Here is a 45,571-nt window from a genome sequence, read left to right on the forward strand (position 1 = left end):
CAGTTCACGGTTCTCCCGCTCCAACGCCGCGATGCGGTCAGCGTCCTCACTCGTGGTGCCCGGGCGGACCCCGCCGTCGATCTCGGCCTGACGAACCCAATTGCGCAACGCCTCGGGATGGACTCCGAGCTGATCGGCGATCCGCTTGATCGCACCTCTCGACGAATCGGGATCTCGTCGCGCTTCACATGCCATCCGGGTGGCCCGGTCCTTGAGTTCCTCACTGTACTTGCGTGGTGCTGCCATGCTCTCCATCCTTCACAGGTTCGAGAGCCTCCGACAGACCCGGGGCGGTTCATGGTGTCGGGTGTGGGGGAGGTGCCGGGTGGTGCGGGTGTGTACACGTTGTTCACGTCGGGGTCGACGGGGCGGCCGAAGGGTGTGACGGTGTCGCAGGCTGCGGTGGTGAATCGGTTGGGGTGGATGCAGTCGTTGTTCGGGTTGGAGCAGCGGGATGTGGTGTTGTGGAAGACGCCGGTGTCGTTTGATGTGTCGGTGTGGGAGTTGTTTTGGCCGTTGATGGTTGGTGCTTCGGTGGTGGTGGCGGAGCCGGGTGGTCATCGGGATCCGTGGTATGTGGCGTCGGTGGTGGAGCGGTTCGGGGTGTCGGTGTGTCATTTTGTGCCGTCGATGTTGTCGGTGTTTGTGGATGCGTTGGCGGAGACGGTGCAGCAGCGGGGTTCGGTGGGGTTGGGGTCGTTGCGTGAGGTGTTTTGTTCGGGTGAGGCGTTGGGTGTGGGTGCGGTGGAGGGGTTGCGGGGGTTGGTGCCGTCGGTGCGGGTGGTGAATTTGTATGGGCCGACTGAGGCTGCGGTGGATGTGACGTCGTATGTGGTGGTTGGTGGTGAGGTGGTGGTGCCGATTGGTCGGGCGGTGCCGAATGTGTCGGTGTGGGTGTTGGATTCGCGGTTGCGTCCGGTGCCGGTGGGTGTGGTGGGTGAGTTGTATTTGGGTGGCGTGCAGGTGGCGCGGGGGTATGCGTCGCGGGCGGGGTTGACTGCGGAGCGGTTTGTGGCGGATCCGTTTGGTGGGGTGGGTGTGCGGTTGTATCGGACGGGTGATCGGGTGCGGTGGAGTGGTGTGGGTGAGTTGGAGTATGTGGGTCGTGTTGATTTTCAGGTGAAGTTGCGGGGACAGCGGGTTGAGTTGGGGGAGATCGAAACCGTCCTCGCCACCACCCCGGGTGTGGCCCAGGCAGTCGTCTCGGTCATGGAACTCCCTGCGGGACAGCAACTCGTCGCTCACGTCACCGGAACGGACGTCGAGGTCGAGGCGCTGCGCGCGACGGCTGAGCAACTACCTGCCTACATGCGCCCCACGTCGTGGGTCGTGCTGGATGCGTTGCCGCTGAACACGGCGGGCAAGGTCGACCGTAAGGCGCTGCCCGCACCGGACTTCGTCTCCGCTGCACGGGTGGAACCCGACACCGACACCGAGGTCGCCATTGCCGGTGTCTTCGCCGACGTACTCGGATTGCCGGCCCCGGACTCGGTGTCGGTGACCGACACCTTCTTCGACCTCGGTGGCAACTCGCTGGCCGCCACCCGGCTCGCGGCACGAGTGTCCCGGATGCTCGGCGTGATGGTGCGGGTCCGGGACGTCTTCGACGCCCCGACGGTCCGCGACCTCGCGCGCCTCGTCGACGCTTCCCTCACCGACGCCGTCACACCGGCGCTCGGCCGTCCTGCGGTGGTTCCCCGCCCTTCCGTTCTGCCCCGCCCTTCCGTTTTGTCACTGTCCAGTGCGCAGCAGCGCATGTGGTTCATCAACCAGTACGAGCCGGACGTCGCGTCGTACATCATCCCGTTCGCCTTTCGCATTCGCGGCGAGGTCGACGTCGAGCACCTGCGCCGCGCGATCGCCGACGTGGTCGCCCGCCACGAGATCCTGCGGACCACCTACCCGATCGGTCGCGACGGGCGCCCCGAACAGCTGATCCGCGACGCCGACCCGAGAGATTCCGGCGTCGACGGTTCCGCCTTCGCCTGGTCGACCGTGGATTCCGATTCCGAAGCGCTGGCCGTGACCACGGAACCCTACGACCTGACCCGCGACCTGCCGGTCCGCGCCCGTGCCCATGTCGAACCCGGCGCAGGTGCGCTGGTGGTGATCAGCATCCACCACATCGCCGCCGACGGTGAGTCGGGTCGAGCGTTGTCGCGCGACCTGCTGAGGGCTTACGCGGCGCGAAGCGACGGTCGGAGTCCGGATTGGATGCCGCTCCCGATCCAGTACGCGGACCACGTGGTGCGGACGGCCGAGCGCGCGGGCGAGCAGGATGAGCACCGCCGGTGGTGGGTTCGGCAACTCGCCGGCGCGCCGGTTCTCCTCGATCTGCCGACTGTTCATCCTCGTCCGGCCACCCCGACCATGCGCGGCGCGACAGTCGGATTCGTCATCCCGGGGCGGGTCGCGCAGGCGGTGGACGCCGTCGCGCGGAACGGCGACGCCACCCCGTTCATGGTGTTGCACGCGGCGCTGGCCGCCGTACTGGGCCGGTTGTCGGGTACGCGGGACGTCGTCATCGGCACCGCGGTGGCGGGCCGGGACGGTGAGACCGACGACCTGATCGGCATGTTCGTCAACACCGTGGCGCTGCGGACTCCGATCCTTCCCGGGCAGCCGTTCGCCGACCTCCTGCGGGTTGTGCGCGAGGTGGACCTCGATGCGCTCGACCATGCCGACGTGCCGTTCGACGACGTGGTCGACGAACTCGGGGTGGCCCGCGCCGCATCTCACGCACCTCTGGTCCAGGTGCTGCTGACCACCTCAGAAGTCGCCGATCCCGTCGCAACCGACGCCGGCGCCGTCGGGATCGACATCGAACCCGTTGCCGTCGAGGACAACTCGGCGAAACTGGATCTCACCCTGGGTGTGCTCACCGACCCGGCGCCGGGGGCGCCGTGGCGCGGTTCCCTCACCTTCGCGACGGACCTCTACGACGAGCCCGCCGCCCGCCGGCTCACCGAGCGATTCGTCGGCGTGCTGGCCGCCGCGGTCGAGGACTGCACGCGCCCGATCGGTGACCTCGGGTTGCTGACCGGCGACGAGGAGATGGTGCCGCTCGTATCGGGCGATCCTGATCCGGTTCCGACGCTCCTGCCGGACCTGCTCGTCGGGGCGGCGCGGATGCGGCCGGGCCACCCGGCCGTCGTCGAGCCGGCCGCCCCTACCGACCATACCTGGACCTACGCCGAACTCGACTCGGCGAGTTCGCATCTCGCGGCCGATCTGATCGAGCGCGGCATCGGCGCGGAGGACGTGGTCGTGTGCGCCTTCCCGAGGTCGGCTACTGCGCAACTGGCGTTGTGGGCGGTGGCCAAGACCGGTGCCGTGTACTGCCCGGTCGATCCGCGGTACCCGGCCGAACGCATCGCCCGTGTCCTCGCGGCCGCCGACACCGCACTGATCCTCACCGATGGGGATGTCGAGGGGCTGGGCGCGGGCCCGGCCGCGTCGGCGACGCGACTGCTGCTCGACCCGGCGCTCGTCAGCGACCTGCGGACGCGTCCGGCGACTGCCCCGCCTCGTCGGCGTCGACCGGTGACGCCCGATTCCGGTGCCTACATGATCTTCACCTCCGGCTCGACCGGAACTCCGAAGGGAGTGCTGGTGACGCACCGCGGGCTGGCGGGCGTCACCGCGGTCCTGCGCGACCGGCACCGTTCCGGGCCGGAGTCGCGGTGGCTGGGGATCAGCTCGCCGGCCTTCGACGCCGCCATGCTCGAGGTGCTCGGTGCGCATGGCAGCGCCGCGACCCTCGTCGTCGCCCCTGCCGACGTCTACGGCGGTCGCGAGCTCGCCGACTTCATCGCGACGAACAGGACCACGCACGCCTTTCTGGTGTCCTCGGTCGCCGCGTCGCTGCCGGACCCCGGGCTGCTGCCGATGACCGACGTACTCGTCGGCGGTGAGGCCGTCCCCGACACCGAGAAGAACCGGTGGGCCCCGCATGTGCGATTCCAGAACGGCTACGGGCCGACCGAGACCACCATCATCAGCGTCACCTCGGCCCCGATCGTCGCCGATGAGCCGGTCCACCTCGGCAGCCCGGTCCCCGGTGCGAGCGCCGTCGTCCTGGACGAGCGGCTGCATCCGGTACCGCCGGGTGTCATCGGGGAGCTGTACCTCGCCGGACCCGAGCTCGCGCGCGGGTATCACGGACGGTCGGCCCTGACCGCCGAGCGCTTCGTCGCCGCGCCGGCCGGTGAACCGGGGACACGGATGTACCGGACCGGTGACCTCGTACGGCGATCCCGCAGCGGCGAGCTGACCTACGTGGGCCGGTCCGACTTCCAGGTCAAGCTGCGTGGCCAGCGCCTCGAACTCGGTGAGATCGAGGCCGTCCTGAACGCACACCCCGAGGTGCGGACGACCGCGGTCATCGGTGTCGGGAACCCGGTGACCTCTCTGGCCGGATATGTCGAACCCGTGACTCCCGGGGGCGGGCCGGACCACGAGCGGCAGTTGCTATCGGCTCTGCGGGAGCATCTCGCCACGCACCTCCCACCGCACATGGTCCCCGGCGCCCTCGCCGTCCTGGAGGCCATGCCCCGCAGCCCGATCGGCAAGATCGACCGCACTCGCCTCCCCGCTGTCGAATCGTCGGCCACCGATGCCGAGCGGGTGCCACCGTCGACCCACACCGAGCGGGTACTCGCCACGGTCGTCGGCGACGTCCTCGGTCTCGACGAGATCTCGGTGACCGCCGACTTCTTCGCGATCGGCGGGAACTCGTTGTCGGCCACCCGCGTCAGTGCCCGGGCGGGGGACGCATTCGGGGTGCACGTGGGTGTCCGAGACGTCTTCGAGGCGCCCACGGTGCGCCGGCTGGCGCGTCGCATCGATGCCGCCTACGACGACGCGTCGTCACCGCCGCCGTTGCGTCGTGCCGATCCACGCCCGGCGCACATCCCGTTGTCGTATGCGCAGCAACGCATCTGGTTCCTCAACCGGCTCGATCCGGAGTCGGGTGCCTACACCATCCCGGTGGCCGTCCGCTTGCGCGGCCGCTTGGATCGACGTGCCCTGCGCGACGCCGTCGTCGACGTGCTCGCGCGCCACGAGGTCCTGCGGACCGTCTTCCCCGCTCAGGGCGGTGAACCCCGTCAGCACATCCTGCCGATCGACGAGGCACGGACCCGCCTGCGCTGGGAGACGGTCGCGGCGCCACCGGGGCACATCGATCCGGCCGGCCTCGTGGGCGATGCCACCTTCGATGTCACCACCGAACTCCCGCTGCGGATCCGGCTCATCGCGGTCGGCGACGATGCGATGCCACCCGACGAGCACGTCCTGGTCGTCGTCCTGCATCACATCGCGGCCGACGGCGAGTCGATGCGACCCCTCGTCGCCGACCTGTGGAGTGCGTATCTGGCACGTGCCGAGGGGCGTTCGCCGGCCGCCGGCGCCGGGAGCGGAGCGAGCGGGCTTGATGTCGCCGGCGCAGCGAGCGGGCCGAGTGTTGCGGCGCCGCTCATCCAGTTCGCCGATCACGCTCTGTGGCAACGGGAGGCGCTCGGGGACATCGATTCGGCGGACTCCGTTCTGGGTCGCCAGGTCGGTTACTGGACGAATCGGCTTTCGGGGATCCCCGACCTGCTCCCGTTGCCGACTTACCGTCCGCGGCCGGCGGTGGCCTCGCAGCGCGGTGGTCGGGTGACGGCGGATCTCCCGGCCGATCTCACGGCGCGGATCGCGGCGACGGCACGCGCGCACGGCGCCACCGAGTTCATGGTCGTCCACGCGGCTCTGTCGATCATGTTGGCGCGACTGTCGGCGACCCGCGACATCGTGATCACGACACCGGTCGCCGGGCGCGGTCACGCACACCTCGACGACCTCGTCGGCATGTTCGTCAACACCGTGGTCCTGCGCACCGACGTGGATCCGCGGACGCCGGTCGGCGAGTTCCTCGACCGGGTGCGCGTCGACGACGTCAACGCTCTCGCGCGTGCCGACGTGCCCTTCGAGTATCTGGTGGATCGCCTGTCCCCGGTCCGGTCGGAGGCGTTCGCCCCGGTCAGCCAGGTGATGCTGTCGGTGCTGCACGACCGCGACGGCGCCGACGCGGTCGGGTCGGTCGCATCGGGATCGCGGGCGCTGACCCTCGAACCGGTCGAGGTGTCCACCGGCACCACCCAGCTCGACCTGACTGTCGCGGTGACGATCCGGCCCGGCCGTCCGTGGGCCGTCGAGATCGTCTATGCCACCGACCTGTTCGACGAGCAGACCGCGCGAACGGCGATCGTCCGGTTGACCCGGGTTCTCGAGGCGGTCGTCGCCGCTGACGACCGGGCCGTCGGTGCCATCGATCTGACCGATGAGGCCGAGCGCGCGCGGATCGCCGCACTGGTGTCCGGACCGCACCTGCCGGTGCCGTGGTCGACGGTCACCGACGCGATCGTGGCCGCCGCGCGCCGTTCACCGGAGTCGACCGCCCTTGTGGCAGGCGAGCGGACGGTGACCTATCGCGAGTTCCTCGACCGGACCACCCGGCTCGCGGAGACCCTGACCGCACACGGCGTGGGGCCGGATGTCGCAGTGGGCGTCTGCCTTCCGCGCTCGATCGAACTCGTACTCGCGATCCATGCCGTCGTCATGGCCGGCGGCAGTTATGTCAGCATCGATCCGGCCACACCGACCGAGCGGGTCGCGGCCATGGTCGACTCGGCGTCGATCGCGGTGGTGCTGACCGTGGACGTCCGCCCGCCGGCGCTGTCCGGTCTGTCCACGCCGGCATTGGTCGTCGACGGACGCGCGCCGCTGGAGACGATCTCCCGTCCAGGTCCGGAACTGCGCCGTCCGTGCCCGGGCAACGCCCTCTATACCCTGTTCACGTCCGGATCGACGGGAACACCCAAGGGCGTCACCGTCAGTCACGGTGCGGTTCTCAACCGACTGGCGTGGATGTCGGTCCGTTCGCCGCTGCGTCCTGACGACGCGGTCATGCTCAAGACGCCGGTCACCTTCGACGTGTCCGTCCCCGAACTGTTCGAACCGCTGATGGCCGGGGCCCGCCTGGTCATCGTCGACGACGGTCGGCACGTCGACCCGGCCCACGTCCTGGCCGAGATCGAGCGGCATCGGGTCACCTCCGTTCACTTCGTGCCGTCGATGATGGCGGCGTTCGTCGAGTACATCGGTGACCGACCGCAGCGGCGGGCGGCGCTGTCGTCGCTGCGGCGGATCAACGCCTCGGGCGAGGCCCTACCGGCGGCCACCGCCGAGGCGATGGCGGCGCTGGCCCCGCAGGCCGACATCGACAACCTCTACGGTCCGACCGAGGCGGCCGTCGAGGTGACGGCGTATCGCTTCGCTCCCGGTGATGTGAGCGTGCCGATCGGCCGGCCCAATGCGAACACCACGACGTGGGTGCTCGACGACAGGCTCCGCCCGGCGCCGGCCGGGGTGGTCGGCGAGTTGTACGTCGGCGGGGATCAGCTGGCGCGCGGGTATGCCGGCCGGCCCGATCTCACCGCCGAACGCTTCGTGGCCGATCCCACCGGGCCGACGGGCGGCCGGCTCTACCGGACCGGCGACCTCGTGCGCTGGGATGCCCGCGGCGCTCTCGAGTATCTCGGCCGGGCCGACTTCCAGGTCAAGCTGCGCGGGCAGCGCATCGAGCTCGGGGAGATCGAGACCGCACTGGCCCGCGTCGACGGCGTCACGCATGCCGCCGTCACCGTCCGGAGCAGTCCCGCGGGCGATGCACTGGTCGGGTACGTCGCCGGCGACGTCGATCTCGACGCGATCCGTGAGCACCTCCGACAGTCGTTGCCGCAGTACATGTGTCCCACTCGATGGGTGATTCTCGAGTCGGTCCCGGTCACGGCGACCGGCAAGCTGGACCGCCGGGCCCTACCCGCGCCGAGCGACGACGTGACCGAGATGGTGCCGCCGGCCGACGCCGCCGAACGCGCGGTCGCCGAGGTCTTCGTCGAGGTACTGGGAGTCGACGAGGTCTCGGCGACGGCACCGTTCTTCGATCTCGGTGGCAACTCGCTGGCCGCGATGCGCGTCGTGGCCCGGATCGGCGAGCAACTCGGCATCGACCTCGACGTGCGGGACCTCTTCCGCGCCCCGACGGTCCGCGAGCTCGCGCGGACCCTGGCACGACGCCGGATCGCCGAGCATCCCCTCGTCGCGCGTTCCCGGCCCGCCCGTATCCCGCTGTCGTATGCGCAGCAACGCCTCTGGTTCATCAACCAGTTCGACGTGACCTCCCCGATGTACAACATGCCCGTCGCGTTCGACATCCACGGGTTCCTCGATGTCGCCGCGCTGCGGGCCGCGGTCGTCGCTGTGATGACGCGTCATGAGCCCCTGCGAACCGTCTACCCGCTCGGCGAGGACGGTGTGCCCGCGCAGCGCATCCTCGATCCGGCGACGGCGGCAGACGAACTGCGCTGGGAGTCGGTCGGCACGCGTGAGGGCGCGATGGCGTTGTGCACGGAGGGATTCGACGTGTCGACGCAGCTGCCGCTGCGTGTGGCGATCTCCGCGGGAGCCGCGGAGGGTGCGAGGCCACCGGTGCATCGGGTCGTGCTGGTCCTGCACCACATCGCCGGTGATGCGGCGTCCCTGGCGATCCTGGCCGCCGAGGTCCTCGGCCGATACCGCAGCGGTGGACGCCCCGCGGACGAGTCCATCGACGTCCCGGAGATCGCGTACGCCGACCACGCGCTCTGGCAGCGCGACGTGCTCGGGGAGATCGACGACCCGACGTCGCCGATGGCCGCGCAGTACTCGTTCTGGGCCGAGACGCTGGCCGGTGTGCCCGCCGCGCTGGAGCTACCCGGTGACCGTCCGCGCCCACCGGTCGCCGACCCGACCGGCGGCCGCATGGTCCTCGAACTCGGCGAGCAACGCAGCGCGGCGGTCGTGGCGACCGCTCGCGCACACGGGATGACCCCGTTCATGGTCTGTCACGCGGCGTTCGTCGCCGCCCTCGCGCGGGTGGCCGACGTGGACGACGTCAGCATCGGCGCCGCCGTGTCGGGACGCGGTCACGCGGCCACGACGGGGCTGATCGGCATGTTCGTGAACACCCTGGTGCTCCGGACCCGGCTGCGGGCCGAGGACACGGTCGGGGACCTGCTCCGCCGGGTCCGCGACACCGATCTCGCGGCGTTCGCGCACGCCGACATCCCGTTCGAGACGCTCGTCGAGCACCTGACGCCGGTCCGTTCCACCGCCCACGCTCCGCTCGTCCAGGTCATGATCAACTACCTCGCCGAGTCCGCGGGCGAGACTTCGCTCCCGGGGCCCGGTTCCGGCCCGGAGGCCGGTGCGTTCACCGTGGACGGTCTCGAGGTGGTGCCCGTCGAACCGGGGCCGCCGCCCGCGAAGGTCGATCTGACACTCGGTCTCGCGGAACGGACGGTCGGCACCCGCGTCGAGTTGGTCGGCGAGATAGATTACGCCGCAGCGTTGTTCGACATCGACACGGTGTCGGCGATCCGCGACGTGTTCCTGCGCATGCTCGACGCCGTCACCGGTGACCTCGATGCCGTCGTGGACCGGGTCCCGGTGGTCGCAGTCGAGGTGGCCGCTGCCGGTGACGGAGCGTCGGTGATCCTGGACAGCGCGGCCCGGGCGGTGCCACCGCGGGTGCCGGGCGAGCTCTTCGAGCGCGGCGACGACGGTGCACTGGCGCCGACGGGCGTCCGGGCACGGTGGGTCGACGCTTCCGTGACACGGCTGGAGATCCTCGGGCCGGTCGCGCGTCATCCTCGGATCGACGGCCGGCGAGTGGACCTCGATGCGGTGGAGAAAGCGGTGGCTTCGGTGCCAGGCGTTACTGCGGCGGCCGTCGTGGGGGTGCCGTCCGGCAGTGTCCCGGGCAGTGTCAAGACAGACGACGGCCTCCAGGTGGGGGCCTGGGTCGTTCTCGACCGCGACGACCTGGGCGTCCCCGAGCTCCGCCGTCAGCTGTCGCAGGTGCTGGCCGCGCATTGGGTCCCGACGGTGTTCAGCGTCGTCGACGCCATCCCGGTCGGGGCGGACGGACGGCCGGGGCGCCGCGAGATCGCAGCGCTCATGACCGCGGGCGGAGCCGGTCACGACGACTCCGCGCCAGTGGCGCCGACGGGCCGCTGGGAGATGGCGGTCGCCGAGGCGATGGCCGAGATCACCGGGCATGGGATGGTGAGCGCGGACCAGGGGTTCTTCGATCTGGGCGGAACGTCACTGTCCGTCGTGCGACTGGTGTCGCTGCTGCGCAGGCGAACCGGTGTGCCCGTCGAGGTCGCATGGGTCTTCGCCGGGCCGACGCCGCGCGATCTCGGCGCCCGGCTCGCCGCGCACGAGGACCCGGCCGCCGGGGCCGCCCCGCGCGGCGACGTGGTCGTGTCGCTGCGAGCAGAGGGCAGCCGCGCCCCGGTCTTCTGTGTCCACCCGGCCGATGGGTTGACGTGGCTGTTCGCCGGTCTCACCCCGTATCTCGACGACCGACCGGTCTTCGGTCTGCAGGATCCCTTCGTCGTCGCCGGTGACACGGCCGCCGCCTCGATCCGTGACCTCGCCGCCCGGTACGTGACCGAGATCCGCACGCGAGTTCCGCAGGGGCCCTACCATCTCGTCGGCTGGTCCATCGGTGGGTTGATCGCGCAGGAGATGGCCGTCGAACTCCGTGCGCAGGGTGCGGAAGTCGGTTTCCTCGGTCTCCTCGACAGCTATCCCGCCGTCGGTGATGAACTCGAGACCGACGGAACGGCATCGGGTTCCGCGGATTCGCCGGACGATACGCGCTCGACGGTCGCGGACCTGCTCGGCGGGTGGCAGGCCGTCATCGACGTCGACACGGTCGTCGGGTCGGACGATCCGGCTGCGGTGGCCGCCGCGATCCGCGAGAAGGTCACCGGACTCGGCCTGCTCGACGGCGATGCGTTCGACCGGATGCTGCGGCGGATGGCGACGTCGGCCCGTCGCACCGTCGACCACCGCCCCCGGCGCTACGACGGTGACGCGATGCTCATCGTCGCCGCTGCCGGAGAAGCGGACCCGGACACGACGGCCGAGCGCTGGACACCGTTCCTCGAGGGGCCGGTCACCCGCGTCGACGTCGACGCCGATCATCTCGGGATCGTCGGCAGTGACGCACTGGTCGAGATCGGACCGCGGATCGACGCGGCGATCACCGCGGCCGAGGGTCGCAGCAACGACGCCTGAGATGCGGGGAGCGCCCTCCGCTCGAGGTGCGGGCGGCGGACGTCGCCCCCTCTGCTCCCCAATCCGAAAGAACCGCATGACCTCTGGTCCCTGAGGTGTGAGGAGCGCAGGCGGCGTCCCCTTTCGTTCCCTGAGGTGTGAGGAGCGCAGGCGGCGTCCCCTTCGTTCCCTGAGGTGCGAGGAGCGCAGGCGGCGTCCCCCTTCGCTCCCTGAGGTGCGAGGAGCGCAGGCGGCGTCCCCCTTCGCTCCCTGAGGTGCGAGGAGCGCAAGCGACGAGCCTCGAAGGGTCTCGCAACTCGTCTCGCCAAGACCCTTCGTGACGCAGCCTCCGCAAGCTCCGGCCGCTCCTCAGGGAGCGGGGGGTCGCTTGCATCCGGGGGGRCTCGCTTTGCATCCCAGGGGGCGGACGGCCCCTCGCTTGCATCCCAGGGGGCGGGCGGCCGCTCCTCAGGGAGCGGGGTGGGCGTTGCTCGCCCCAGGGACCAGGTCCTCAGCCGACCGGCAGATCCGCGAGGGCGTCGGGCAGATCGTCGCGATGGACCACGACGAGTCGCTGTGTCGCCCGGGTGAGGGCGACGTACAGGTCGCTGAGTCCGCGTGGTGACTGATCGATGACGGCGGCGGGTTCGACGACGATCGTGGTGTCGAACTCCAGGCCCTTACAGCTCCGCACGGTGTAGACGCGGGGAGGCTCGCGGTCCTCCACGGTGAACCGGTCCGGAGACAGTGCCGCATCGACGAGTTCGCGCAGGTGATCGGGCACCACGACGGCGGTGAGTCCGTCGGGTTCGGCGAGCTGGACGGCCCGGCGGACTGCGTCGACGATGTCCGCCGGCGCGTCACCGCCCGCGCGAATGGCTACCGGCTCGATCCCGTTGCTGCGCAACGAGGTCGGTGCCTTCTCGCCGTTGCCGATCTCAGCCAGGACGCGGGCGGCGTACTCCATGATCTCGCTGGGGGTCCGATAGTTGACCGAGAGTTCCTTGAACTGCCAGCGCTTGGCGACGTAGGGCTCCAGAACCTCTCCCCAGGAGCGTGTGCCCGCCTCGTCGGATGTCTGGGCGGTGTCGCCGATGATGGTCATCCACCGATTCGGTATGCGTCGCATCACCATTCGCCAGGCCATCACCGAGAGTTCCTGGGCCTCGTCGACGATGACGTGGCCGAAGGTCCAGGTGCGGTCGCCATAGGCACGCTCGGCTGTCGTCGCGCGCCGGGTCTCGGTCTGGCGGGAGGCGAGTTGTTCGGCGTCGATCAGGTCGTAGGCCATCAGGATCTCCGGGTCGAGTTCGTCCTCGAGGTCCTGTGGTGCCGAACCGGTCAGGATGTCCAGAGCGTCCTGGGCGTCGGCGAGCTGGCGCCGCCAGCGTGCGCGCTCGGCCCGCTCGGCGTCCTCGGTGCCGTAACCGATCAGCTCGGCCAACTCGTCTAGCAGTGGCACGTCCGCCGCGGAGAAGTCCTCACCCGACGTCGTCGCCGGCCGCGACGGCCGGTGCAGCGCCGCGCGATCGGCCTCCGACCAGCCCGGGGTGGCCTTGCGGATCGCGCGCTCGTCGCCGAGGAGGTCGCGCAACAGGGCCTGCGGGGTGAGGGTCGGCCAGTAACGCAGCAGCGCGGCACGGATGTCGGGATCGCGACTCATGTCGTCGCGGATGTCGGCGATGTCCGCGGGACTGAGCAACTGCGAACCGTCGAGCAGGCTCGATCCGATCGCCGCCGCATGCCGCGCGGCGAGTTCGGCGAGTCCGGCTTTGAGGAAGGCGTTCTGCGAGAGGTTGTGGGCGCGACGCGTCGCGCGGGCCCTGGCGCGCGCGGCCTTGACCAGCGCCGAGTCGATCTCGACCCGATAGCTGTCGAAATCCACCGCTTCCGGCCGGGACGGCAGCGACTGCTGGGCGCGCACCGCTCGCTTGAGGACATCGACCATCCGTAGCCCGCCCTTGACCGCTGCAGTCGGCCGCGGATCGTCGGTGCCCGCCCGCACGCCGGGGAACAGGTCGCCGATGGTCGAGAGGAGCACGCCGGACTCGCCCAGCGAGGGGAGTACCTGGCCGATGTAGTTCAGGAAGTCGTCGTTGGGTCCGATGATGAGAATGCCGCTGCGCGAGAGGTTCTCACGATGGGTGTAGAGCAGGTAGGCCGCGCGGTGCAATGCGACGGCGGTCTTGCCGGTACCGGGTCCGCCCTGGATGACGGTGACCCCGCGATGCGTCGAGCGGATGATCAGGTCCTGCTCGCGCTGAATCGTCTCGACGATGTCGGTCATCTCACCGGTACGCGCCGCATTGAGGGCTGCGACCAAGGCCGACTCGTTGACGACGTCGCCGTGTCCGAAGTCGTCGAGCAGGGCGTCACCGGCGGTCAGGGACTCGTCGCTGACACCGCGGACCTTCCGGCTGCGGGTGCGGATGTGGCGCCGGCGTGCGACGTCCTCGGGGGCCGCCGGCGTCGCGAGATAGAACGGACGGGCCAGGGGAGCGCGCCAGTCGAGCAGGAGGGTGGCGTCGGTGGCGGTGGCGTCGAGCTCGCCGTCGTCGGCGAAACCGTCGTCGAGGACACCGATGCGCCCGATGCGACGGATCTCGCCGTCGTCGAGATCGAGCCGGCCGAAGTACAGGTTGTGTTCGGCGGCATCGAATTTGGCGAGGTCTTCGTTGTACATCCGCTCGTACGACTCGCGTTCGGACAGCGCCTGCGGCGTGCCGCCGCGTTCGGAGAGCGTCGACGACAACCGTCGCTGTGTGGTCCGCCGCATGCGGTCGAGGCGGCCGTACACGCGATCGAGGTGTCGCTGTTCCTCATCGACTCGGGGATCGGCGTCGGGTGAGAGGGCGGTCATCGGTCGTGCCCGATCGACGGCGTTGCGCGGAAGTCACCGGGCCGGGACACGCCGGCGCCCCGCATCCGGGCGGTCACCGCCTCGGGATCGGCTGCCAGCCGGGAACACACGTCCGACACCGGACCGGCGAACGTCGGATCGTCGAGCCGGCGGGACAACCACGCCAACACGTGGGCCTGGGAGCCGAAGGGGACCGGGTCGCCGGTGACCGGGTCGGCGAGGACGCCATGGCGGGACACGTAGAGGTCGAACTCCGAGGTCAGGGGCGGCCGATCCGCAGGGAGAGAGGGGGTGGGCCGGTCATGGATCAGGGGATGGTCGCGCGTATTCACTGTCTGTCGATGATAGTTCGGTTCGGTGGCGTCGAGCGCCTCGATGTGGGCGGGACCCAGCCATGCCGCGATGGTGGTGATCGATTGCTGACCTGCGAGGATCGGGGCGGCAGGCACATAGCCGCGAGCCGCGATGTGCGCGGAATGGCCGACTGTGATGTTCGTGACGTGGACCGGTTGCAGACAGATGGTGTCCGACGAATGCACCTGTGCCAGCTTGCGGCGCAGAACCTGCGGGGCGGCGTTCGACCCGACCGCCACCACCAGCCGGGAACCGGGGGACGGCACCGGACTGAACGCCGGATCACCCAGGACCACGTCGTGCGGTGCGGCCTGTCTCAGCGCCACGGACGCGGGCACCCAGGGATAGTCCTCTGGCGGGTGCACCGCGTCCGTGGTCGTGAGATCGGTCGTGTTCAGGGTCGTGCTCGTATCTTCTGCTCGTGCGCGAGGGAGTCCCGGAGGATCAGCGACGTGCCTTGCGCAGACGCTTGCGGCCCTGTTCGGCCGAGTCCTCGGCGGCCGCGGCGAGCTGACGTGCGGTCTCGGCGAGTTCGGCCGACCGGGCGCGGGCGACGTCGGCCAGCTCCGCGGACCGGTCCCGGGCGACGTCGGCGAACTCCGGTGCGCGCTTGCGGGCGGTGTCGGCGAGGTCGGACGCGCGACCGCGTGCGGAATCGGCGATCTTCGGAGCCTTCTTCTTCGCCTTCTTCTGCGTCTTCGCGGCCTGCTTCTGGGCCTTCTCGGCTCGCTTCTGCGCTTCCTTCACCAGCTTCGGACCCCGCTTACGCGCGGTCTCGGCGAGGTCCGACGAGCGCGCGAGGGCGGTGTCGGCGAATTCCGAGGAACGGACGAGTGCCGCATCGGCCAGAACCGGGGCACGGTCGCGGATGCGCTCGGCGACGTCAGCGGCGGTGTCGGCGGCCTTCTCGGCGAACTCCAGCGACCGCTTCTGCGCGGCCTCGGCGATCTCGGGAGCGTGCTCGCGGAACTTCGCCGCGGCATCGGCGGACCGCTCGGAGACGATCTCGGCGCCGTCGTGGGTGCGCTCGACGAGGTGGTCCCACGTCGACGAGCCGGCGGCCGCGCCGATCGGCAGGGCCGCGGCGACGGCGGAGGCCTTCTGGCGCCCACGCCACGCGAGCGAGGGCTTGCCCTCGGTGTCGACAGCCGCCAGCAGAACTCCGCCGAGGAGGCCGACGTTCTTGATGAAGGCGTTGCGCTGGGCTTCCTTCTTGACCGGATCGGCCTCGTTCCAGAAGTCGGTGCCGGCGGCGGTGGTCGGGATCAGCGTCCCGGCCAGGACGACCGACGCGACGCGCGGGAACTTGCCGGTCGCGAGGAGGATGCCGCCGCCGATCTGGGCAGCAGCGTTGATCTGCACGAGCGTCTCGGTGTTCTCCGGGATCCGGCCGGCCACCTCCGGCGGGAGCGACGACCGGGCCTTGTCCACGACCGGCTCCGCGGATTGCGCGATCGGTTTGGGGCTCCGGATGGCGTCCACGCCGCTGGCGACGAACGCCGAGGCGAGGAGCGGACGGGCTATACGGCGGAGAATCATCGGTCACAACCTTCTTCAGTCGGGTTTGGCTATCGAGATCCGTCGGGTGGAGCGCGTTTCTGGCCCGTTCAACGCTACCCTCTCGCGACGAATCTGCTGGTCGCTCGGCGTGCCGTGATCAGTTTGCGCAGTTGCGGGCGTTCCGGGTCACGACTCGCCGAACGATCCGAGGAACAGGTAACCCCGGGGGATCGAGGTCAAACCCCGCCGTCCCCACTCGTCGCAGACCCACCCTTTTTCGGCAGACCCACCACCTCGGCCAGCGGTGGGAATCCCGAAGAACGGTGGGTTTGCCCACTCGGTGGTGTCACCAGCGACGCTCACGCCATTCGGGCAGCGATCCGCGCTCGGCACCCAGGCTGGTGTCCTTGCCGTGGCCCGGATAGACCACGGTCGAGTCGTCGAACCGGTCGAACAGCTTCGTCGAGACGTCCTCGATGAGGGTGTCGAAATCCTCCGGCTTCCAGGTCTTCCCGATCCCACCCGGGAAGAGACAGTCGCCGGTGAACAGGTGCACGGTGCGCTCGCCGTCATCGCTCACGTCGGTGAGGGCCAGGGCGATGGAGCCGGGGGTGTGGCCGACCAGGTGGATGGCCTCGAAAGCGAGGTCGCCGACCTCGATGACGTCACCGTCGTCGACGAGGCGGTCGGGGGTGACCGGCAGTTCACCGGCGTCGAGGCGCCCGGCCGCCGTGGGGACCCCGGTGTGCTCGGCGACGGCCGCGAGGGCCTGCCAGTGGTCGAAGTGCTGATGGGTGGTGAAGATCAGCGTCGGAGTCCCCTCGACGGCCGAGAGGACGTCGGTGATCGTCTCCGCGTCGTTGGCCGCGTCGATGATCAGCTGATCGCCGGTCGCCCGCGAGGTCACCACGTAGACGTTGTTGTCCATCGGACCGACGGACAACTTGACGATGGTGGCCGAGGCCAGCGTGCGGCGCTGCGGGGTCTTCGACTCGGAGAGGTCGCCGGTATAGGTGTCGCTGATCGGTGTCGCTGGGGAGGTCATGCCGACAGGCTATGACAGCGGGCCGTCGGAATGTGACGGTCGTGACCACGGGAGTTCGCGGGACGCGCGTATCCTGGACCATCGGTTAGGCGATGACACGCGGGCGGCGAGACCGATCGCCCGGTTGCCGGACCGGCGAATCTTTCCCGGGGCGAGCTCGTGATGACAATCTTGTCGGTGGCCGTCGGTACTGTGCCCGTGCGCCGGCCGTGCGCCCTGTGACTCGAGAATGTAAGGACTGCAGTGGTTGATCGTCTGATCGTCCGAGGTGCCCGCGAACACAACCTTCGCGGCATCGATGTCGACCTGCCCCGGGACAGCCTCATCGTCTTCACCGGTCTGTCGGGTTCGGGCAAGTCGTCGCTCGCCTTCGACACGATCTTCGCCGAGGGGCAGCGGCGCTACGTCGAGTCGCTGTCCGCCTATGCGAGGCAGTTCCTCGGGCAGATGGACAAGCCGGACGTGGACTTCATCGAGGGGCTCTCGCCCGCGGTGTCGATCGACCAGAAGTCGACGAACCGCAACCCGCGATCGACCGTCGGCACGATCACCGAGGTCTACGACTACCTCCGCCTCCTCTATGCCCGCGCCGGCAAGGCGCACTGCCCGATCTGTGGCGAGCCCATCGCCAAGCAGACGCCCCAGCAGATCGTCGACCAGGTCCTCGCGATGGGCGAGGGCACGCGGTTCCAGGTGCTGGCGCCGGTCGTCCGCACGCGCAAGGGCGAGTTCGTCGACCTCTTCGCCGAACTCCAGACCCAGGGCTTCTCGCGCGCCCGCATCGACGGGGTCGTCTACCCGCTGACCGACCCGCCGAAGCTGAAGAAGCAGGAGAAGCACGACATCGAGGTGGTCGTCGACCGCCTGGTCGTCAAGGCCAGCGCCAAGCAGCGCCTCACGGATTCGGTGGAGACCGGTCTGCGCCTGGCCGACGGCATCATCGTGCTCGACTTCGTCGACCTCGAGGAGGACGACCCGGAACGCGAGCGCCGCTTCTCGGAGCGGATGGCCTGCCCCAACGCGCACCCGATCGCGATCGACGACCTCGAACCGCGGTCGTTCTCGTTCAACTCGCCCTACGGCGCCTGCCCGGAATGCGACGGCCTCGGCGTGCGCAAGGAGGTCGACGAGGAACTCGTCGTGCCCGACCCGGAGATGTCCCTCGCCGAGGGCGCCATCGCGCCGTGGTCGACCGGGCACAACGCCGACTACTTCCTCCGTCTGATGTCCGGTCTGGCCGACCAGATGAAGTTCGACATCAACACCCCGTGGAAGAAGCTGCCCATCAAGGCTCGACGGGCACTGCTCAACGGCAGCGATCACCAGGTGCACGTCAAGTTCCGCAACCGGTACGGCCGCACCCGCTCGTACTACACCGAGTTCGAGGGTGTGCTCTCGTTCCTGGCGCGCCGCATGGACCAGACCGAGTCCGAGCAGATGAAGGAGCGCTACGAGGGCTACATGCGGGACGTGCCGTGTCCTGCCTGCCAGGGTGCTCGCCTCCGCCCGGAGATCCTCGCGGTGACCCTCGACCACCCCGAGTACGGACCCAAGTCGATCGCCGAGGTGTGTGCACTGTCGGTCGCCGACTGCGCCGACTTCCTCGACCAGCTGCGGCTCGACTCACGCCAGGCGGCCATCGCCGGCCGGGTCCTCAAGGAGGTCCAGGCTCGCATACGCTTCCTGCTCGACGTCGGGCTCGAGTACCTGTCCCTGGAGCGTGCGGCGGGATCGCTGTCGGGCGGTGAGGCACAGCGCATCCGTCTGGCGACCCAGATCGGGTCGGGCCTCGCGGGCGTCCTCTACGTCCTCGACGAGCCGTCCATCGGTCTGCACCAACGCGACAACCGCCGCCTCATCGACACGCTGACCCGTCTTCGGGACCTGGGCAACACGCTCATCGTCGTCGAACACGACGAGGACACCATCCGCGCCGCCGACTGGATCGTCGACATCGGCCCCCGAGCCGGTGAGCACGGTGGTCACGTCGTGCACAGCGGTAGCTACAAGGACCTGCTGAAGAACCGGAAGTCGCTGACCGGCGCGTACCTAGCCGGACGTGACACCTTGCCGGTGCCGGAGATCCGCCGGCCGATCGACCGCAAACGACAGCTGACCGTCGTCGGCGCACGTGAGCACAACCTGCGCGGTATCGACGTGTCGTTCCCGCTCGGTGTGATGACCGCGGTCACCGGGGTCTCGGGATCGGGCAAGTCGACGCTCGTCAACGACATCCTCGCCACGGTGCTCGCCAACAAGCTCAACGGTGCCCGCCAGGTTCCCGGACGCCACACCCGCATCAAGGGTCTGGACAATCTGGACAAGCTCGTCCAGGTCGACCAGTCGCCGATCGGCCGTACCCCACGGTCCAACCCGGCCACCTACACCGGCGTCTTCGACAAGATCCGTACCCTGTTCGCGGCGACCACCGAGGCCAAGGTGCGCGGCTACCAGCCGGGTCGCTTCTCGTTCAACGTCAAGGGCGGCCGCTGCGAGGCATGTACCGGCGAGGGCACGATCAAGATCGAGATGAACTTCCTGCCGGACGTCTACGTTCCGTGCGAGGTCTGCCACGGTGCGCGGTACAACCGCGAGACTCTCGAAGTCCACTACAAGGGCAAGACCATCTCCGAGGTCCTCGACATGCCGATCGAGGAGGCGGCCGACTTCTTCGAGCCCGTCACCTCGATCCACCGCTACCTCAAGACCCTCGTCGACGTCGGGCTCGGCTACGTCCGGCTCGGGCAACCGGCCCCGACCCTGTCCGGCGGTGAGGCGCAGCGTGTGAAGCTGGCGGCCGAGTTGCAGAAGCGGTCGATGGGCCGGACGGTCTACATCCTCGACGAACCCACCACCGGGCTGCACTTCGAGGACATCAAGAAGCTGCTCACCGTGATCAACGGCCTGGTCGACAAGGGCAACACGGTCATCGTGATCGAGCACAACCTCGACGTCATCAAGACCGCCGACTGGGTCATCGACATGGGACCCGAGGGCGGCGCGGGCGGCGGAACCGTCGTCGGCGAGGGCACCCCGGAAGACATCGCCGCGACCCCGGGCAGCCACACCGGCAAGTTCCTGGCCGAGATCGTCGACATCGACCACGCGGTGGCGTCGGCCGGCTGACGCACCGGACAGAATCGCCACTTCCGTTGCAGGAACGCCGGTTACGACCGGGCGCGTCAACGGGAGTGGCGATCTGCGTGTCGGAAGGGGAAAGCGCGGTGGGGAAGTGCCTTATGAGCCCATCGACTTGCGGATCTCCTCGAGTCGCTTCTTCGCCGCCTCGTCGCGTTTGCGCATCATCTCGTCGACGCTCTGTCCTTCGGGGCCGGCCTCCGCGAGCTCCTGGGAGCCGATCGCGGTAGTGATCCGGTGCTCGATCTTGTCTCGGACGAAGTCGAAGGTCGGGACACCGCTGTCGGAGTAGTTCGGGTCAGGGAGCGATCCCGGCACCGGTCCGGCCGGCACGATCTCCGCGTCGACGATCTCGTCGGACCGCCCGGGCTCATCGGCATTCGTCATGGGTCCAGCGTAGTGGTTTCGACACGGCTCGTCGCTACGCTCCTCGCCTGCTCAACCAGCGGGGGTGCGGGCTCCGTCGCTACGCTCCTCGCCTGCTCAACCAGCGGTACTGCTGGTCGAGCCGCGTCGACCCAGCGAAGCGAGGCCGCCGCGTGTCGAGGCCACTACCTCCGGGGCGCGCGAACCGGACCGGTGTACTTCTCGCCGGGGCCCTCGCCGGGCTCGTCCGGGTAGGCGCTCGCCTCACGAAACGCCAGTTGCAGGCCTTTCAGTCCGTCGCGGATCGGGGCGGCATGAATGCCGAGATCGGCTTTCGACGCGTCGACGATGCCGGCCAAGGCGGTGATCAGGGTGCGTGCCTCGGGCAGGTCGATGCGATCCGCGGGCGTGCCCTCGGCCAGGCCGAGTTTCTCGGCCGCCGCGCTCATCAGCATGACGATGGATCGGGTGATGACCTCGATGGCCGGAATATCGCCCAGGTCACGGACGTTGTCCGGATCGGTGTGCGCCGCATCTCCCGTGTCGGCGCCGCCGCCCGTCGCACCCTCCGGGGGTAACGGTGCAGGTGACGAATAGGAGTTCTCGGCCATGGCTGTTAGACTCCCATAGCACGACCGCCCTGGTATGCGCCGGGGTCGTAAGTGGAGTTCCGCTCCCACCGTTCGACGCGAGGTTCTCGCAGTTGCACGGTCCGGTTCACGCCGATCGTCGCAGATCGCATCTCTCGATGCTGAGCTGTAGGTCGACGGCAGCGTGTGTCAGTACTGACACGCGTGGACGAGCCGGTCGGTATCGGAGCCCCGCGGACATCAGTCCCGGGGCTTCCTTGCTGAGGTGCCCCGCAGGTTCTCTTGCATACGTCCCTCGCCACGACGCGACGGTTACCACTGCAGGATTGAACAAGGAGGCCCCATCAGCACTGAGACCCGCATCAACGAGCGCATCCGCGTCCCTGAGGTCCGACTCGTCGGACCCAACTCGGAGCAGGTGGGCATCGTGCGTGTTGAAGATGCGCTTCGCTTGGCTTACGAGGCCGATCTCGACCTGGTCGAGGTCGCCCCGGACGCCCGTCCGCCGGTCTGCAAGATCATGGACTACGGCAAGTTCAAGTACGAAGCGGCCCAGAAGCAGCGCGAATCGCGTCGCAATCAGCAGATGACCGTCATCAAGGAGCAGAAGCTCCGTCCCAAGATCGACGACCACGATTACGAGACCAAGAAAGGTCACGTCATCCGGTTCCTCGAGGCGGGATCCAAGGTGAAGGTCACCATCATGTTCCGCGGCCGCGAGCAGTCCCGTCCCGAGCTCGGCTACCGACTGTTGCAGCGCCTGGGCAACGACGTCGCCGACTACGGCTTCGTCGAGACCTCGGCCAAGCAGGACGGTCGCAACATGACGATGGTCCTGGCCCCGCACAAGGGCGCGAAGACCCGCCAGAAGGCGCAAGAGAGCCGTGAACGTTCCGGTGGCCCGAAGGCCGCCGCGGACGAGAACTGAGTCGGTCGGCCGGACGAGAGTCCGAACCGTTCCGGCCGAGATCACGACACGCGAACCCGGTACACACCGGACCTCGCCAGGTCCGGTGCCCGAGTTCGCCCGAGAAAAGGAAGAACATGCCGAAGAGCAAGACCCACAAGGGCACCGCGAAGCGCTTCAAGGTGACCGGCAGCGGAAAGATCGTCCGCCAGAAGGCCAACCGCCGCCACCTGCTCGAGCACAAGTCGTCCAAGCGCACCCGTCGTCTCGACGGCACAACCGTCGTCAGCGAGAACGACGCCCCGCGCATCAAGCGACTGCTCAACCGCTGACGCCAGCGACCCCAGACATCTGACAAGCAAAAGGATCTAACACATGGCACGCGTGAAAAGGGCCGTCAACGCCCAGAAGAAGCGTCGGTCCACCCTCGAGGCCTCCAAGGGCTACCGCGGACAGCGGTCGCGCCTCTACCGCAAGGCGAAGGAGCAGCAGCTCCACTCGCTGACCTACGCCTACCGCGACCGTCGCGCGCGCAAGGGTGAATTCCGCAAGCTGTGGATCTCGCGTATCAATGCCGCGGCCCGCGCCAACGACATCACCTACAACCGCCTCATCCAGGGCCTCAAGGCCGCTGGTGTCGAGGTCGACCGCAAGGTGCTCGCCGACATCGCCGTGACCGATCCCGAGGCCTTCACCGGTCTGGTCGAGGTCGCCCGCAAGGCCCTGCCGGCCGACGTCAACGCCCCGGCTGCCTGATTGCACCCCAGCACCCACGACCCGCGAGTCGCGCGGACGAGCCTCCGATGACGGAGATCCTGTCCGAGCGATCCTCGCGGGTCGTGTCGTATGCGAAGCTCCATCGAGCCGCCGAGCGGCGCGAGCAGGGCCGCTTCCTCGCCGAAGGGGCGAACGCCGTCGCGTCGGCGCTCACCGTCGGACGGATCGACGCGCTCCTGGTCGCCGACGAGGAGCACCACCGACACCGCGATCTCGTCGACACTGCCACGGCGACGGGCGTCCCGGTGTCGGTGATCACCGCCCGTGCCGCGTCCAAGCTCGCCGAGACCTCCACGCCCGCAGGTATATTCGCGATCTGTCCGCTGCTCGACGTTGCGCTGGAAACCGTCCTCGCCGACGAGCCCCGACTCCTCGCCGTCGCCGTCGAAGCCCGTGAACCCGGGAACGCGGGCACGCTGATCCGGTGCGCGGACGCGATGGGCGCGGACGCCGTGGTCCTGCTCGGCGACGCCGTCGACCCACACAACGGCAAGTGCATCCGGGCGAGCGCGGGGAGCGTGTTCACGGTGCCCGTGGTGCGCGAGCGCTCCGTCGACCACGCACTCGACGCCATCCGCGCGGGCGGTGTCACGCTGCTGGCCACGGCGGCCGACGGCGAGGTCGACCTGGACTCCGCGGGCGATGTCCTCTCCGCTCGCGTCGCCTGGCTGTTCGGCAACGAGGCACACGGGTTGCCCGCCGACGTGCAGCGCTCGGCCGACCACCGTGTGTCCATTCCGATCCGCGGTCGCGCGGAGAGCCTGAATGTCGCTGCCGCGGCGGCCATCTGTCTATACGAGAGTGCGCGTGTCCACGGCGCGGCGGGTCGCGTCTGACCGCTGTCCGAGCCGGCCGGTAGGGTCGGCGATCGTGTCAGAAACTGTGTCACCCGATTCCGCTCCCGAACCCGCACCCGCGAGCCCAGGCTCGCCGGCCGCGGCCCCGCAGACGGTGCCCGCGCCCGATCCCGCGGTCGTGAACTCCCGCATCGCCTCGGCGATCGCCGCCGAACTCGGGGTGGGCGTCGGTCAGGTGCGTTCGGCCGTCGAACTGCTCGACGGCGGATCGACGGTTCCGTTCGTCGCCCGGTATCGCAAGGAGGCGACCGGCGGCCTCGACGACGCGCAACTCCGCACGCTCGACGAGCGTCTCGGCTACCTGCGCGATCTCGAGGCCCGTCGCCAGGCGGTCCGCGAATCGATCGCCGCGCAGGGCAAGCTCGACGCCGCGCTCGACGCCCGCATCCTCGAGGCCGACACCAAGGCCCGCCTCGAGGACATCTACCTCCCCTACAAGCCCAAGCGCCGCACCAAGGCCCAGATCGCGCGCGAGGCCGGGCACGAGCCCGTGGCCGATGCGATGCTCTCCGATCCGACGACGGATCCGTCGACGTTCACCGCCGAGCAACTCGACGGTGCCCGCGCGATCGCCGTGGAGCGGTTCGCCGAAGACGCCGATCTGGTGGGCGAACTCCGCGAGCTGATGTGGCAGACGGGAGTGCTGCGCACCGCTGTCCGCGAGGGCAAGGAGTCGGCCGGGGCGAAGTTCGCCGACTACTTCGAGTTCTCCGAACCGTTCATCTCGCTGCCGTCGCACCGGGTGCTGGCCGTGCTGCGCGGTGAGCGCGAGGAGATCCTCTCGGTCACCCTCGACGCCGATCCGGAGGCGGCCGAGCGGCCCGCCGGTCCCGGGCCGTACGAGCAGCGGATCGCCGCCCGATTCGGGATCTCGGACCAGGGTCGTCCCGCCGACCGCTGGCTCACCGACACCGTGCGCTGGGCATGGCGCACCAAACTGTTCGTCGGGCTGTCCCTCGACGTCCGGATGCGGCTGCGACAGGCCGCGGAGGCCGACGCGGCCGCGGTGTTCGCCACGAACCTCAAGGACCTCCTGCTGGCAGCGCCCGCCGGGTCCCGCACGACGATGGGCCTCGATCCCGGTCTGCGCACCGGCGTGAAGGTCGCCGTGGTGAACGCGACCGGGCGGGTCGTCGACCACGCGACGATCTATCCGCACGAGCCCAGGCGGGACAAGTCCGGGTCGCTGGCAGTGCTCGGCGCACTCGTCGAGAAGCACGGCGTCGAACTCATCGCGATCGGCAACGGCACCGCCTCGCGGGAGACGGATGCTCTCGCCGGTGAACTCCTGTCCGCGATCAAGGAGGCCGGCAAGAAGCCGCCGACGAGCGTCGTCGTGTCCGAGGCCGGTGCCTCGGTGTACTCCGCATCGGCCTACGCATCGAAGGAGTTGCCCGACCTCGACGTCTCCATCCGTGGCGCGGTCTCGATCGCCCGGCGTCTACAGGATCCGCTCGCGGAGCTCGTGAAGATCGACCCGAAGTCCATCGGGGTCGGCCAGTACCAGCACGACATCTCCGAGACCCTGCTCGCGCGTTCGCTCGGCGCGGTCGTCGAAGACGCCGTGAACGCGGTCGGTGTGGACGTCAACACGGCCTCGGTGCCCCTGCTGTCCCGGGTCTCGGGCGTCACCGCCGGTCTCGCGGAATCGATTGTCGCGCATCGTGACACCAACGGCGCGTTCCGCGACCGCAAGCAGATCACCGCCGTGCCGCGACTCGGACCCAAAGCGTTCGAACAGTGCGCGGGCTTCCTGCGGATCGCCGACGGCGACAATCCGCTGGACGCGTCGAGCGTGCACCCGGAGGCGTATCCGGTCGTCACCCGCATCATCGAGAAGGTGGGCACCGATGTCCGGTCGCTGATCGGTGACACCGCGACCCTGACCAAGCTGCGTCCCGAGGAGTTCGTCGACGAGACGTTCGGTCGTCCGACCGTCGTCGACATCATCGCCGAACTCGACAAGCCGGGGCGCGATCCCCGTCCCGAGTTCAAGACGGCGACGTTCGCCACCGGCATCGAGAAGGTCTCCGACCTCACCCCGGGCATGATCCTCGAGGGCCAGGTCACCAACGTGGCGGCCTTCGGTGCGTTCGTCGACGTGGGTGTGCACCAGGACGGACTCGTCCACGTCTCGGCGATGGCGCACCGCTTCGTCTCCGATCCCCACGAGGTCGTCAAGTCCGGTGACATCGTGAAGGTGAAGGTCATGGACGTCGATGTCGAGCGCAAGCGCATCGGGCTCTCGTTGCGACTCGACGACGAGCCGGGCAACGACGGCAAGCCTGCTCGCGCACCCCGTGGGCAGGGACGTGACGACGGTCCGCGTGGTGGCCAGCCGCGCCGGAACGACCAGCGCGGCGGTACTCGCGGCGCCCCGCAAGGCCAGGGCGCGCGCGGGAACCAGGGCAGCCGGGGCGGGAACCGCAACGACCGGCGGCCGGCGCCGAGCGGGGCGATGGCCGATGCGCTCAAGAGGGCCGGCTTCGGCAAGTAGGGGCCGGGGCCCGGCGGTCCGGTCACGTCGAGCCGGGCCGCCGCGGCCGACCCTCGCCAGGGACGCCGCCCGTTCCGACGGGGTGGGTCGACAAGAAGATTGCTGATCCCGACCGAGTAGTTCTGCTCAGGCCGTCCCGGCCCCGGCGGCCGAGACTGACGCCATGCTCAGCACCGAATCAGGGCGACCGGCCGGAATGCGCTCGGTTCCGACAGGTCTGCCCACTCCCCGCGAACTGGACGCGCTCACCGGACACCGGGATCGCGTCATCGACCTCATCCGCATCGTGTCGCTCGTCGTGGTCGTGGCCGGCCACTCGATCATGCTCACCGTCGAGGTTGCCGACGGCTCGATCGAGCTGGGCAACACACTCGGCGACGTGCCCGCGCTGCAACCGGCGACCTGGCTGCTGCAGGTGCTGCCGCTGTTCTTCTTCGCCGGCGCCGCCGCGGCGACCCGCGGCTGGACCTCGCGCGGCGACACCCCGACGGCAGGACAGTGGCTCGTGGCGCGGACACAGCGTTTGCTGCGTCCGGTCTTCTGGTACCTCGGAGCGGCCGCAGCGGTCTACGCCGTCCTGTCCCGTATCGGTGCCGTGGCCGCGGCCGACGTCGTCGCGCGGCTCGGCGTGCAGCTCCTGTGGTTCTTGGGCGCCTACCTACTGGTCCTGGCTGTGGTCCCGTTCCTGCAGCGGCTCTCCTCCGGCGGTGGTGTGGCGGTCGCGCTGGCCGTGTGCTGGGGGAGCACCGCGATCGTCGACGTCGTCCGGCTCGCGGACGGACCCGCTGAATCGGGTTACCTGAACTTCCTCACCGTGTGGACGATCCCCGCAGTCCTCGGAGTCGCCTACGCCAAGAGGATCCTGCGGCCCGGTACCGCCCTCGTCGTGGCCGTCGGCGCGCTCGCCGTCGACCTCGTGCTCGTCTCGTGGGGGCCCTATGAGGTCTCGCTCGTGACCGTGCCGGGTCAGCACCTGTCGAACATGAGCCCGCCGAGCCTGCTGCTCGCCGGGCACGCGATCGTGTTGTGCGCGGGCGCGATCGCCGTGCGCCGGTTCCTCGTGGTCGTCGCCGACCGGCCGCGTGTCTGGTGGTGGGTGGTGCTGGGCAACCGGGGCGCGATGACCCTCTACCTCTGGCATCTGCCGGTGCTCGCCGCGATCGTCGGTGCGTGTGCTGCTCTCGGTGTCGATCGCGCCGACGTCCACTCGGCGTCGTTCCCGGTGATCGTGGGGGCGCAGACCGTCCTGCTGCTCGCGGTCATGGTTCCGGTGGTCGCTGTGCTGTCGCCGCTCGAGAACCGGCCCCTGCCGTGGTGGGACGATCCGATCGCCCGGCGCAGCGGGCCGGTGCGGAACGCGGCCCTGCTGTGGGTGCTGGCTACCCTCGGCGTGGCGATCCTGATGCTCGCGCGTGGCGGTCTGACCGGCGACGGCGTGTGGTGGCTGGTCACGGGCCTCGCGTGTGCCGCCGGCGCCCGTCGGCTGGCGGTTCCTGCCGGTCGTCGGACCGCGGCGGGATCGTCTCCCGCCGACGACGCCTCCCTGCAGGTCAGCGCCCCGCGGTAGTCGACTACCCTCGACGGGAGTCATCGTCGGCACCCGAGGTGTCCGCCGGGCCCGCTGGGTCGGCGTGCGCAGCGCGACGACGATGCCGACCATCCACTGATCGACGCATGAGGAGCACGCCCACCGTGGCCACTTCCGCCGACGCAACGGCATTCCCGGGACCCGACGACCTCGACGCAGCCGCATCGGCGGCGATCGCGGCCTTCGAGGCGGCGGCCGACCTCGATCAGCTCGCGGCGGCCAAGTCGGCTCACCTCGGTGACCGCTCGCCGATCGCGCTCGCCCGTCGCGCGCTGGGTTCCATTCCCAAGGACCAGCGCTCCGAGGCGGGGAAGCTGGTGAACCAGGTCCGCGGCCGGGTGTCGGCGGCGCTGGAGGCGCGCACCGCGATCCTCGACGCCGAACGGGACGCGGCGGTTCTCGTCGCCGAGTCCATCGACGTGACGCTGCCGAGCGGCCGGCGCCCGGTGGGTGCGCGTCATCCCATCACCGTCATCGCCGAGCAGGTGGCCGACGTCTTCGTCGGCATGGGCTGGGAGATCGCGGAGGGGCCGGAGGTCGAGACCGAGCACTACAACTTCGATGCGCTCAACTTCCTGCCCGATCACCCTGCCCGGTCCATGCAGGACACCTTCTACATCGCGCCGGAGGGGTCGCGGCAGGTGCTGCGGACACACACCTCGCCGGTGCAGGTCCGCTCGATGCTGAGCCGCGACCTGCCCATCTACGTCGCCTGCCCCGGCCGGACGTTCCGAACAGACGAACTCGACGCGACCCACACCCCGGTGTTCCACCAGATCGAGGGCCTCGCCGTCGACAAGGGGCTCACGCTCGCCAATCTGCGCGGCACCCTCGAGACCTTCGCCCGCGCACTCTTCGGACCGGAGACGACGACCCGCATGCGGGCGAGCTACTTCCCCTTCACCGAACCCTCCGCCGAGGTCGACGTGTGGTTCCCCGCCAAGAAGGGCGGACCGGGCTGGGTCGAATGGGGCGGCTGCGGCATGGTCAATCCGAATGTGTTGCGCGCCAGCGGTATCGATCCGGATGTGTACTCCGGATTCGCCTTCGGGATGGGTCTGGAACGGACCCTGCAGTTCCGCAACGACATCTCCGACATGCGCGACATGGTCGAGGGTGACATCCGCTTCACCCTCCCGTTCGGTCCGGCCGCCTGACACCCGCGGCCGCACGACTTCTCACGACGCGACGAAAGTAGTTGATACACAGTGCGTGCACCACAGTCCTGGTACACCGAGGTACTCCGGTCCGGCGACCCGCGGTGGTCGGCGACCACCGAGGAGATCGACGCGGGATTTGTCCGCGTCGGGTTCGAGATCGAGGACATCGAGACGTTCCCGGAGATCACCGGGCCGCTGGTGATCGGTCGTGTGGAGACGATCGAGGAGCTCACCGAGTTCAAGAAGCCGATCCGGTTCTGCACGGTCGCCGTCGGCGAGGCCGAACCACGTGGGATCGTCTGCGGCGCACGCAACTTCGCCGAAGGTGATCTGATCGTCGCCGCGCTGCCCGGCGTCGTGCTGCCCGGTCCGTTCGAGATCGCCGCGCGCAAGACCTACGGCCGCGTCTCCGACGGCATGATCTGCTCGGTCTCCGAGCTCGGGATCGGCACCGACCACAGCGGCATCCTCGTGCTCGCGCCCGGGACCGCCGAACCGGGTGCCGACGCCCGCGAGGTCCTCGGACTCGACGACGCCGCGATCGACGTGAACGTCACCCCCGACCGCGGTTACGCGTTCTCGGTGCGTGGCCTGGGCCGCGAGCTCGCCGGCAGCTTCGGGGTTCCGTTCGTCGATCCGGGACTGCGATCGGCGGACCTGTCGGACGACGGTTCGGTCCCGGCGTGGCCCGTCGCGATCGACGAGAACTCCGGCGCGACGCGCTACACCGCGCGGGTGATCACAGGTGTCGATCCGACGGCGATCTCACCGTGGTGGATGCAGAAGCGGCTCATGGTCGCCGGGATCCGCCCGATCTCGGCGATCGTCGACATCACCAACTACGTGATGATCGAGCTCGGTCAGCCCCTGCATGCCTTCGACGCCGACCGGATCACGGGCGCCGTCACCGTCCGGTCGGCACAACCGGGGGAGAAGCTCACCACCCTCGACGACACCGTCCGCGTCCTGGACCCCGAGGATGTGCTGATCACCGACGAGACGGGGCCGATCGCCCTGGCCGGTGTCATGGGCGGCGCGAGCACCGAGGTGGGTCCCGAGACGACGACGGTGCTGCTGGAGTCGGCGACCTTCGATCCGGTTCGCGTCTTCCGCACCGCGAAGCGCCACAAGCTGACCTCCGAGGCCAGCAAGCGGTTCGAGCGGATCGTCGACCCCGAGATCACCGCGGTGGCCTCCGACCGCGCGGCCCGACTGATCGTCGAGATCGCCGGCGGGCGGATCGCCTCACCGCTGTCGGAGACCCACGTCCAGACCCCGATCCGGTCGACCATTGCCATCGCTGCCGACGAACCGGACCGGGTCGCGGGCGTCAGCTATCCGCCGGGCACCACCCTGACGCGGCTGACCGAGGTCGGCTGCGTGGTGACCGGAACCGACGAGCTCGACGTGTTCCCGCCCTCGTGGCGACCCGACCTGCGCCAGCGCGCCGACCTCGTGGAGGAGGTCCTCCGGCTCGAAGGCCTCGAGGACATCCCCGCGGTGGTGCCCCGAGCGCCGGGCGGCGCCGGGTTGACGCCGGTCCAGCGTCGACGGCGCAGTGTTGGGCGCACGCTCGCGCTGGACGGATACGTCGAGGTCCTCCCGTACCCGTTCATGCCCGCCGGGGTGTTCGACCTCTGGGACCTGCCGGCCGACGACGAACGGCGACGCACCGTCAAGGTCCTCAATCCGCTCGAGTCCGACCGTCCCGAACTGAACACCACACTGCTGCCGGGCCTTCTCGAGATGGCGGCACGCAACATCGCACGCGGACAGCGCGATCTGTCGCTCTTCACCATCGGACAGGTCGTCATCGCCGGCGATCACGTGGCCGCGGTCGAGGCGCTCGACGTGACACGGCGCCCGACCGACGAGGAGATCGCCGCACTCGACGCCTCGCTGCCCCACCAACCGCTGCACGTCGGCGTCGTCCTCACCGGGCTGCGTGATCCGGCCGGGCCCTGGGGTCCGGGACGCGCCGCCGATCATCTCGACGCCTTCGAGGCGGCCCGCACGATCGGCCGGGCAGCTGGGGTGACCATCGAGCTCACCGCCGACGATCACCGCCCGTGGCATCCGGGCCGCTGTGCCCGGCTCATGGTCGACGGCCGCACGGTCGGCTACGCGGGTGAACTCCATCCCGCGGTGCTCGAGCGGGCCCATCTTCCCAAGCGGACCTGCGCCGTGGAGATCGACATCGACGCGCTGCCCCTGGACCAGCGTCTTCCGGCGCCCTCGGTGTCGGTGTTCCCCGCGGTCCTGCAGGACGTCAACGTCGTCGTCGGTGGCGAGGTCCCGGCCGCGGACGTGCAGAAGGCACTTCGCGACGGGGCGGGTGACCTGCTCGAGGACATCGCGCTGTTCGATGTGTTCACCGGCGAACAGGTCGGCGCGGGCAACAAGTCGCTGACGTTCTCGCTGCGTTTCCGCGCCCCCGATCGCACTCTGACCGAGGACGAGGCCAACGAGGCCAAGCTGGCCGCCGTCGACACCGCGGCGGCACGGGTGGGGGCTCGTCTGCGCTGACCCGGTTGCGGGCCACCCCGTCGTGAATTGATTTGCGGCCTGCTGCATAATGATCACATGGCTTCGACAAGCAAGGTGAGGGTGGCGGTGGCCGGCGCGAGCGGCTACGCGGGTGGCGAGATACTCCGGTTGCTGTGTGGGCATCCCCGTCTGCGATCCGGGGAACTCGAGATCGGTGCGCTCACCGCGGGTGGCAATGCGGGGACGGCCCTGGGTACGCATCACCCGCATCTGCTCCCGCTGGCCGATCGGGTCCTGGAGGACACGACGCCGGAGATCCTCGCCGGTCACGACGTCGTCTTCCTGGGCTTGCCGCACGGGGCGTCGGCGGTGATCGCCGACGCGCTGCCGCCGACGACGCTGATCATCGACTGCGGGGCGGATTTCCGGCTGCGCGACGCCGGTGAATGGACGTCGTACTACGGCGGCGACCATGCCGGGACCTGGCCGTACGGTCTGCCCGAGTTGCCCGGCAACCGGGAGACGCTCCGGGACGCGAGTCGGATCGCGGTGCCCGGCTGCTATCCGACGGTGTCGATCCTGTCGTTGCTCCCGGCCATCGCCGCGGGGATCGCCGACCCACACGTGACCGTCGTCGCGGTGAGCGGTGCCTCGGGCGCCGGCCGGTCACCGAAGGTCGACCTCCTGGCCTCCGAGGTCATCGGCTCCGCACGGGCCTACGGCGTGGGTGGTGTCCACCGGCACACGCCGGAGATCTCCCAGGCCCTGTCGGCCGCCGCGGACCAGCCGGTGACCGTCTCGTTCACCCCGATCCTCGCGCCGATGGCCCGCGGCATCCTCGCGACGTGCACCGCACGCACCGGGGCCACCGCCGAGGAGGCCCGCGCGGTCTACGAGAAGGCTTACGCGGACGAGGAATTCGTGCACGTCCTACCGGAGGGGCGGTTGCCCGCCACCGGTTCGGTGATCGGATCCAACGCCGTCCAACTCGGCGTGACCGTCGACGAACGCGCGCAGACCCTGGTGGTCGTCGGAGCGGTCGACAACTTGACCAAGGGGACCGGCGGCGCCGCGGTCCAGTCGATGAACCTGGCCTTGGGCTGGACCGAGAACGAGGGATTGAGCACCGTGGGAGTGGCACCGTGACCGGATCGCAGGACAGCGACAACGGGGGAACAGAGCAGGACCGGATCGAGGGCGGCGCCCCGGGCGATCACCCGCGCCTCGTGCGGACCCAGGGCGTCACCGCGCCCCTGGGGTTCCGGGCCGCCGGCATCGCCGCCGGGATCAAGGCCTCCGGTGCGCTCGACCTCGCGCTCGTCGTGAACGAGGGGCCCGATCATTCCGCCGCAGGCGTTTTCACCCGTAACCAGGTGAAGGCGGCACCGGTGCTGTGGTCGCAGCAGGTCCTCACCACGGGCCGGCTGCGCACCGTCATCCTCAATTCCGGCGGCGCCAACGCCTGCACCGGGCCGGGCGGCTTCCAGGACACCCACAAGACCGCAGAGGCGGTGGCCGATGCGCTCAGCAACTGGGGGACCAGCACGGGTGCCGTCGAGGTCGCGGTGTGCTCCACCGGACTCATCGGTGACCGGTTGCCGATGGACAAGGTGCTGGCCGGGGTCACCGAGATCGTCCAGGAGATGGGCGGCGGCCTGTCCGGCGGGACCGACGCCGCGCACGCGATCATGACCACCGACACCGTCCCCAAACAGGCTGCGCTGCACCACCCGCAGGGATGGAACGTCGGCGGTATGGGCAAGGGTGCGGGGATGCTCGCGCCGTCGCTGGCCACCATGCTGGTGGTCCTCACGACCGACGCCGGTGCGACCGCCGAACAACTCGACACCGCCCTGCGCAGGGCGACGGCCCGCACCTTCGACCGGCTCGACATCGACGGCTCGTGTTCGACGAACGACACGGTGCTGCTGCTCAGTTCGGGTGCCAGTCAGATCCCGGTCGAGCAGGCCGATCTGGACGATGCGGTGTTCGCCGTCTGCGACGATCTCGCCGCCCAGATGATGGCCGACGCGGAGGGCGTCACCAAGCGGGTCGTCATCACGGTCACCGGCGCGCAGACCGAGGACGACGCGCTGATCGTCGCCCGGGCCGTAGCACGCGACTCCCTGGTGAAGACCGCCCTGTTCGGATCGGATCCCAACTGGGGACGCGTACTCGCCGCCGTCGGCGCCTCGCCGGTCACCGTCGATCCCGACCGGATCGCGGTGTCGTTCAACGACAGCCCGGTCTGTGAGAACGGTTTCGGCGTCGACGGTGCGCGCGATGTGGACCTGTCGGGTCCGGACATCGCCGTCGTCGTCGACCTGAACCTGGGAGAGTCCGCCGCCAGCATCCGGACCACGGATCTGTCGCATGCGTACGTCGAAGAGAACTCGGCGTACTCGTCATGAGCGAGGCGACGTCGGGAGCCCACCCGATCGACCCCACCGCCGGGCTCGCGAAAGCGAAGGTGCTCGCCGAGGCCCTTCCCGCGCTCCAACGACTCGCGGGCGCGACCGTCGTCGTCAAGTACGGCGGTAACGCCATGATCGACGACGAGCTGAAGAAGGCGTTCGCCGCGGACATGGTCTTCCTGCGCGCGTGCGGGATGCATCCCGTCGTGGTTCATGGTGGCGGCCCGCAGATCTCGGCGATGCTGAAGCGGCTGGGACTCGCGGGAGAGTTCAAGGGCGGGTTCCGGGTGACGACCCCCGAGGTCATGGACGTGGCCCGGATGGTCCTGTTCGGTCAGGTCGGGCGTGAACTCGTCGGCTTGATCAACTCGCACGGCCCGTACGCCGTCGGCATCACCGGTGAGGACGCCCACCTCTTCACCGCGGCGCGACGCACGGTGCTCGTCGAGGGCGTTCCGACCGACATCGGTCTCGTCGGCGACATCGCCTCGGTCAACACCTCGGCGGTGCTCGATCTGGTTGCCGCCGGGCGAATCCCGGTCGTCTCGACCATCGCCCCGGACCGCGACGGCGTGGTGCACAACATCAACGCCGACACCGCGGCCGGCGCCCTCGCCGAGGCGCTCGGTGCGTCTCGGCTGGTGATGCTGACCGACGTCGAGGGCTTGTACACGGATTGGCCCGACCGCGGGTCCCTGGTGTCCCGGATCGACACCGACGCACTGACCGAGCTGTTGCCGTCGCTCGACTCGGGCATGGTTCCCAAGATGGAGGCGTGCCTGCGTGCCGTCACCGGGGGAGTCGACCGTGCGCACGTGATCGACGGACGTGTCGCCCATTCCGTGCTGGCCGAGCTGTTGACCGAGAGCTCGACCGGTACCACCGTCGTCGTTCCGGAGGAGGACGCATGACCGCCCCACTGCAGCAGCGCTGGGCACAGTCGCTGATGAACAATTACGGCACCCCGGCCGTCGCCCTCGTCGGCGGCTCCGGAGCGTATGTCACCGACGCCGACGGGAAGCGCTACCTCGATCTCCTCGGCGGGATCGCGGTGAACGCGCTCGGACATGCGCACCCGGCGATCGTCGAGGCGGTCACCGGACAGCTCCAGACGCTCGGGCACGTGTCGAACCTGTACATAGCGCCGCCCGTGGTCGAGCTCGCCGAGCGGTTGCTCGACAGGTTCGGCCACCCCGGTCGCGTCTTCTTCTGCAATTCCGGGACCGAGGCGAACGAGGCCGCGTTCAAGCTGGCCCGGCGCACCGGCCGGCCCGAGATCGTGGCGGCGGAGAAGGCTTTCCACGGCCGCACGATGGGTGCGCTCGCGATGACCGGGCAGCCGGCGAAGCGCACGCCGTTCGAGCCGATGCCCCCCGGCGTCCGGTTCGTTCCCTACGGAGACGTCGGCGCGCTCGATGCGGTGGTGACCGACCGGACCGCCGCGGTGATCCTCGAACCGATCCTCGGCGAGGCCGGCGTCGTGGTGCCCCCGGCCGACTACCTGGCGGCCGCACGCCGGATCACCGAAGAGCGCGGCGCGTTGCTGATCCTCGACGAGGTCCAGACCGGAGTCGCCCGGACCGGTACGTTCTTCGCCCATCAGCAGGTGGGTGTGGTGCCCGATGTGATGACGCTCGCCAAGGGATTGGGCGGCGGCCTCCCGATCGGTGCGTGCATCGCCGCCGGTCCCGCGGCCGACCTGTTCGAACCGGGCCAGCACGGCACCACCTTCGGCGGCAATCCCGTGAGCGCGGCCGCAGCACTCGCCGTCCTGCGGGTCATCGAGTCCGAGAACCTGCTCGATTCGGTTGCAGCGGTGGGTAAGTCGATCGCCACCGGCATCGAGGACCTTCAGCACCCGTTGGTCTCCCATGTGCGGGGGGCGGGCCTGCTGCTTGGCGTCGTGCTGACCGAGCCGCTCTCGCAGCGCGTCGAGGCGGCTGCCCGGGACGCCGGGTTCCTGATCAACGCGCCCGCACCCGACGTCCTGCGACTGGCCCCGCCGCTGATCCTCACCGAGGAGCAGGGACAGGATTTCGTGCGCGCACTTCCCGGACTGCTCGACACCGCCGCGGCAGCGGCAACGCGCGACACCGCCGCGGCAGCGGCAACCCGCGACACCGCCGCGGCAGCGCACGCCGCCACAACGAACGAGGGGGACAAGCCATGACCAGACATTTCCTGCGCGACGACGACCTGACCCCGGCCGAGCAGGCCGAGGTGCTCGCACTCGCGGCCGAGGTCAAGGCGAAGCCGTTCGACTTCCGACCGTTGGAGGGCCCCCGGGGGGTCGGGGTGATCTTCGACAAGAACTCCACCCGTACCCGGTTCTCGTTCGAGGTCGGTATCGCCCAGCTCGGCGGTCACGCGGTCGTCGTCGACGGCCGCACGACGCAGCTCGGCCGCGAGGAGACCCTGGAGGACACCGGTCTCGTCCTGTCCCGCTTCGTCGACGCGATCGTGTGGCGGACGTTCGGCCAGGACCGCCTCGAGGCGCTGTCGTCGACCGCCACCGTCCCGGTCGTCAACGCCCTCTCCGACGAGTACCACCCCTGCCAGGTGCTGGCCGACCTGCAGACGATCGCCGAGCACAAGGGTTCGCCTGCGGGACAGACGATGACGTATCTGGGCGACGGCGCCAACAACATGGCGCACTCGCTGGCGCTCGGCGGCGTCACCGCCGGGATGCATGTGATCATCAGCTCGCCGGACGGTTTCCAACCGGACCCGGTGGTGATCGCCGCCGCCGAGCAGCGCGCCGCGCAGACCGGTGGCTCGGTGACACTGGTGGCCGATCCCGTCGCCGCGGCGTCCGGGGCCGACGTGCTGGTGACCGACACCTGGGTGTCGATGGGTCAGGAGGCCGACGGCAGGGACCGTACCGCTCCGTTCCGTCCCTACCAGATCAACGACGAACTCCTCGCGCATGCCGCCGACGACGCGATCGTGCTGCACTGCCTCCCGGCACATCGCGGTGACGAGATCACCGCCTCGGTGATCGACGGACCCCGCAGCGTGGTGTTCGACGAGGCGGAGAACCGCCTGCACGCGCAGAAGGCACTGCTGATCTGGCTGCTGGATCACCAGTGATCGGGGAGCGACAGTGATCAGGAGCCCACGATGACCGCCGGAGCCGAACCGTCGGAGAGCCGCCTCGCCGCCACGCGCGCGGGGCGGCATGCGCGAATCATCGATCTCCTGTCCACCAACCAGGTCCGTAGCCAGTCGGAGTTGCAACGGTTGCTCGCCGACGAGGGTGTCGACGCCACCCAGGCGACGCTGTCCCGCGACCTCGACGAGCTCGGCGCGGTGAAACTCCGCGCCGCAGACGGCGGCGCCGGCGTGTACGTCGTACCCGAGGACGGTTCGCCGGTCCGCGGGGTCTCCGGCGGTACCGACCGGCTCGGACGACTCGTGTCCGAGCTGCTGGTGTCGACCGACAACAGCGGTAACCTCGCCGTGCTGCGGACCCCGCCGGGGGCGGCGCATTATCTGGCCGCGGCGCTCGACCGGGCCCGTCTGCCCGACGTCGTGGGGACCATCGCCGGTGACGACACGATCTTCGTCGTGGCGCGCGAGCCGCTCGACGGAGCCGAACTCGCCCGCCGGATCGAGGGCCTCGTGTAACCCTCGCCACCTCGCAGTCCCGGTTCCGCCTCGCTGCGAAACCGACAGACCACACCAAACGAACAGCCGCGACGCCGCCAACCGATACCCGGACGGTGTCGTCGGAACACCGGGGCCGATGATGGACTCGGTCAACGCGCAGAACAGGAGCTTCACCTCATGGCAGAACGTGTCGTACTCGCATACTCGGGCGGCCTGGACACCTCGGTCGCGATCAGCTGGATCCAGAAGGAGACCGGCAAGGAGGTCGTCGCCGTGGCCCTCGATCTCGGTCAGGGCGGCGAGGACATGGAGGTCATCCGTCAGCGCGCACTCGACTGCGGCGCGGTCGAGGCCGTCGTGGTCGACGCCCGCGACGAGTTCGCCGACGAGTACTGCCTCGGCGCGATCACCTCGAACGCGCTCTACATGGACCGGTACCCGCTCGTCTCGGCGCTGTCCCGGCCGCTCATCGCCAAGCACCTGGTCACCGCGGCCCGTGATCACGGCGGCACCGTCGTCGCCCACGGATGCACCGGCAAGGGCAACGACCAGGTCCGTTTCGAGGTCGGCTTCGCGACGCTGGCACCCGATCTGCAGGTGCTCGCGCCGGTTCGCGACTACGCCTGGACCCGCGAGAAGGCCATCGCCTTCGCCGGGGAGAACGACATCCCGATCAACGTGACCAAGAAGTCGCCCTTCTCGATCGACCAGAACGTGTGGGGTCGCGCCGTCGAGACCGGTTTCCTCGAAGACCTCTGGAACGCGCCCACCAAGGACGTCTACGACTACACCGAAGATCCCACGGTCAACTGGAACTCACCCGCCGAGGTCATCATCGGCTTCGACAAGGGCCGTCCGGTCAGCATCGACGGCCGCCCGGTGAGTGTGCTCGAGGCGATCCAGGAACTCAACCGCCGGGCCGGGGCCCAGGGAGTCGGACGTCTCGACGTCGTCGAGGACCGCTTGGTCGGCATCAAGAGCCGTGAGGTGTACGAGGCGCCCGGCGCGATGGTCCTCATCCGCGCACACGAGGAACTCGAGCACGTGACCCTCGAGCGCGAGCTCGGTCGCTACAAGCGCGGCACCGATCAGAAGTGGGCCGAGCTGGTCTACGACGGTCTCTGGTTCTCGCCGCTGAAGCGGTCGCTGGACTCCTTCGTCGCCTCGACGCAGGAGCACGTCTCCGGCGAGATCCGGCTGACCCTGCACGGCGGCACGATCGCCGCCACGGGTCGTCGCAGCGCCGAGTCGCTCTACGACTTCAACCTCGCCACCTACGACGAGGGCGACACCTTCGATCAGTCCGCGGCGCGCGGCTTCGTCGAACTGCATGGTCTGTCGTCGAAGATCGCCGCGAAGCGGGACCTGAATCTGTGAGTGCGGGCACCGGCGGCGGCAGCGGACCGGAGGCCGGTGGGACGACCAACCAGGGTTCGCTCTGGGGCGGTCGTTTCGCCGGTGGGCCGGCCGAGGCGATGGCCGCGCTGAGCAAGTCGACCCATTTCGACTGGGCGCTGGCCCCTTTCGACATCGAGGCGTCCAAAGCGCATGCACGGGTGCTGAACAAGGCCGGGCTGCTCACCGCTGAGGACCTGACCGGCATGCTCGACGGGCTCGATCGCCTCGCCGCCGATGTCGCCGACGGCAGCTTCGGCCCCGCGGAATCCGACGAGGACGTCCACGGCGCGCTCGAGCGCGGCCTGATCGAACGGGTCGGTCCCGAACTCGGCGGCCGGCTGCGGGCCGGTCGGTCCCGTAACGACCAGGTCGCGACCCTGTTCCGGATGTGGTTGCGCGCCGCCATGCGTCGGGTGGCACTCGGTCTGCTCGACGTCGTCGACGCGCTGACCGCCCAGGCGGCAGCGCATCCCGACGCGATCATGCCCGGCAAGACGCACCTGCAGGCCGCGCAGCCGGTGTTGCTCGGACACCACCTGCTCGCACACGCGCAGCCCCTGTTGCGCGACATCGACCGGCTTGCCGATGCGGATCGTCGAACCGCGGTGTCGCCGTACGGGTCCGGCGCGCTCGCCGGCTCGTCGCTCGGCCTCGATCCGGCGGCGATCGCCGCCGACCTCGGCTTCGACGCGCCGGCCGAGAACTCGATCGATGCGACCTCCGCACGCGATTTCGCCGCCGAGGCCGCGTTCGTCTTCGCGATGATCGCGGTCGACCTCTCCCGGTTGTCCGAAGAGGTGATCATCTGGAGCACTCCAGAATTCGGCTACGTCACACTGGCCGATGCGTGGTCCACCGGCAGCTCGATCATGCCGCAGAAGAAGAACCCCGACGTCGCCGAGCTCATGCGCGGCAAGGCGGGTCGCCTCATCGGCGACCTGACCGGGCTGCTGGCCACGCTGAAGGCACAACCGCTGGCGTACAACCGGGACCTCCAGGAGGACAAGGAACCGGTCTTCGACGCGGTCGCCCAGCTGGAGCTGTTGCTGCCGGCGGTGACCGGACTGGTCTCGACGCTGGAGTTCCACACCGACCGCATGGCCGAACTCGCCCCGGCGGGCTTCACCCTGGCCACCGACATCGCCGAATGGATGGTCCGGCAGGGCGTGCCGTTCCGCGTGGCCCACGAGGCCGCGGGCGCCTGTGTCCGCGAGGCGGAATCACGCGGCGTCGGCCTGGACGAGCTCGACGACGCGACGCTGGCCGGTGTCCATCCGGCGCTGACTGCGGCGGTGCGGGAGGTCCTGACGGTGCGCGGTTCGGTCGAATCGCGCAACGCGCACGGCGGTACCGCGCCCGAGCAGGTGCGACGACAGATCGACGTCGTGACGGCCGCGACCACCGATCTGCGGACTCGGTGGACCGCTGGGCCCGGCGGGCGACGCTGATCCGGCACGACTGGGTACAGTGACCTGTGTCACCGACGCTGGTGTGATCAGCACGCGGGTGAGGCCGGGACACCGACGACTGGAGGATCGACACGATGGCGGTGTGGGACGGGGGCCCGGATCTCGCGGGGGTGGTCGGCAGGGTGCTGGCCACCGCGCAGAACGGCCTCGAGGTGTTGCGGTTCGGCGGACTGGAGACCGGTACCGAGCCGGCGCCCTTCGCGGTGGTCGAGACACACAAGATGTTCCGGTTGCGCCGGTACTTCCCGAACGAACCGTCGACCGGCCCGAACATCGTTCTGGTGCCGCCGATGATGGTGTCGGCCAACGTCTACGACGTGACCGAGCACAACGGTGCGGTGTCGATCCTGCACCGCAACGGCATCACGCCGTGGGTCGTCGACTTCGGGTCGCCGGACTCCGAAGAAGGCGGGATGGAACGCAACCTCGCCGACCACGTGGTCGCCATCAGCCGGGCGATCGACCTCATCGTCGAGGCCACCGGGCGCGACATCCACCTGGCCGGCTACTCCCAGGGCGGGATGTTCGCCTACCAGACCGCGGCGTATCGCAGGTCGAAGGGGATCGCGAGCCTGATCACCTTCGGCAGCCCGGTGGACGTGCTCGCCGCACTGCCCCTGGGGCTGCCCGCGGGACTGGTGGCACCGGCGGCCGAATTCCTGGCGGACAAGGCGTTCTCACGCAACCTCTGGGTGCGGGACTGGATGGCGCGCACCGGCTTCCAGCTGCTCGACCCGGTGAAGACGGTCCGCAGCCGCATCGATTTCCTGCGTCGCCTGCACGACCGCGAGGCACTGCTGCCCCGCGAGGACCAGCGCCGATTCCTCGAAGCCGACGGCTGGGTCGCGTGGTCGGGGCCCGCGATCGCCGAGTTGCTGCGGCAGTTCGTGGCGCACAACCGGATGGTGTCCGGCGGCTTCGTGATCAACGGCGACCTGGTGTCGCTCGCCGAGATCACCTGCCCGGTCCTCGCGTTCGTCGGTGATGCCGACGACATCGGACAACCCGCGGCAGTCCGCGGCATCGTCCGGGCCGCGCCCGACGCCGAGGTCTACGAATCCACCCTCCCGGCCGGACATTTCGGACTGGTGGTGGGCAGCGCGGCCGGTCAGCACACCTGGCCGACGACCTCCGACTGGGTGAACTGGCTCTCCGACAACGGCCCACGCCCCGAACTCGTCTCCGAGATGTCGCTCGTCGAGCCGGGTCACGGCGGCGGGGTCAGTCTGTCCTCGCGCATCACCCACGGGGTCGGCTCGGTGGCCGATGCCGGGACCGCTGCCTCACGCGAGCTGCTCGGCCTGGCCAACTCCCTGCAGCGCACCTCGCGAGCGGTGGCGTCGGAGTCGGTGCGGACTGTGCCACGACTCTTCCGTCTGGGCCAGATCCAGAGCGGGACGCGCATCTCCCTGTCGAAGCTCATGGCCGAGAACACCAAACGCGGCGGCGACAGCGAGCTGTTCCTCTTCGAGAACCGCGTGCTCACCCATGCCCAGGTGAACGCGCGTATCGACAACGTGGTCGCCGGACTGGTCGACTGCTGCATCCGTCCGGGACAGCACATCGGCGTCCTGATGGACACCCGGCCCAGCGCCCTGGTCGTCATCGCCGCGCTGTCGCGTCTGGGCGCGGTGGCGGTGCTGCTCGCCGCGGACGCCGATGTCCGCGAGATGATGCGGCTCGCCGACAGTACGGTGATCGTCACCGATCCCACGAACCTCGACCTCGCGACCGCCGCCTCGGACCGGGTTCTGGTGCTCGGCGGTGGCAGCGGCGATTCGCGTGCGATCGACGGCGCCGACGGGACGTCGATCGTCGACATGGAGCGGATCGACCCCGACGAGGTCGTGATGCCCACCTGGTACCGGCCCGACCCCGGGCTCGCGGGGGATCTCGCATTCATCCTGTTCAGCCGTGCCTACGGCAAACTCGTCCCGTGGCCGGTGACCAACCACCGGTTCGCGATGTCGGCATTCGGCGCGGCATCGGCGGCGGCGCTCACCGACCGCGACACCGTGTACTGCCTGCCTCCGCTGCACCACGCGTCGGGACTGCTCACGACGCTGGGCGCAACGGTGGTCGGGCGGTCGCGCATCGCGCTGTCCAACGGCATCGATCCCGCCAACTTCGCGGTGGAGGTGCAGCGCTACGGCATCACCGTCGTGTCGTACACGTGGTCGATGCTCAGCGGCATCGTGCGCGATCCCGACTTCCACATCAACCAGCACAACCCGATCCGCTTGTTCATGGGCTCCGGTATGTCGGCGGGATTGTGGGAGGACGTGTGCGCCAGCTTCCCTCGCGCGCGCATCCTCGAGTTCTTCGCGACCGCTGACGGTTCGGCGATCCTCGCGAACGTGTCCGGGGACAAACTGTCCTCCGTCGGCCGGCCGCTGCCGGAGACCAATCCCGTCGAGGTCGCGGCGTATGACATCGTCGGTGACCGACTGCTCATCGACGACTCGGGCTTCGTCCGGCGGGCCGAGACGGGGGAGCCCGGTCTGCTCCTCGCCAAGGCGAAGCACAAGTTCGACACCAACGGCACGGTGCTGCGCGACGTCTTCACGACCCGGGATCGGTGGGAGGTGTCCGGCCACCTGTTCGTGCGCGACGCCGACGGCGACCTGTACTTCCTCGGGGCGACCGACCGGGTGCTGCGGACCGCTGACGGGCCGGTGTTCATCCCGCCCCTCACGCACGCACTGTCGCGACTCACGAGCGTCGACCAGGTCGTCGTGTACGGCGTCGGCGAACCCGGACACCAGGTCGTCGTCGCCGCGATGACCCTTCGGCCCGGCGTCAAACCGGACTCGCTCACGGTCACCCAGCTGCGGATCGCGTTGGGGGAGTATCGTGCCGACGCCCGGCCGCACCTGATCCACGTCGTCGACGAGATCCCGAAGTCGGCGTCCTTCCGTCCGCTGAGCACCGGCCTGGTGGAGGAGGGACTGCCGAAACCGGGTCCGCGCGTCTGGTACCGCGACGACGACGGCCGCTATCGCAGGTACACCCGGACCGTGGCGGAGAAGCTGGACTGGACCGGGTCCCGGACGAGCGATGCCCTAGGGTGATCGGGGTGACGACACGCGCTGAGGCCATCGACCCGATCGTGCGCGAACGCCTGGCCTGCCCGCAGGACCACGGTCCGCTGATCGACGCCGGCGACGAGCTCTACAACCCGAGACTGCACGTTGCGTACCGCATCGACTCCGACGGCATCCCGGTGATGCTGATCGACGAGGCACGGGCGGTCGACGACGCCGAGCACGAACGCATCGTCGCGTCGCAGTAGTCCGATCGTCGGCCGGGCCCGGTGTGCACCGGGCTTCGGCGCCTCACCTCACCCGCGACCCGATCTGGGCGGATGACAAGATCGAGGGGTGAGTGCTGACAATGCCGAGACCACCCAGCCGACCGCCGTGCCCGCAACCGTCGACATCCTCGATGAGCTGCGCTGGCGTGGGCTGATCGCTCAGTCCACCGATCTGGACGCCCTGGGTGATGCGCTTGCCGACGGGCCGGTCACCTTGTATGCGGGGTTCGATCCGACGGCGGCGAGTCTGCACGCCGGGCACCTCGTTCCGCTGTTGACGCTCAAGCGGTTCCAGCTCGCCGGCCATCGGCCGATCGTCCTCGCCGGCGGTGCCACCGGTCTGATCGGTGACCCCCGTGACGTGGGGGAGCGGACGATGAACTCGGCCGACACCGTCGCCGAGTGGGCCGGACGGATCGATGCGCAGCTCCGACGATTCGTCGACATCGCCGACACCCCGGCCGGTGCTGTGGTCGTCAACAACCTCGACTGGACCGGACAGCTGTCGGCGATCGAGTTCCTGCGCGATCTGGGCAAGCACTTCTCGGTGAACGTGATGCTCGCACGGGACACGGTGAAGCGGCGTCTCGAGGCCGACGGTATGAGCTACGCCGAGTTCAGCTACCTGCTGCTGCAGTCGAACGACTTCGTCGAACTCCATCGCCGGTACGGATGTGTGCTCCAGATCGGCGGGTCCGATCAGTGGGGGAACATCGTCGGCGGAGTCGACCTGGCCCGACGACTCGACGGCTCGGCGCTACACGCGTTGACCGTTCCCCTCGTGACGTCGGCGGACGGAAAGAAGTTCGGCAAGTCCACGGGCGGCGGGAGTCTGTGGCTCGACCCGGAGCTGACGAGTCCCTACTCCTGGTACCAGTACTTCGTGAACACGGCGGACGCCGATGTCGTCCGCTACCTGCGCTGGTTCACGTTCCTCGGGCGGGAGGAGATCGACGAACTCGAGCGCGCGACCGTCGAGACCCCGCACCTGCGTCGCGCGCAGCGACGTCTCGCCGCCGAGATGACAACCCTCATCCATGGCAAGGCCAACACCGATGCGGTCGAGCTGGCCAGCCAGGCGCTGTTCGGCCGGGCCGAGCTCGACGAGCTCGACGAGGCAACCCTCGCGGCCGCTCTCGGCGAGACCTCGGTCGCCGACTACCCCGATGGCCGACCGACCATCATCGAACTACTCGTCGACACGAAGCTGTCGGAGAGCAACAAGGCCGCACGTCGTGCGGTGTCGGAGGGGGGCGCGTACGTGAACAACACCAAGATCACCGACCCGGAGTGGCAGCCGGCTGATGCCGACCTGCTCCATGGACGGTGGTTGGTGGTCCGTCGCGGCAAGAAGAGTTTCGCCGGCGCCAAACTAGGCCGCTGACCAGGCGATTTGACGCGTTGTTCGCGCCTGTGTAACTTAATCGACGCACCGCAGAGAGCAACTCCCCCGGAGCCGCAAGCACCGGGGAAGCAAAAGTGCCCGAGCCACTCGCTCGGGCCGCCTGTGCGGGGCCACTCCCGAGAACGAGATCGCGAGCATTCAGCGCGCTCTGGGAGGGCTTGCCGGAGCCGGCTTCACATCGAAGACGTCTGGTGGGTGTGTGTTCTTTGAGAACTCGATAGTGTGATGATGAATTGTCTGATGCCATTTGTGGCATCGAGCATTCTTGTGGATGTTGATGTTTGTTTTTTGTGTGGCGTCCGGCCCCGTCTGGGTGTCACATTTTGCTAGGTTTATTTTGGTCAGGTTTGCTTTCCTGGTTGTGTTGAAACGCTGGCTCTTTTTTTGGGGGTTGGTTTTGTTTCACTATTTTTTCATGGAGAGTTTGATCCTGGCTCAGGACGAACGCTGGCGGCGTGCTTAACACATGCAAGTCGAACGGAAAGGCCCAGCTTGCTGGGTACTCGAGTGGCGAACGGGTGAGTAACACGTGGGTGATCTGCCCTGCACTCTGGGATAAGCCTGGGAAACTGGGTCTAATACCGGATATGACCAACTGTCGCATGGTGGTTGGTGGAAAGCTTTTGCGGTGTGGGATGGGCCCGCGGCCTATCAGCTTGTTGGTGGGGTAATGGCCTACCAAGGCG

The 45,571-nt window shown here is 69.3% G+C and carries 28 protein-coding genes and 1 rRNA gene; 22 read left to right on the forward strand and 7 right to left on the reverse strand.

Translation table 11 applies throughout. The features are described from left to right. The coding region (locus CA982_RS22865) for a transposase (RefSeq protein WP_158097829.1) at positions 1–246 on the reverse strand (246 nt) is incomplete at its 3' end. 51 nt (positions 247–297) lie between these two features. Between CA982_RS22865 and CA982_RS22870 the strand changes: the two genes are divergently transcribed. Further along, positions 298–11,172 (forward strand): non-ribosomal peptide synthetase, encoded by a 10,875-nt coding sequence (locus CA982_RS22870; protein ID WP_086537469.1) that lies wholly within the window; start codon positions 298–300, stop codon positions 11,170–11,172. Between the two features lie 490 nt (positions 11,173–11,662). Here the strand turns inward: CA982_RS22870 and CA982_RS22875 are convergent, their stop codons facing one another. The 4 genes from CA982_RS22875 to CA982_RS22890 all read right to left on the reverse strand — a co-directional run bounded on the left by CA982_RS22875 (position 11,663) and on the right by CA982_RS22890 (position 16,910). Further along, a complete protein-coding gene (locus CA982_RS22875) occupies positions 11,663–14,011 on the reverse strand; it encodes a HelD family protein (RefSeq protein WP_086537470.1) in 2,349 nt (782 codons plus the stop codon). Next, on the reverse strand, positions 14,008–14,703 hold the full coding sequence (locus CA982_RS22880; protein ID WP_086537491.1) for a hypothetical protein: 696 nt from the start codon (positions 14,701–14,703) through the stop codon (positions 14,008–14,010). The genes CA982_RS22875 and CA982_RS22880 overlap by 4 nt, the downstream gene beginning before the upstream one ends. A 106-nt stretch (positions 14,704–14,809) precedes the next feature. Beyond that, on the reverse strand, positions 14,810–15,904 hold the full coding sequence (locus CA982_RS22885; RefSeq protein ID WP_086537471.1) for a DoxX family protein: 1,095 nt from the start codon (positions 15,902–15,904) through the stop codon (positions 14,810–14,812). Positions 15,905–16,211: 307 nt separating this feature from the next. After that, positions 16,212–16,910 (reverse strand): MBL fold metallo-hydrolase, encoded by a 699-nt coding sequence (locus tag CA982_RS22890; protein WP_086537472.1) that lies wholly within the window; start codon positions 16,908–16,910, stop codon positions 16,212–16,214. A gap of 243 nt (positions 16,911–17,153) precedes the next feature. On the opposite strand from CA982_RS22890, the gene uvrA reads away from it, so the two are divergent. After that, the gene (gene uvrA / locus CA982_RS22895; protein WP_086537473.1) at positions 17,154–20,036 is read left to right on the forward strand and encodes an excinuclease ABC subunit UvrA; all 2,883 of its coding nucleotides are present in this window, start codon (positions 17,154–17,156) and stop codon (positions 20,034–20,036) included. A gap of 111 nt (positions 20,037–20,147) precedes the next feature. Here uvrA and CA982_RS22900 read toward each other — a convergent pair whose 3' ends face one another. Together CA982_RS22900 and CA982_RS22905 are read right to left on the reverse strand one after the other, a co-directional pair. Next, positions 20,148–20,435, reverse strand: coding sequence for a PspA domain-containing protein (locus tag CA982_RS22900; RefSeq protein WP_086537474.1), 288 nt, complete (start codon positions 20,433–20,435; stop codon positions 20,148–20,150). 164 nt (positions 20,436–20,599) lie between these two features. Then, a complete protein-coding gene (locus tag CA982_RS22905) occupies positions 20,600–21,025 on the reverse strand; it encodes a DUF1844 domain-containing protein (RefSeq protein WP_086537475.1) in 426 nt (141 codons plus the stop codon). 265 nt (positions 21,026–21,290) lie between these two features. Between CA982_RS22905 and infC the strand changes: the two genes are divergently transcribed. The 20 genes from infC to CA982_RS23005 all read left to right on the forward strand — a co-directional run. Further along, complete coding sequence (infC, locus tag CA982_RS22910) at positions 21,291–21,932, forward strand: translation initiation factor IF-3 (protein ID WP_084817310.1); 642 nt, start codon at positions 21,291–21,293, stop codon at positions 21,930–21,932. A 116-nt stretch (positions 21,933–22,048) separates the two neighbouring features. Then, positions 22,049–22,243: a 50S ribosomal protein L35 gene (rpmI, locus tag CA982_RS22915; RefSeq protein ID WP_004018754.1), complete on the forward strand. Its 195-nt coding sequence runs from the start codon at positions 22,049–22,051 to the stop codon at positions 22,241–22,243. A 43-nt stretch (positions 22,244–22,286) separates the two neighbouring features. Beyond that, the gene (rplT, locus tag CA982_RS22920; RefSeq protein ID WP_004018755.1) at positions 22,287–22,667 is read left to right on the forward strand and encodes a 50S ribosomal protein L20; all 381 of its coding nucleotides are present in this window, start codon (positions 22,287–22,289) and stop codon (positions 22,665–22,667) included. 47 nt (positions 22,668–22,714) lie between these two features. Next, positions 22,715–23,524, forward strand: a complete 810-nt coding sequence (locus CA982_RS22925) for a TrmH family RNA methyltransferase (protein ID WP_086537476.1) — start codon at positions 22,715–22,717, stop codon at positions 23,522–23,524. Positions 23,525–23,570: 46 nt separating this feature from the next. Continuing rightward, positions 23,571–26,042 carry a Tex family protein gene (locus CA982_RS22930; RefSeq protein WP_086537477.1) on the forward strand — a complete coding sequence of 824 codons (2,472 nt, stop codon included), beginning with the start codon at positions 23,571–23,573 and terminating at the stop codon, positions 26,040–26,042. A 163-nt stretch (positions 26,043–26,205) separates the two neighbouring features. After that, a complete protein-coding gene (locus CA982_RS22935; protein ID WP_086537478.1) occupies positions 26,206–27,609 on the forward strand; it encodes an acyltransferase family protein in 1,404 nt (467 codons plus the stop codon). 125 nt (positions 27,610–27,734) lie between these two features. Next, the gene (gene pheS / locus CA982_RS22940) at positions 27,735–28,787 is read left to right on the forward strand and encodes a phenylalanine--tRNA ligase subunit alpha (RefSeq protein WP_086537479.1); all 1,053 of its coding nucleotides are present in this window, start codon (positions 27,735–27,737) and stop codon (positions 28,785–28,787) included. A gap of 51 nt (positions 28,788–28,838) precedes the next feature. Continuing rightward, positions 28,839–31,316: a phenylalanine--tRNA ligase subunit beta gene (pheT, locus tag CA982_RS22945; RefSeq protein ID WP_086537480.1), complete on the forward strand. Its 2,478-nt coding sequence runs from the start codon at positions 28,839–28,841 to the stop codon at positions 31,314–31,316. 57 nt (positions 31,317–31,373) lie between these two features. After that, on the forward strand, positions 31,374–32,423 hold the full coding sequence (argC, locus tag CA982_RS22950) for an N-acetyl-gamma-glutamyl-phosphate reductase (RefSeq protein WP_086537481.1): 1,050 nt from the start codon (positions 31,374–31,376) through the stop codon (positions 32,421–32,423). Beyond that, positions 32,420–33,688, forward strand: coding sequence for a bifunctional glutamate N-acetyltransferase/amino-acid acetyltransferase ArgJ (argJ, locus tag CA982_RS22955; RefSeq protein ID WP_086537482.1), 1,269 nt, complete (start codon positions 32,420–32,422; stop codon positions 33,686–33,688). The genes argC and argJ overlap by 4 nt, the downstream gene beginning before the upstream one ends. Then, on the forward strand, positions 33,685–34,602 hold the full coding sequence (gene argB / locus CA982_RS22960; RefSeq protein ID WP_086537483.1) for an acetylglutamate kinase: 918 nt from the start codon (positions 33,685–33,687) through the stop codon (positions 34,600–34,602). The genes argJ and argB overlap by 4 nt, the downstream gene beginning before the upstream one ends. Then, positions 34,599–35,861 (forward strand): acetylornithine transaminase, encoded by a 1,263-nt coding sequence (locus tag CA982_RS22965; RefSeq protein WP_086537484.1) that lies wholly within the window; start codon positions 34,599–34,601, stop codon positions 35,859–35,861. Before argB ends, CA982_RS22965 begins: the two co-directional genes overlap by 4 nt. Next, positions 35,858–36,781, forward strand: coding sequence for an ornithine carbamoyltransferase (gene argF / locus CA982_RS22970; RefSeq protein ID WP_086537485.1), 924 nt, complete (start codon positions 35,858–35,860; stop codon positions 36,779–36,781). The genes CA982_RS22965 and argF overlap by 4 nt, the downstream gene beginning before the upstream one ends. A 30-nt stretch (positions 36,782–36,811) precedes the next feature. After that, positions 36,812–37,318 carry an arginine repressor gene (locus tag CA982_RS22975; RefSeq protein ID WP_086537486.1) on the forward strand — a complete coding sequence of 169 codons (507 nt, stop codon included), beginning with the start codon at positions 36,812–36,814 and terminating at the stop codon, positions 37,316–37,318. A 159-nt stretch (positions 37,319–37,477) separates the two neighbouring features. Beyond that, positions 37,478–38,677: an argininosuccinate synthase gene (locus CA982_RS22980; protein ID WP_086537487.1), complete on the forward strand. Its 1,200-nt coding sequence runs from the start codon at positions 37,478–37,480 to the stop codon at positions 38,675–38,677. Beyond that, a complete protein-coding gene (gene argH / locus CA982_RS22985; protein ID WP_086537488.1) occupies positions 38,674–40,146 on the forward strand; it encodes an argininosuccinate lyase in 1,473 nt (490 codons plus the stop codon). The genes CA982_RS22980 and argH overlap by 4 nt, the downstream gene beginning before the upstream one ends. Positions 40,147–40,241: 95 nt before the next feature. Further along, positions 40,242–43,238 carry an AMP-binding protein gene (locus CA982_RS22990; protein ID WP_086537489.1) on the forward strand — a complete coding sequence of 999 codons (2,997 nt, stop codon included), beginning with the start codon at positions 40,242–40,244 and terminating at the stop codon, positions 43,236–43,238. A gap of 5 nt (positions 43,239–43,243) precedes the next feature. Beyond that, positions 43,244–43,459, forward strand: coding sequence for a Trm112 family protein (locus CA982_RS22995; RefSeq protein ID WP_086537493.1), 216 nt, complete (start codon positions 43,244–43,246; stop codon positions 43,457–43,459). A gap of 88 nt (positions 43,460–43,547) precedes the next feature. Next, positions 43,548–44,864 (forward strand): tyrosine--tRNA ligase, encoded by a 1,317-nt coding sequence (gene tyrS / locus CA982_RS23000; protein ID WP_086537490.1) that lies wholly within the window; start codon positions 43,548–43,550, stop codon positions 44,862–44,864. 433 nt (positions 44,865–45,297) lie between these two features. Continuing rightward, positions 45,298–45,571, forward strand: a 16S ribosomal RNA gene (locus CA982_RS23005); the annotation flags it as partial.

Origin of the sequence: Gordonia lacunae (genome assembly GCF_002149015.1) — a bacterium.
Taxonomy (GTDB): domain Bacteria; phylum Actinomycetota; class Actinomycetes; order Mycobacteriales; family Mycobacteriaceae; genus Gordonia; species Gordonia lacunae.

Bases quoted from the DNA above. Each gene is read 5' to 3' on its own strand.
- CA982_RS22980 (WP_086537487.1), top strand. From the start codon at position 37,478: ATGGCAGAACGTGTCGTACTCGCATACTCGGGCGGCCTGGACACCTCG.
- rpmI (WP_004018754.1), top strand. From the start codon at position 22,049: ATGCCGAAGAGCAAGACCCACAAGGGCACCGCGAAGCGCTTCAAGGTG.
- argF (WP_086537485.1), top strand. From the start codon at position 35,858: ATGACCAGACATTTCCTGCGCGACGACGACCTGACCCCGGCCGAGCAG.
- CA982_RS22990 (WP_086537489.1), top strand. From the start codon at position 40,242: ATGGCGGTGTGGGACGGGGGCCCGGATCTCGCGGGGGTGGTCGGCAGG.
- CA982_RS22890 (WP_086537472.1), bottom strand. From the start codon at position 16,910: ATGACCTCCCCAGCGACACCGATCAGCGACACCTATACCGGCGACCTC.
- CA982_RS22870 (WP_086537469.1), top strand. From the start codon at position 298: ATGGTGTCGGGTGTGGGGGAGGTGCCGGGTGGTGCGGGTGTGTACACG.
- CA982_RS22875 (WP_086537470.1), bottom strand. From the start codon at position 14,011: ATGACCGCCCTCTCACCCGACGCCGATCCCCGAGTCGATGAGGAACAG.
- CA982_RS22935 (WP_086537478.1), top strand. From the start codon at position 26,206: ATGCTCAGCACCGAATCAGGGCGACCGGCCGGAATGCGCTCGGTTCCG.
- CA982_RS22905 (WP_086537475.1), bottom strand. From the start codon at position 21,025: ATGGCCGAGAACTCCTATTCGTCACCTGCACCGTTACCCCCGGAGGGT.
- CA982_RS22965 (WP_086537484.1), top strand. From the start codon at position 34,599: ATGACCGCCCCACTGCAGCAGCGCTGGGCACAGTCGCTGATGAACAAT.
- CA982_RS22900 (WP_086537474.1), bottom strand. From the start codon at position 20,435: ATGACGAATGCCGATGAGCCCGGGCGGTCCGACGAGATCGTCGACGCG.
- argB (WP_086537483.1), top strand. From the start codon at position 33,685: ATGAGCGAGGCGACGTCGGGAGCCCACCCGATCGACCCCACCGCCGGG.
- CA982_RS22925 (WP_086537476.1), top strand. From the start codon at position 22,715: ATGACGGAGATCCTGTCCGAGCGATCCTCGCGGGTCGTGTCGTATGCG.
- rplT (WP_004018755.1), top strand. From the start codon at position 22,287: ATGGCACGCGTGAAAAGGGCCGTCAACGCCCAGAAGAAGCGTCGGTCC.
- CA982_RS22885 (WP_086537471.1), bottom strand. From the start codon at position 15,904: ATGATTCTCCGCCGTATAGCCCGTCCGCTCCTCGCCTCGGCGTTCGTC.
- CA982_RS22975 (WP_086537486.1), top strand. From the start codon at position 36,812: ATGACCGCCGGAGCCGAACCGTCGGAGAGCCGCCTCGCCGCCACGCGC.
- argC (WP_086537481.1), top strand. From the start codon at position 31,374: ATGGCTTCGACAAGCAAGGTGAGGGTGGCGGTGGCCGGCGCGAGCGGC.